Here is a 57,671-nt window from a genome sequence, read left to right as displayed (position 1 = left end):
CCACGAAGCCGGCAGGCGCCTGATCCCCACGCTCAGCTGGCCGCACCTGATCGCGCTGGGCATCGGCGCCATCGTCGGTACCGGCATCTATACGCTGATCGGCGTGGGTGCCAACCTGGCCGGCCCGGCCGTGCTGATCTCCTTCGCCATCGCCGGTGCGGTCTGCGCCTGTGCGGCGCTGTCCTACGCCGAGCTGTCGACGATGATGCCGGCCGCCGGCAGTGCCTACACCTACAGCTACAGCGCGCTGGGCGAGGTGTTTGCCTGGGTGGTGGGCTGGAGCCTGATCCTGGAGTACTCGCTGGTGGTGAGTACGGTGGCGGTGGGCTGGTCCGGCTACTTCGTCGGCTTCCTCGAATGGGTCCATACCCAGTTCGGCTGGAACGTGCACCTGCCGGCCTGGCTGGCGGCCGGCCCGCATGTGGAAGGCGGCATGATCAATCTGCCGGCGATCATCATCACCTGGCTGGTGGCCGGCATGCTGATGGCCGGCACCAAGGAGAGCGCGACGCTCAACGCCATCCTGGTGGTGTTCAAGCTGATCGCGCTGGCCATCTTCGTGGCCGTGGCCCTGCCTGCGTTCGACAGCGCCAACCTGCAGCCGTTCATGCCCTACGGTTTCGCCAAGTCGATGGGCCCTGATGGCGTCGAGCACGGCGTGATGGCGGCAGCGGCCATCATCTTCTTCGCCTTCTACGGCTTCGATGCGATCTCCACCGCCGCCGAGGAAACCAAGAACCCGGGCCGCGACCTGTCGATCGGCATCATCGGTTCGATGATCGGCTGCACCATCGTCTACGTGCTGGTGGCGCTGGCCGCCGTGGGTGCGATGAGCTACGCGGTGTTCGGCCACAGCGCCGAGCCGCTGGCCCTGATCATGCGCCAGCTGGGCCATCCGACCGCGGCGATGGTGATCGGCGTGATCGCGATCATCGCCCTGCCGACCGTGCTGTTGGCCTTCCTGTACGGCCAGAGCCGCATCTTCTTCGTGATGAGCCGCGATGGCCTGCTGCCGCGTCGCCTGTCCAAGGTGAATGCACGTACCGGCACGCCGGTGGCGACCACGCTGTTCACTGCGGTGGTGGTGTCGGCGCTGGCCGGTGTCGCCCGCCTGGACGAGATCGCCGCACTGGCCAACGCCGGTACCCTGGCCGCGTTCACTGCGGTAGGCATCTGCCTGGTGGTGCTGCGCCTGCGCGAGCCCAACCGCGAACGCACGTTCCGTACGCCGCTGGCCTTCGTGGTCGGCCCGCTGGCCGCGCTGGGCTGCATCTACCTGTTCATCAGCCTGCCGCATACCACCCAGCTGTACTTCCTGCTGTGGAACGTGGCCGGCCTGGTGCTGTACTTCCTGTACAGCCGTCGCCACGCGCTGATCGCGAAATAAGGGCGCCGCCGGGCATGGCCCGGCGCCCCTCTGTAGAGTCGAGCACCGCTCGACTCTACGGAGCAGCGGCGTACTCCTGCGCCTGGCGCATCACCCGCAGCAGGTTGCCGCCCCAGATGCCGGCAATCTGCTTCTCGGTATAGCCCTTGCGCAGCAGCCACGCGGTGATCTTCGGCAGCTGGCTGACATCGGGCAGGTCACTCAGGCCGCCGCCGCCATCCCAGTCCAGGCCAATGCCCACGTGCTCGGGGCCGACCACCTTGAGGATGTGCTCGAAGTGGGCGAAGAAATCGTCCAGGCTGGCATGGCGCACTGGATGCTCGTGGTCCAGCGCCTGCTCGGCCTTCAGCAGGGCAACGCCCTGTTCGATGCCCATGCCTTCCCAGCCACCCAGCTGTTTGCTCAGCGCTTCCTCGGCCTGCTTGCGCTCGGGCGTCTTTGCGGTGTCGATCAGGTAACCGCCATAGGCATTCACCTGGATCACGCCGCCGGCCTTGGCCAGCTTGCGCAGGCGCGCGTCGTCGAGATTGCGCGGGTGGTCGTAGACCGCCTTGGCCGAGCTGTGCGACAGCACGAACGGTACCGGCATCATTGCCAGCAGATCGTCGAACACCGCATCCGATGCATGTGACTGGTCGATTACGATGCCCAGCTTCACCGCCTGCCGCACCAGCTCCTTGCCGGCCGGGCTCAGGCCTTTCCATTCCGCGCCCTTGGGATCGGTGGCCGAATCGGCGAACTCGTTGTTGGCGAAGTGCACGGTACTGAGCAGGCGCAGGCCGGCGCGGTGATAGAACGAGAGCAGGCTAGGGTCTTCCACCAGCGGGCTGGCGTTTTCCATGCTGATGTAGACCACGCGCTTGCCGGCAGCCTTGATCCGCGCCGCGTCATCGGCGGTCAATGCCAGCGCGAAACGCTCGGGATTGGCGGCCAGCATTTCGCGGATCTCCAGCAGCCGCTGCAGGCCGTGGTCACGCTCGGCCAGATGGGCGGCGGCGGTGCGGTCGCCCTGGTCGGTGTAGATCGCCCAGAAACCGCCGTCCAGCGCGCCTTCGACCATGCGCGGGTAGTCCACCTGCGAGAGCGCGTTGCGGTCGTGGCGCTGCTCGATGTCGAAGCCGCTGCGGCCGAAATTGGCCGGCGTATCCAGATGGCTGTCGAGGGTGACCAGGCGCTGCTGCAGGGCCTTGGCGCGGGCCAGTTCCTGTGCGCTGAACTCGATGGCATGAGCCGACAGCGGCGCGCACAGCGCCAGGGCAAGCACGACGGACAGGTGGCGCAACGATGGCATGGGCTCTCACCGGCAATGGGAAGAGCCCGACCATAGCGCTGCGGCCACGCATTGGGTAGCGCCGGGCCACGCCCGGCGGATCTTGAGGCTGTCAGGCAGATCAGCCGAGCATGGGCTCGGCTCTACAGCGTCCCGCGGTCAATCCACCACGCGGCAGAACACAGCCTTCAGGTAGCGCGATTCCTGCACGTGGGCCATGAACGGATGGTCCGGACCCGCACCAGCGACCTTCAGGATCTGGATCGTGCGGCCGGAGAAGTACGCCGCGCGGCGCAGCATGTCGAGGAACTGATCCTCGGCCACCAGGCCGGTGCACGAGAAGGTGGCGAACAGACCGCCCGGCTTGACCACGCCCAGCGCCAGCTTGTTCATGTCCAGGTACTTCTTCAGCGCGGTGATGACCTGGTCGCGGTCGCGGGTCATCTTCGCCGGGTCCAGGATCACCACGTCGTACTGCTCACCGCGGTTGGCGGCGTCGCGCAGCCACGGGAAGATGTCGGACTGGACGAACTTCGGGCGCACGTTGTTCAGGCGCGAATTGCCCTTGGCGATCTGGATCACATCCTCGTCGATGTCGATGCCGATCACTTCCGAAGCACCACGCGCCGCCGCGTACACGGCAAAACCGCCGGTGTTGCAGCACAGGTCGAGTACGCTCTTACCTTCCACCTGCTGGCTCAGCCATTCGCGGTTCTCGCGCTGGTCGGCAAAGAAACCGGTCTTGTGCGCACCGGCCGGGTCGGCGCGGAACTTGATGCCGTACTCGGTGATCACCGACGCTTCGGTGGTGGTGTTGCCGTGGAAGTCGAAACTTTCCTGCTTCTGCACGTGCTCGTCGGCGAAGCTGTGGAAGCGACAGCCCGGGAACTGCTCGCGCAGGGCGTCGTAGATCCACTCGCGATGGCGGAACATGCCGGCGGCGAAGAACTCGACCACCACCAGATCACCGTAGCGGTCGACCACCAGGCCGGACAGGCCGTCGCCTTCGCTGTGCACCACGCGCCAGGCATCGGAGACCGCATCGAGCTTGAGCACCTCACGGCGCAGCGACACCGCCTGGGCGATCTTGCGCGAGAACCAGCCGGCATCCACCGGCACGTTCTGATCGGTTTCGAGGATGCGCACGGCGATGCGCGAGTGCCCGTTGTAGAACCCGCGGCCAATGAACTCACCATCGATGCCGACGACGTCGACGATGGAACCGGGCTTGGGCCGGACGGTCGGCTTCTCGACCAGTTTCTGGAAGATCCACGGGTGGCTGGAACGCCACGCATTCTTGAGGCGGACAATCGGAAGGGGGGTATTCATCCACCTATTGTAAACCGGGCGCCGGGGTCGGATTCCCGCAGCGGCTCTGACCCGGGCCGGCATCCCAACAAAGGTGGGCATCTACCAGAGCGGGGGCGCGGAGCCCGCTTGGGGATCCGACCCCAGTGCAGGGGCATTTGACGGCGGCCCGGCCAGGCCGCAGAATCGGCGTCAGAAGGGGAGTAGCTCCCAGACGTTGTCGCCGTCATTTCGAGCCCGCAGGCTCCGGTGCAACGGCAGTTCCAGCCGACTGGGACTGCGAGCGAGACCTTCGCCGTACTGGCGAAGCTCTGTCCCTGGATCCCCCTCCCGATCCTCCGTTGCAGATCCTCGCCGTCCGGCCTGGCATTCATCTTTCCAACGGACATTCCCAATGCAGACGATCGGTAACGTGTGGTTGTGGGGCGGCTTCGCAGCGGTGGTGGTCATCGCCCTGCTGGTCGACCTCGTGTTGATGCGCCATGGTGGACCGCACAAGGTCACCTTCAAGGAGGCCCTGTGGTGGTCCATCGGCTGGGTCGCGCTGGCCCTGCTGTTCAATGCGGGCCTCTGGTACTACCTGAATGAGACTGCCGGCCAGGTGGTGGCCAACAAGGTCGGCCTCGAGTTCCTGACCGGCTACCTGGTCGAAAAGGCGCTGGCGGTCGACAACATCTTTGTCTTCCTGATGATCATGAGCTACTTCGCGGTGCCGGAGGAACAGCGCCAGAAGGTGCTGATCATCGGCATCCTGGGTGCGATCGTGCTACGTACGATCATGATCTTCGCCGGCAGCGTGCTGATCAGCCAGTTCCATTGGCTGCTCTACGTGTTCGGTGCCTTCCTGCTGTTCACCGGCTGGAAGATGTGGTTCGCCGCCGGCCAGGAGCCGGACCTGGAGACCAACCCGGCCCTGCGCTGGATGCGCAAGCACCTGCGCCTGCTGCCGGACTACGCGGGCAACGCGCTGAGCGTGAAGCGCGATGGCGTGCGCTGGTTCACCCCGCTGTTCGCGGTGCTGATCCTGATCGCAGTCACCGACGTGATCTTCGCGGTGGACAGCATCCCGGCGATCTTCGCGATCACCACCGACCCGTTCATCGTGCTCACCTCCAACGTGTTCGCGGTGCTGGGCCTGCGTGCGATGTTCTTCCTGCTGGCCGGCATGGCCGACCGCTTCCACCTGCTGCCGTATGGCCTGGCACTGGTGCTGGGCTTCATCGGCATCAAGATGATGATCATCGACCTGTTCAAGATCCCGACCCCGGTGTCGCTGGGCGTGGTGGCGGTGATCATCGCCGCCACCGTGGTGCTGAGCCTGAAGTACCCGCCGAAGGAAGGCGAAGGCCAGGCCTGAGCCCGACCCGCTGGATGGCGCGGCCGGTGGGATTGTCCCGCCGGCCGTTTCCACTCTCCCGCCGCGGTGGCCTTGGTTTCGCGCCAACCACCGCCATTGCTGAGGTATGAACAACAACGCGCCCCTGCCCGCTGGCGACGTGCCGGCCCCCCGCAATGACCGCTCGCGCATCCTGCGGGCGTTCAATGCCAGCCTGGCCGCCGTGCTGGTGCTGGTGGCCGTGTTCGCGCTGCAGGGCACGTTCGACTGGCGACCGTGGGCGGTCGCGCCGCTGGAAGCCAAGGGCCTGCTTGGCCTGATCGGCGGCCCGATGCTGCATGCCTCGGTCGAGCACATCGTCGCCAACAGCATTGCGATCCTGATCCTCGGCACGCTGGCCGGCAGCGTCTACCCGAAAGCCACCGTTCGCGCGCTGCCCCTGCTGTGGCTGGGCTCGGGCATCGGCGCGTGGATGCTTGGCAATCCGGGCAGCGTGCACCTGGGCGCCAGTGGCGTGACCCATGGCCTGATGTTCCTGCTGGCCAGCCTGGGCCTGCTGCGCCGCGATCGCGCGGCGATTGCCACCGGCCTGATCGGCATGCTGTTCTACGGCGGCATGCTGATGACCATCCTGCCGCACGCCGACGGCGTGTCCTGGCAGTCGCACATGGGCGGCGCCTTCGCCGGCATCATCGCCGCGCTGCTGTTCCGCAATGCCGACCCGCTGCCGCCGCGCCCGCGCTACAGCTGGGAGGACGAGGAAGAAGACATCGAACCGCTGCCCGACGACGAGCTGGAGCCGCCGTCACCGCAGCGCGTGCCGGTGCTGTGGCAGCCGCGCGAAGGCCAGGACTACGTGGTGATCCCGTTCCGCCGGCCGGACGAACCGCGCGGTTGAAGCGAGGAGCCGCCGGGCATGGCCCGGCGCTACCGTGTGGACGCCCTGGGTAGCGCCGGGCCATGCCCGGCGGCCAGGGGTCGATCAGTTCCCCGCCGCGCCCATGCCATCCACCGCCTGCCGGCCCAGCGCCGGATCATCGGTGAAGAACGCATCGATGCCGGTCGCCAGATAGGCGTGCATCTCGGCAATCGAACCTTCGGGATTGCGCGCGGTGTCGGCGCCCTTGCGCAGGTTGCTGGCCTGGAAGTGGTTCTCCGGACGGAAGGTGTACGGAATCACCATCAGCCCCACTGCATGTGCGTCCTGTACCAGCGTGGTCGGCGTGCCCAGTGCGCCCTTGTCATCCAGCGGAATGATCGAGCGCAGCTCCGGGCCGATGCTGTCGGCGTAGCTGGCGATATCCTTCAATCCGGCCGGCGTCATCATCTGCGCGTAGGTCAGCGTGCCACCGGCCTTGGCGATGTCGGCCGGCTGGGTGTCGCCCTTCCACAGCAGCTGCAGCAGGCGGATGTTGCTGCCACGCGGGATCTTGCCGCGCAGGTAACGCAGGTTGGCGGTCTCGAACGACTGGATGGTGACCGGGCCGACGTTGGTATAGGCGTTGCCGCGCAGCGCGGCCAGCAGCTTGTCTTCCATCGGCAGGCCGATCGACTGGAAGTAGGTCGGGTGCTTGATCTCCGGCACCAGGCCGATGCCGCGGTTGGCGCGGCCGGCCTGCTGGACCAAGAAGGCCAGGATCTCGTCCAAGCTGGCGATGCGGAACTGGCCGTCGTAGGCCGTGCTGCGCAGCTCCGGGAGGCGCTCGCGCGCGTACAGGGTCTTCAGCTCGGCCAGGGTGAAGTCTTCGGTGAACCAGCCGTCGACCTTCTGCCCGTCGATGACCTTGCTGGTGCGGCGGCTGGCGAACTCCGGATGCGAGGCGACGTCGGTGGTGCCACCGATCTCGTTCTCGTGGCGGGCCACCATCACCCCGTCCTTGGTCATCACCAGGTCCGGTTCGATGTAGTCGGCGCCATCGGCGATCGCCTGGGCGTAGGCCGCCAGGGTGTGCTCCGGCAACAGCGCGCTTGCGCCGCGATGGCCGTAGACCGACACCTTGTGCGCGGCCGGGGTGGAGGATTCAGCACTCATGGCCACCGATGGTGCCACGGCCAGCGACAACAGCAACGCACAACCCCACGACTTCACTGCGACTTCCCCAAGCGGTATGTGATGGGCGTCAGTATGCGGCGGCAATGTGACAGGTGGGGGACCTGGGATCGGATCCCCGCAGGGGCTCCGACCTGAGCGCTCCCCCCATTCTTCAAACAATTCTGATTGAAGCGCTGCACGGCCCGCGACTAGCCTCGGATGACCAACAGCGAAGTTGTCAGGGGCAGATCATGAAACAACCGATGTACATGCCGATTCTCAAATGGCGACAGGGAGAGTACCTCGCGGTGGGTCGTACCAGCGAAGGAGTCAAGGATGGGATCTATCCCCTGTTCGAGATCCCGATCGAGCAGTGGGACTTCGAGAACGATGCACCGGCCAAGTCACTCGATGACCACCTGAAGAACGTAGGCAGGCGCCTGAGCAGTAACTGGAAGGCGCGGCGCTGCCTGTTCGATTCGCCCTATCTTGCCGGTGACGACACCATGGCGGACGGCCAGCACCATCTGGAGCGGATTTTCGACCTCACTCGCACCGCAGGATGCCAGGCCATTCCCGTGACCGGCATTGACCGGCATGTCGACTACCAGCAGGCGGCGGCACGCATTGTCGCCCGCGATGATCGTGGCTGCGGATTACGGCTGGTGCCGGATGATCTTGAAGGAGGGCGCCTGGCCCGGATCTCAGGGTTGCTGAAACTGTTGGGCGTGGTATCAGGTCAGGTGGACCTGATCCTCGACAGCTCGACCGATGTCGCCGACTCGCCCACGCTGCAGGCATCGACCTGGCAGGCATGGATTGCGGCCGTTCCGGATCTGGCCGACTGGAGATCGATCACCCTCGTGGGGGGTAGTTTCCCTGCCAGCCTGAGCCCTTCTTCAAGCTATCGCCCACATGGCGATGTGAACCGCCGGGAATGGCGCGCGTACACGCGGCTAGCCCGCATGCACTCTGAACGAATGCCGTGGTTTGGTGACTATGGCTGCGCTTCTCCACAGACGGAATTGATGGATCCTCGCCTGTTCGACCCCAACGCCAAGATCAAGTACACGATCGATGATCAGTGGCGGATCGTTGTAGGTACCCAGATCAAGCGCAACGGCCGCGACCAGTACCGTGATCTGTGCCGGCACCTGGTCTCCGATCTGCCGGTGGTCTTCATGGGGCGCGGCTACAGCTGGGGCGATGCGTACATCGAAGACTGCGCAAACAGTGTCACCAGTACCGGGGGAAGCTCGACCTGGCCAACGGTGGCGACCAACCACCATATGACTAAGGTTGTTCGCGACCTCGCCAGTCTGACCGGCGCTTCAACTGTTCCCTGACCAGCGCACGGATTTCCGCAAGACTGTAGAGCTCCGACAGACGTTCACATAGCGCTGCGCGGTTGCCGCGCAGCGCTGATTTTTCAGGCGTCCGCCTGCCGATCAGAGCAGAAATTTCATCGCGCCAGAGCAGTGCTGCGACGGCCGTCGCGCTCACTGATGGATTGAGTTTTGCAGGCCGCACTAGTTCCAGCCTCACTGCGTTGCGCGCTCCACGTGATGCCAGCCTGACCCCCCACCAAGCAGGCAACGTATCCAGGGCATGGTCCAAATGGCGCTTGCCCACCACGATCGTCGCCTTGTCGAGGACATCGGAGTAGAACTGCTGCTGCAATGGAAGTCTCCGCAGGGTGTCGACATCACTCTTGATCTCGTAGCCGTGCAGATGGCCATTGATGACACAGACATCGACCCGGCAGGCGCCGCGCGCAAGCCCCATTTCCTCCACCACAAGCGTGTTCGGATTTGCGACATGCTCAGCAATGACCTTGCCCAGCAGAGCTGATCGCACGTCACTGTCGGTTATCGGGTTCATGGCGGGAATGATATCAAGGAGGTGTCGCGCACAGGATTGAAACCCCCAGCCGTCAGTCATGAGTAAGCGAGGCGGTCAGAGCCCCTTCGGGAATCTGACCTCGGCCCTACTTCCCGATGCAAAAACTGGAGAAGATCCTTCCAAGCAGGTCATCGGCACTCATCTGCCCGGTGATCTCGCCCAGCGCGTCATGCGCCAGCCGTAGTTCCTCAGCAGCCAGTTCCAGGTGCTCATGCGCCAGCTCGCCATCGGCGCGCTGCGCGTGTTCCTGCGCACGCTCGATTGCATCCACATGCCGCGTGCGCGCCGAGAACTCGCCATCCACCTGCTCCCCTGCCCCGGCCGAAGCGATCAAACGCAGGCGCGCGTGCAGATCCTCCAGGCCGGCACCGGTCGCAGCGGAGACGAACACGCGGTCCGGGTCGTCCAGCATCGGCAGCGCATCCAGCAGGTCCGACTTGTTGTGGATGTAGACCTTGTGTGGCACCGCTGCCACGGCCTCGCCCAGCGCCGCTTCACCCGCCGCCGGATCGCGCGCGTCCAAGACGATCAGGGCCAGGTCGGTTCGCGCGATCTCCACATGGGCGCGGCGCATGCCTTCGCGTTCGATGGCGTCGCCGCCATCGCGCAGGCCAGCGGTATCGACCAGGGTCAGTTCCAGCCCGTCCAGACGGATGGTCTCGCGAAGCGTGTCGCGGGTGGTGCCGGCGATGTCGGTGACGATGGCGCGTTCACTGCCGGCCAGCGCATTGAGCAATGAGCTCTTTCCGGCATTGGGCGGACCGATCAGCACCGCGTGCAGGCCATCGCGCAGGCGGCGACCGCGTTCGGCATCGCGGCGCAGCAGGGCCAGGTCGCTGCGCGCCTGTTCCAGGCCACGCCGCACCTGCGCGCCACCGAGGGTATCCAGCGGTTCGTCGGCGAAGTCGATGGCCGCTTCCACATGGATGCGCAGCAACACCAGCTGTTCGACCACGGCGTCGATGCGGCGCGAGAACACGCCGTCCAGCGAGCGACGTGCCGCGCGCGCCGCGCGGTTGTCGCCGGCCGCGATCAGGTCGGCGATGGCTTCGGCCTGGGCCAGGTCGAGCTTGCCGTTGAGGAACGCGCGTTCGCTGAACTCGCCCGGCCGCGCCTGGCGCGCACCGAGCGCGATGCAGCGCGCGACCAGTTGCTGCAGCAGGACCGGACTGCCGTGGCCCTGCAGTTCCACCACCTCTTCGCCGGTGAAGCTGTTCGGTGCCGGGAACCACAGCACGATGCCGTCGTCGATGACCTCGCCATCGGCGTCGCGCAGGCGTGCGTAGTGCGCATGGCGCGGGCGCAGTGCAGGCGCACCCAACGCGTTGGCGATGGCCGCTGCGCGCGGACCGGACAGGCGCAGCAGGCCGACACCGCCCGCGCCGGGGGCACTGGCGATGGCCACGATGGTATCGGCGCGGATTGCATCATTCATGGCTCAGAGTTTCTCCAGCTGCGCCCGTGCCTGCGCGGCACCACTGCCCTGCGGCTGCAGCGCCAGGTAGGTGGTGTAGGCCTGCTTCGCCTTCGCCTTGTCGCCTGCGTTGAAGTAGGCATCGCCCAGGTTGAGATAGGCCACCGCACGCGAGGGGTCGATCTTCAGGGTGTTCTCCAGCCAGCGCGCCGCTTCGGCATAGCGCTGCTGGCGGTAGTAGACGAAGCCGAGGTTGTTGGCGGCCTGGGCGAAGTCCGGACGCAGCTTCAGTGCCTCGGTGAACTGGGCTACCGCTTCGTCGTACTGCTTCTCGCGGTACAGCTGCAGGCCGCGGTCATTGGCCTGCTGCGCGCGCTGGCGGTCGGAGGCCGGGCCGGCGGTGGGCACCACCAGCTTGGCCTTGCCGCCCTGCAGGTCGGCCACCGTCACCGGCGCCTGGCTGCCCTTGGCTTCGCTGGCGGCTTCAACCTTGTTGTTCAGTGCGATTGCATCGGCGGTCAGCTGGCGCGTATCGGCGTTGAGGAATTCCTGGCTGTCGGGCACCTGGAACACGAACTCGCCGCCCTGCGAACCCGGCAGGCTGCCGAAGGCCGGGGTCTGGTGCGAAACGGCTGAGACGGCCGGCGCCACGTAGGCGGCCAGTTCGGTACCGGTGATCAGGCCATCGCCGTTGAGATCGCCCTTGCCAGCCAGCGCCTGCAGCAGCACCCAGGTGAACACCGAGTGGCCGTTCGGGCCGGCATCGGCCACCTGCTGGTCGGCGCCGCCGGCGGTCAGCATCTGCCGTGCGCTGCGACGTGCGTTCTCGCGCAGGAACGACGACGAAGAAGGGCCACCACGGGTCAGGCCCAGGCCGCTGTAGCAGGCATCCATCACGAACATCACGTGCTTGGCCTGCATGCTCTCGGCAATGTTCTGGATGTCGGTCATTGCGATGGCGTCGGTGGCGAACTCCTTCGGGTCCGAATCCACCGGAATGATGTAGCCCAGGTCACGCCCGGAGGCGAGTTGGCGGGTGGCGCCGTGGCCGGCAAAGAACACGAACACGCGGTCGTTCTTTCCGGTGCGGTCATCGGCCAGGCGGTCGTGGAAGGCGGCCAGGATGTTGTTGCGCGTGGCCTGCTCGTTCTTCAGCACGATCACCTGCGAAGACGGGAAGCCGAACTGCCCGGTCAGGGCATCGGCCACCGCCTGCGCATCGTGGCTGGCGTATTCCAGCTTTGGCCACTTGGCGTAGTTGTCGATGCCGACCACGATCGCCCACGACTTCTCGTAGCCGGTGGTGACGGTGGCGGCGCTGGTGTCACCCTTGCGCGCGCGGGCGACGGTGAAGTCGCGTCCATTCCACCCGGCGAACTGGTAGCCATCAGCGATCAGCCGGTCGAGGATCTGCGGCAATGCCTTCACCGCACGGTCGTGGATGTCATGGAACAGGATGATGCCGCGCTGTTCCTTGTTCACCTGGTCGAGCACGCGCTGCACGATCGATTCCGGCACCGGGTCGGCCCAGTCCATCGAATCGATGTTCCACATGATCGACTTCAACCCGACTTCGTTGAGCAGCTGCAGGCCTTCGGCATTACGCGCGCCATAGGGGAAGCGGAACAGCGGCGCGCGCTTGCTGTCGACATCCTTCAGCAGCGTGTCGGTGTCCAGCACCTGCTGGCGCAGCGCATCGCCGGTGGTACGCGACAGCTGCGCATGGGTCAGGCTGTGGTTGCCGACGGCGTAGCCCTCTTCCATCAGGTTGCGGCTGATCTTCGCCATCGGCCCGAGGCTGACCTTGCCGTCGGTCTCGACCTTGCCGAGGTTGCGGCCGACCTCGAAGAACACGGCCGGTACGTCGTAGCGCTTGAGGATGGCCACCACTTCATCGGTATAGGCCTTGTGCGGGCCATCGTCGAAGGTCAGCACCACCGTCTTCGGCGGCAGGTCGCGGCCGAAGATCTCGCGGTCGCTGTCCTTCATCGACATCGGGTACGGCTCGATCACGCCGTAGTCGCGCAGGATCGCTTCGCGGCTGTAGTGCTTGTGCAGGTGCGCGATGTAGTCGTCCCACTTCTCGCGCTTCAGTTCGATGGCACGGGTGCGCTCGAAGCGGCTGAAGATGCGGGTCAGTTCCTGGTTGTAGTTGCGCTCGATCTCGTCCAGCGCCTCCAGGTCTTCGCCGATGCGCTGGTGCAGCTTCACTGCCGGCAGCGACGAATCGGCGCCGACGCGCTCATGCAGATCGCGCAGCACTTCTCGGAAGGCCAAGCGGTCGGCGTCGAACAGCTCCGGCGCCGACTCGATGTAGTCCAGCACGGTGCCGAGGGTGGCGAAGCGCTGCGGGCTGCTACCACGCAGCAGCGTGTCGAACTGCGCGGCAATGGCGCTGCGCTGTTCCAGGCCGTCGTGGAACAGCTGCTGGCCGATGCGGGTGGAGGTGCTGCGATCGGCCGCGGACTGCTGTTCCTCATCGGCCAGCAGCACGACGATCCGGCGATAGCCATCGAGCTGCTTCTGCAGCGCGGCCAGCAACGGCGCCGCGGCCGGATCGGCGGCGGCCGCGGCCTGCGCGCTGGGCTGGGTGACGGTGGTCGCCGGTGCCTTCGCATCCTTGTCGCCACAACCGGCAACGACCAGGGTCAACAACAGCGAGGGCAGGAACAGGCGGAACGACGACGCACGCAGCATGGCGGACTCGATGGATGCAGGATCGGTGTGCCGGCGATTCTAACGCCGGATGCGAAAAGCCCGCCTTGCGGCGGGCTTCTGCTGGGGTCAGCCGGCCAGCGGCCGGCTCTACCGATTACTTCTTTTTGACCGGGGCCGGCGCGGTGATGGCCGGGACCGGCTCGCCGCCATGGCGCTTGGTCATCCACCACTGCTGCAGCAGGCCCAGGCCGCCGTTGACCACCCAGTACAGGACCAGGCCGGACGGCATGAAGGCCATCATGACGCCGAACACCAGCGGCATGAACTGCATCATCTTCTGCTGCATCGGGTCCATGCCCGGTGCCGGGGTCAGCTTCTGGGTGAACCACATCACCGCCACGTTGATCACAGGCAGGATGAAGTACGGGTCGCGTGCGGTCAGGTCCTGGATCCAGCCGAACCAGGGCGCCTGGCGCAGTTCGACCGATTCCACCAGCACCCAGTACAGGGCGAAGAAGATCGGCATCTGGATGAGGATCGGCAGGCAGCCGCCCATCGGATTGATCTTTTCCTTCTTGTACAGCTCCATCATCGCGGTCTGGAACTTCTGGCGGTCGTCGCCATAGCGTTCCTTCAGCTGCGCGATGCGCGGCTGGAAGCGACGCATCTTCGCACCGCTCTTGTACTGGGTCGCCGACAGCGGGTACAGCACCAGCTTCAGCAGCACCACCAGGCCGACGATCGCCCAGCCCCAGTTGCCCACCAGCTTGTGCACCTGGTTCAACACCCAGAACAGGCCCTGGCCGATCACCGCCATCATCGAGAAGCGGCTGTAGTCGACCACGCGGTCCAGGCCCGGCACATCTTCCTTGGCGATCAGGTTGACCAGCTTCGGGCCGACCCACAGGCGGGCTTCGGTGCTGGTGGACTGGCCCGGCGCCACGGTGAAGGCCGGGCCACGCGCTTCGATCAGGTCACGACCGGCCACCTGCGACAGCACGTAGTGTGCGGTCTGGTCCTTCTGCGGGATCCAGGCAGTGAAGAAGTGGTGCTGCAGCATCGCCAGCCAGCCGCCGGTGATGTTCTGGTTCAGCGTGCCGTCTTCCAGGTAGTCCTTGAACGCACGACGCTGGTACTTCTTGTCGTTGTCGTACCAGGTGGCACCGTTGAAGCTGAAGGAATCCGGGTTGGTCATGCTCCGCGACAGGATGGTCGGGGTGCGGTCCAGGGTGCGGTAGACGTAGCCGTTCCAGGGAGCGGCACCAGTGTTGCTGACTTCGTCCTTGAAGCGCACGGCGTACTCGTTGCGCGAGACGGTCAGGGTGCGCTTGATGGTCACGCCGTTGTCGGCGGTCCACACAAACGGGATCTGCAGCTCGTTCTGGCCCTTGGCCAGCACGAAGTCCTTGGTGTCACCCACCAGCTTGAAGCCGTCAGCGCCGGGGACCGGGGTGTTCTTGTCTTCGCTGGCCCAGCCACTGATCGCGCTGTACGGATGCGCGGGGTCTTCGGTCAGCAGGCGGACCGGCGGGCTGCCTTCGTCCTTGGTCTGCGGGAACTGCAGCAGCTCGGCGTCGAGCACGCGGCCGCCATCGAGCACCAGGCGCAGGACGTCGGTGGTGACGGTCACGCGCTGGCTGGCCGGGGTGGCGCTGGCCTGCGCCTGCACGGCGGCCTGGCCGGGCGCGCCCGGAACCTGGGCGCTGGGGATGGCGCCCGGGGTTGCGCCCGGAACGCTCTGTGCAGCGGCCGGGGCCGACGTGGTCGTCGGTGCCGGGGTCGGAGCAGCCTTTTCACGGCTCCACTCCATCCACAGCAGCACGGCCACCATCAGCCAGGCAAAAATGAGGAATACGCGGGTCTGGTTCATCAGCGGACAGGCTCGGCGGGGCCGGGACGCGATGCCGGCTCGGTCAAAGAAGGAGTTGCGATGCCATCAGGCGGCGGCATTGTGCCGTCCACGCCCGGCGTGGGCAATGCACGCAGGCGACGCAGCAGGCGCAGGAAGGCCTGGCGGATCTCGTCGTTGCTGGCGGAACGCGCAGCACTACGAGCCACGACGACAAAGTCGCCTGGCTGGATGTCGGTACGTGTCTGACGCAGGATGTCGCGCAGGACGCGCTTGATCCGGTTACGCCCGACGGCGTTCGGATCAACCTTGCGGGAAACCGCCAGACCCAGCCTGGCCGGCCGGTCAGCCGGCAGCCAGTGCAGGGTCATCAGCGGATCGGACACACGGCGGGCGCCGTTGAAGACCGTTGAGTATTCGGCACGCGTGCGAACCCGCGCAGAGCGAGGGAATCGCTTGCGCGGGTCTGCAGTATTCACTGTCGAAGGGATTGCGTCTGCCGCGATGTGCGGCATGGCAATCAGGCGCTCAGGACTTTGCGGCCCTTGGCGCGGCGACGCGACAGGATCTTGCGGCCGTCAGCGGTCTTCATACGGGCACGGAAGCCGTGGTCGCGCTTACGCTTGAGGTTGCTGGGCTGGTAGGTGCGCTTCGTGGCCATTGGGGGCCTCTCGTATGAATGGGACGGAAAGAACCGGAAATTCTAGAGAGGTACCCCTCCCCAAGTCAACCCCTGGCAGCTACGCGAATTCACTGGGCTGTGCAATAGCTGTGGATGTTTTTGTGAATAAGTAGGGGACAAGCATTCCGAAGGCGGGCGCTCGGTGGTAGTCTGAGCCATCCATTTCCCCCCTTTCCGGCCTGTGTTTGGGCGCCTTGTCGCGTCCATGCCCCGGCCACCGGACGATTATTGCTGATGGATGCTTGGTCCCGTAGTCTCGAGCGCCTCGAAGCGGAGTTCCCGCCGGAAGACGTTCATACCTGGTTGAAGCCGCTGCAGGCCGATCTGCGCGTGGACAGCCTGGTGCTGTATGCACCGAATGCCTTCATCGTCGACCAGGTCCGCGAGCTGTATCTGGCCCGGATCCGCGAACTGCTGGCGCATTTCGCCGGCTTCAGCGACGTTTTTCTTGAAATCGGCTCGCGCCCGCGCCCTGTGGAGGCGCAGAACGCGCCGGTTTCCGCGTCATCGGCGCATGTGTCCAGCGAACCGCAGGTGCCCTTCGCCGGCAACCTGGACAATCACTACACGTTCGCCAACTTCGTGGAAGGCCGCAGCAACCAGCTGGGCCTGGCCGCCGCCTTCCAGGCAGCGCAGAAGCCGGGCGACCGCGCGCACAATCCGCTGCTGCTGTACGGAGGCACCGGCCTGGGCAAGACCCACCTGATGTTCGCTGCCGGCAACGCCATGCGCCAGGCCAATCCGGGCGCGAAGGTGCTGTACCTGCGTTCTGAACAGTTCTTCAGCGCGATGATCCGGGCCCTGCAGGAAAAGACCATGGATCAGTTCAAGCGCCAGTTCCAGCAGGTCGACGCGCTGCTGATCGATGACATCCAGTTCTTCGCCGGCAAGGACCGCACCCAGGAAGAGTTCTTCCACACCTTCAACGCGTTGTTCGATGGCAAGCAGCAGATCATCCTGACCTGTGACCGCTATCCGCGCGAAGTCGAGGGCCTGGAAGCGCGCCTGAAGTCGCGGCTTGCCTGGGGCCTGTCGGTCGCGATCGAACCGCCGGACTTCGAGACCCGCGCCGCGATCGTGCTGGCCAAGGCACGCGAACGCGGTGCCGAGATTCCCGATGATGTTGCGTTCCTGATCGCCAAGAAGATGCGCTCCAACGTGCGCGACCTCGAGGGTGCGCTGAATACCCTGACCGCCCGCGCCAATTTCACCGGCCGCGCGATCACCACCGAATTCGCCCAGGAAACCCTGCGCGACCTGCTGCGCGCCCAGCAGCAGGCGATCAGCATTCCCAACATCCAGAAAACCGTGGCCGACTACTACGGGCTGCAGATCAAGGATCTGCTGTCCAAGCGTCGGACCCGCTCGCTGGCCCGGCCCCGCCAGGTCGCCATGGCCCTGACCAAGGAACTGACCGAGCACAGCCTGCCCGAGATCGGCGATGCCTTTGCCGGTCGCGATCACACCACGGTGCTGCATGCCTGCCGCCAGATCCGGACCCTGATGGAGACCGACGGCAAGCTCCGCGAGGACTGGGACAAGCTGATCCGGAAGCTGAGCGAATGATGCACGGATGCCGATGAGGCGTCATCGCACAAAACGGTGCAGAATCCGGTAGCAAGCGCGGGACACGTTGTGGATAAAAATGGCGTTTGAAATCGCTCCGAATTTATCCACAGCTTTCCCCACCCCCTGGGGGTCGGTAATACAGAGGGTTTCGAGGTCTGAAATTCTTTTATTTACAAAGACTTAGCGTTGTTTTCCAGCGATTCTGTCTCTACCAGCACCACCAAGCTTTTGATTTATTCCACATTTTTTAAAGCATAGGGGCACGGAACCACATGCGTTTCACACTGCAGCGCGAAGCCTTTCTCAAGCCGTTGGCACAGGTCGTCAACGTGGTCGAACGCCGCCAGACCCTTCCGGTTCTGGCCAATTTCCTGGTCCAGGTGCAGAACGGCCAGCTGTCGCTGACCGGTACCGACCTGGAAGTGGAGATGGTGTCGCGGATCGCGGTTGAAGACGCCCAGGACGGCGAAACCACCATTCCCGCCCGCAAGCTGTTCGAGATCATCCGCGCCCTGCCCGACGGCAGCCGGATTACCGTCTCGCAGACCGGTGACAAGATCACTGTGCAGGCCGGTCGCAGCCGCTTCACCCTGGCTACCCTGCCGTCCAATGACTTCCCGTCGGTGGACGAAGTGGAAGCCACCGAGCGCGTGGCCATCGGCGAAGCGACCCTGAAGGAGCTGATCGAGCGCACCGCGTTCGCGATGGCCCAGCAGGACGTGCGCTACTACCTCAACGGTCTGCTGTTCGACCTGCGTGGCGATGCACTGCGCACCGTTGCCACCGACGGCCACCGTCTGGCCCTTTGCGAAACCGACCTGGCCAAGCCCAGCGGTTCGAAGCGCCAGATCATCGTGCCGCGCAAGGGCGTGACAGAGCTGCAGCGCCTGCTGGAAAGCGGCGATCGCGAGATCGAGCTGGAAGTCGGCCGCAGCCACGTCCGCGTCAAGCGCGACGATGTCACCTTCACTTCGAAGCTGATCGATGGCCGTTTCCCGGACTACGAAGCGGTGATCCCGATCGGTGCCGACCGCGAAGTGAAGGTGGATCGTGAAGCACTGCGTGCCTCGCTGCAGCGCGCCGCGATCCTGTCCAACGAGAAGTACCGCGGCATTCGCGTGGAAGTCTCGCCGGGCAACCTGAAGATCAGCGCGCACAACCCGGAACAGGAAGAAGCCCAGGAAGAGATCGAGGCCGACACCACGGTCAGCGATCTGGCCATCGGCTTCAACGTGAACTACCTGTTGGATGCCCTCTCCGCCCTGCGCGACGAGGAAGTGATCATCCAGCTGCGCGACTCCAACTCCTCGGCGCTGGTGCGTGAATCCAGCAGCGAGAAGTCGCGCCACGTGGTGATGCCGCTGCGTCTCTGACGGAAACGCCGTTTCACGTGGAACCCAGAAGCGCCCGGGACCTCCCGGGCGTTTTTTTATGTTCCACGTGGAGCATTGTCGAAACGGATCGTAGAAATCCTGGACGTGCCCTGCTCGGCCCCACACCAACTCGATCTCGCTTGCTCGAAGCAACTCGGAATCCAGGACGTTGGGAATTCGTCTTGCAGTGCTCGTCGGGCTCCAAGCGATCTGGGTTCTGGCAGCGAGCGCTTCGCATGTCCCACTTCGTTGTTCTGATCTTCAATGGTGGAAGCAGCAGATCATCTTCCCCGGGAGGAAGTCCCTCGCTTCTGCAAACGGCACTGTCCACTGGCCGGCTCGGGGGCACACTTGGGCAATCCTAGCTTCTAAATCTGGGTATAAATCTAAAGCATGGTGGTGATGGTAGAGCCAGATTTCGTGGAGAAATGTATTATCGGTTTGTTTTTAAAGGGATTTATGAGCCTGAAACCCCCTGTATAGAGGGCCCTCGGGCTGGGGGGGAACCTGTGGATAGTTTTCAGCGCTGAGCAAAAGGACTTTTTTATCCACAGATTGCCCATACCTTGTGTATAAGTCATACATGCCTCCTGTGGACAGTGTGGAACTAGCGTCCTGGAATTCTTGAAATCTGTGGAACACTCCAAGGCATCGGATCGCAGATTTGAAGGAATCGGCGGCGTCATCCGTCGGAACCACCCGCGAGGTGTCCCGCGATGGCCCTGCAGTGCTCATGAAATCGGCGAAATCTGAGGGCCTGGACTCTGGAACCCCGCGCAGATTTGAAGAAATTTCGGGCCGTTCCTGCCCGGAACGAACGGGCGCGTCACCCGCATTCCACGTGGAACGCGTCCATCGATGGGTGCGGAAGCTGCACCTTCGGCTCGACCGGCCTGCCAGCGCGCCCGGCTTGACCGATGCAGTAAGCTGATGGATTCCCTGCCCCTCTACCGCCTCGTGCGGATGGTCTTTCGCGCCCCATGCAGATCCGCCGCCTCGCCTTGCATCAACTGCGTCGCTTCAGTGCGGTGGACCTGTCGCCCCAGCCAGGATTGAACCTGCTGACCGGCGACAACGGTGCCGGCAAGACCAGCGTGCTCGAAGCCCTGCACCTGATGGCCTATGGGCGCAGCTTCCGTGGTCGGGTGCGCGACGGTCTGGTGCGTCAGGGCCAGGAAGCGCTGGAAATCTTCGTGGAATGGGACGAACAGCGTGCCAATCACCCGCCGCACCGCCGAAAAGCCGGGCTGCGCCACAGTGGCCAGGACTGGAAGGGGCGATTGGACGGCGAAGATGTCGCGCAGCTGGGTAATCTCTGCGCAGCACTGGCCGTGGTGACGTTCGAGCCCGGGAGCCATGCACTGGTCAGTGGTGGTGGCGAACCCCGCCGCCGCTTCCTCGATTGGGGCTTGTTCCACGTGGAACCGGGTTTTCTGTCCTTGTGGCGCCGCTACTCCCGGGCGCTGAAGCAGCGCAACGCCCTGCTCAAGCAGGGCGGGCCGTCGCGGATGCTCGATACCTGGGATCACGAGCTGGCCGAGGCCGGAGAACCGCTGACCAGCCGCCGCCAGCACTACCTGGAGCGTCTGCAGCAGCGCACTGTGGCTTTGGCCGCCAGCCTGGCGCCGCAACTGGGCATCCACGGACTGGACCTGAGTCCTGGATGGCGGCGGCATGAGCTTCCCTTGGCCGATGCCTTGCTTCTGGCCCGGGAACGTGACCGGCAGGCCGGGTATACCTCGGTCGGCCCGCACCGGGCGGACTGGAGTGTGGATTTCCACAGCATTCCGGGGCGTGATGCACTGTCCCGCGGCCAGGCCAAGCTGACGGCATTGGCGTGCCTGCTGGCACAGGCCGAGGACTATGCGGAACAGCGCGGCGAATGGCCGGTGATCGCGCTGGATGATCTGGCTTCGGAACTGGATCGCACCCACCAGGCGCGGGTATTGGAGCGCCTGCTCAATGGCCCGGCACAGATCTTCATCACCGCCACCGAAACCCCGGCGGCGCTGCAGGAACTGACCCACATCGCCCGGTTCCACGTGGAACATGCACAGATCGTGGCTGTGCCATAGTGGGCACACCAGGGCCGCTCGACCCCGGCTGGTATAATTCGGGTTGGAATCCTTTCATTCTCGGCGCATCGCCCCAAGCGGTGGCCGACCTGCGGAGCCTACGGCAAGCGCAATGAGCGACGAACAGAACACCCCGGCAAACAACGGCAATTACGACGCCAACAGCATTACCGCCCTGGAAGGCCTGGAGGCTGTCCGCAAGCGTCCAGGCATGTACATCGGCGACGTGCATGACGGTACCGGTCTGCACCACATGGTGTTCGAGGTCGTCGACAACTCGATCGACGAAGCGCTGGCCGGCCACGCCGACCATGTTGCAGTGACGATCCACGCCGACGGCTCGGTCTCGGTGTCCGACAACGGCCGCGGCATTCCGACCGGCAAGCACGAGCAGATGAGCGCCAAGCTCGGCCGCGAAGTGTCTGCGGCCGAAGTGGTCATGACCGTCCTGCACGCGGGCGGCAAGTTCGACGACAACAGCTACAAGGTTTCGGGCGGCCTGCACGGCGTCGGCGTCAGCGTGGTCAACGCGCTGTCGCAGAAGCTGCTGGTGGACGTGTTCCAGAACGGCTCCCATTACCAGCAGGAATTCAGCAACGGCGCAGCCGTGACCGCGCTGGCCAAGCTGGAAGCCACCACCAAGCGTGGCACCACCGTGCGTTTCTGGCCGTCCACCGTCGCCTTCCACGACAACGTGGAGTTCCACTACGACATCCTGGCCCGCCGCCTGCGCGAGCTGTCGTTCCTGAACTCCGGCGTCAAGATCGTCCTTGCCGACGAGCGTGGTGATGGCCGTCGCGATGATTTCCACTACGAGGGCGGCATCCGCAGCTTCGTGGAGCATCTGGCCCAGCTGAAGACTCCGCTGCACCCGAACGTCATCTCGGTCACCGGCGAGCACAATGGCATCGTGGTGGACGTGGCGCTGCAGTGGACCGACTCCTATCAGGAGACGATGTACTGCTTCACCAACAACATTCCGCAGAAGGACGGCGGTACCCACCTGGCCGGTTTCCGCGGTGCGTTGACCCGGGTGCTCAACAACTACATCGAGCAGAACGGCATCGCCAAGCAGGCCAAGATCAACCTGACCGGCGACGACATGCGCGAAGGCATGATCGCGGTGCTGTCGGTGAAGGTGCCGGACCCGAGCTTCTCCAGCCAGACCAAGGAAAAGCTGGTCAGCTCCGACGTGCGTCCGGCGGTGGAAAATGCCTTCGGTGCGCGCCTGGAAGAGTTCCTGCAGGAAAACCCGAACGAAGCCAAGGCGATCGCCGGCAAGATCGTCGATGCCGCCCGTGCACGTGAAGCTGCGCGCAAGGCCCGCGACCTGACCCGCCGCAAGGGTGCGCTGGATATCGCTGGCCTGCCGGGCAAGCTGGCCGACTGCCAGGAAAAGGATCCGGCACTGTCCGAACTGTTCATCGTCGAGGGTGACTCGGCAGGTGGCTCGGCCAAGCAGGGCCGCAACCGCAAGAACCAGGCGGTGCTGCCGCTGCGCGGCAAGATCCTCAACGTGGAACGCGCGCGCTTCGACCGCATGCTGTCCTCCGACCAGGTCGGTACGCTGATCACCGCGCTGGGCACCGGCATCGGCCGTGACGAGTACAACCCGGACAAGCTGCGGTACCACAAGATCATCATCATGACCGACGCCGACGTCGACGGCGCCCACATCCGCACCCTGCTGCTGACGTTCTTCTACCGTCAGATGCCGGAGCTGATCGAGCGCGGTTACGTCTACATCGGCCTGCCGCCGCTGTACAAGATCAAGCAGGGCAAGCAGGAGCTGTACCTGAAGGACGACCCGGCGCTGGACAGCTACCTGGCCAGCAGCGCAGTGGAAAACGCTGCACTGGTGCCGGCCACCGGCGAGCCCGGCATCGAAGGCCTTGCGCTGGAGAAGCTGCTGCTGGCCTACGCGGCCGCGCTGGATTCGATCGAGCGCAACGCACACCGCTACGACCGCAACCTGCTTGAAGCGCTGGTCGATTTCGTACCGATGGACCTGGAAAGCCTGCGCGCTGCCGGCGAAGGCGAGGGCCTGGATGCACTGGCCAAGCGCCTCAACCAGGGCAGCCTGGGCAGCCCGCGTTTCACGCTGGAACTGCAGGAAGCCAACGACGAGCGCCCGGCCGCTGTGCTGGTGACCCGTCGCCACATGGGCGAACAGCACATCCAGGTGCTGCCGATGTCGGCCTTCGAAAGCGGCGAACTGCGCGCAATCCACCAGGCATCGAAGCTGCTGCACGGTCTGGTCCGCGAAGGCGCGACCATTTCCCGCGGTGCCAAGTCGATCGAAGTCGACAGCTTTGCCAAGGCACAGAACTGGCTGCTCGAGGAGGCCAAGCGCGGCCGCCAGATCCAGCGATTCAAGGGCCTGGGTGAAATGAATCCGGAGCAGCTGTGGGACACCACGGTGAATCCGGAAACCCGTCGACTGCTGCAGGTGCGCATCGAAGACGCTGTCGCTGCTGACCAGATCTTCAGCACGCTGATGGGCGATGTCGTCGAACCGCGTCGCGACTTCATCGAAGACAACGCGCTGAAGGTCGCAAACCTGGATATCTGACACAATCGGGACACGGCCGGTGCGCGGGGAGGCGCGCCGGCCTTCGACTCTTGAACACAGGTACCTGATGTCCGCATCCGCCCCGGTTTCCGCTCCGCCCCCGGTTCCGCCGGCTTCTGCCGCGCCGCGTGCCGTTTCGCCGTTGGCGGGGTTCTTCATCGACCTGGGCATCGCCGCCGTCACCCTGTTCGGCCTGAGCCTGATCAGCGGCCTGCTGTGGGGCCTGTACCGTGGCGTGGTGGTCGGTTACGCGAACGCACAGGCCGGCGCTGGCGCACCCGAGGCCAGTTCGGTAGCGGCGTCACTGGGCCAGCCCGGCGCGCTTGCGCAGATTCTCATGGCGCTGTTTGCCACCGGCGGCGCCGCGCTGCTGCTGTACTTCTGGCGACGTCCGGCCAACACGGCCGAGCGCCACGCGTCGCGCCAGGCGCTGCGCCGTCCCTCCACCTGGGGCTGGACCCTGCTGGTGGCGACCCTGATCGTGCTCGGCAGCAATGGCATCGCCTTCCTGGCCAAGCAGTTCGGTATCGAGCCGGTTCCCACCAACCTGGCGCTGATGCAGAGCGCGATCGCGCGCTTCCCCTTGTTCCTGGTGCTGTTCGCGGTGGTACTGGCACCGGCCTACGAGGAGCTGCTGTTCCGCCGCGTGCTGTTTGGCCGCCTGTGGAAGGCCGGGCGTCCGTGGCTGGGCGTGGTACTGAGCAGCCTTGCTTTTGCCCTCATCCATGAAATCCCTGGCACCAGCGCCAACGGCCCGGCCGAGATCGCGCAGCTGTGGCTGGTCTATGGCGGCATGGGTGCTGCGTTCTGCTGGTTGTACCAGCGCACCGGTACGCTCTGGGCCGCGATCGCCGCGCACGCGCTGAACAACGGTGTGGCGCTTGCCGCACTTGTGTTCTTCGGGGCAACGTAACGCCGTGTCCGCTTGACGAAAGATTAAGCCGCTAGGCTACACACTGCGCATATGAACACGGGGGTGGATCCATGAAACAACTGCTGCTGGCCCTTGTCATCACCACCCTGGTCAGCGCCTGCGCGACCACGACCTCCCCTACCGGCCGCCGGCAGATGGTGGGCGGGGTGTCGCAGGCGCAGCTGGATCAGCTCGGCGCTCAGGCGTTCGCCGAAACCAAGCAGAAGGAAAAGATCAGCACCGACGGCCGCCAGAACGGTTACGTGCAGTGCGTGGTCAATGCCCTGGTCGCGCAGCTGCCGCCTCAATACCGTGGCGTACGGTGGGAGACGGCGGTGTTCGTCGACAAGGAGCCCAACGCCTTCGCCCTGCCCGGCGGCAAGGTCGGCGTGAACACTGGCATCTTCACCGTCGCCAAGAACCAGGATCAGCTGGCTGCCGTAATCGGCCATGAAATCGGCCACGTCATCGCCCGCCACCACGAGGAGCGCATCACCCGGCAGATGGGCGCGCAGACCGGGCTGGCCGTGCTCGGTGCGCTGGCCGGCGCGGCCTACGGCGAAGGCGCTGCCAGCACCGTCAACCAGCTTGGTGGCATGGGCGCGCAGACCGCCTTCCTGCTGCCCGGTTCACGCACCCAGGAAAGCGAGGCCGACGTGATCGGCCAGCGACTGATGGCCCAGGCCGGCTTCAACCCGGCGCAGGCGGTCGACCTGTGGCAGAACATGATGGCTGCCAGTGGCGGTCGCAGCCCACAATGGCTGTCCACCCACCCCGACCCAGCCAACCGGATCCAGGAACTGCGACGCGATGCACCGGCTCTGACGCCGGTCTATCAGCAGGCGCAGGCGGCCGGGCTGCGGCCAAAGTGCGGATGAGTGCGCATTTCTATGCTGTATTGCAGCACATAAAACGATTTCTCACGCCATCTGTTTCTGATACGTTTGGCGGCTCAGATTTTTCTGACAGTCCGACTTTGCCGCTAACCGGCGGTTCGATCGAGGTGAACGATGATTTTCCGTAACCACAAAGCTGTGCTTTCCGTCCTCGTCGCGACCGCCCTGACCGGCGCCGTGGTCACCGATGCCTTCGCGCAGTCCTCGCGTTCCTCCGAGCGTGGCAACCGCGGCGGCAAGCAGGCCAAGGCCGAAGCGCTGTACCCGAACGCGACCCGCGAGGAGCCGACCGTCAAGGCATCGGCCAAGCTGGGCAGCAAGCTGCAGAAGATGATCGACAGCTACAACAAGGAAAAGTTCCCGGAGACGCGCACGCAGGCCGACGCGATCCTCGCTGACAGCGCCGCGAACGAGTACGACAAGTCGCTGGCCGCGCAGCTGGCCTCGCAGGCCGCCTACCAGACCGACGACACGCCGGCTGCCGTTGCCTACCTGAAGCAGGTCCTGCAGTTCAACGGCCTGGACAACAACGGCCACTTCCAGTCGATGCTGATGCTGGGCCAGCTGCAGCTGCAGGAAGACCAGACCGCCGAAGGCCTGGCGACCCTGGACAAGTACTTCGCCGAGAGCAAGTCGACCAAGCCGGAAGAACTGATCGCCAAGGGCCAGGCGCTGTACCAGCTGGAGCGCTACCAGGAAGCGATCCCGGTGCTCAAGCAGGCCATCGCCGGTGCCACCGAACCGAAGGACAACTGGAACCAGCTGCTGATGGCGGCCCTCGCCGAAGCCGGCCAGTCCGGCGAAGCGGTGAAGGAAGCCGAGGCGCTGGCCGCCAAGAACCCGAACGACAAGAAGGCCCAGCTGAACCTGGCCAGCATGTACATGCAGGCCGACCAGATGGAAAAGGCTGCCGCGGTGATGGACAAGCTGCGCAGCAGCGGCCAGCTCACCGAAGAGCGCGAGTACAAGCAGCTGTACTCGATCTATGCCAACACCGAACACAAGGAAAAGGACGTCATCGCGGTCATCAACGAAGGGTTGCAGAAGGGCATCCTGAAGCCGGATTACCAGGTCTACCTGGCGCTGGCCCAGTCCTACTACTACTCCGACCAGGTGCCGCAGGCGATCGATGCGTGGCAGAAGGCTGCCCCGCTGTCCAAGGACGGTGAGACCTACCTGAACCTGGCACGCGTCCTGCATGCCGAAGGTCGCATCCCGGAGGCCAAGCAGGCCGCCCAGCAGGCGCTGGCGAAGGGTGTGAAGAACCAGGCTGATGCCAAAAAAATCATCAACCTGAAGTAAGTAGGAATAACGCCTGAATGCCTGCACAGTTGATGCGCAGGCGCTCAGGATTGGTATAAGCTTGGAGGTTCCTGCGGTGTCATGCACCGCTGATCAGGGATTCCGCCCCCGGCATCCCGGCCCCACTATTGAGCTCTTGGCGCATGACGGAACAACTAGTCGTTCACCGGTACGAACAACCCGATGACAAGGGGCTGAGCTGGCCTCGCATCGTCGGCATCGCGTTTGTAATTGCCCTGCATCTGGCCGCGTTCATGATGCTCCTGATCCCCGCCGTGGCTCCCAAGGCCGTGGCTGAGAAGGAGCGCAACGTCATGGTGACGATCGTCGACGCCCCGCCGCCGCCGCCCCCGCCGCCGCCGCCGCCGCCGCCGACCGATACTCCGCCGCCGCCGGTGAAGAATCTGTCGCCGCCGAAGCCGTCGCCGGTCCCGCCGCCGCCGCAGGCGCCGGTCGTGGACGTGCCGGAACCGCGCCCGAACGACATCGTCACCCCGCCGTCGCCTCCGGCGCCGCCGGCACCGCCGACCTCGATCGAGGCCAGCGTGGACATCTCGTCGAAGGCCATGAATCCGCCGCGCTACCCGCCGGCAGCCTTCCGCGCGGGTATCCAGGGCGAAGTGATCCTGATCATTGATGTCGATGCCAGCGGCAACGTCACCAATGTCACGGTGGAAAAGTCCAGCCGTAACCGCGACCTGGACCGTGCTGCGATGGAAGCGGCTCGCAAGTGGCGCTTCAACGCCGCTGAAGCAGGCGGTAAGAAGACGGCAGGTCGCGTTCGCGTTCCGGTCAACTTTGCGCTGAACTGATGCGCCAGGGTGGCCGCCGGCCACCCCCGCTCCCGGTTCGATTGTTTAGCTTAGCTACACCCTTTATCACCACACACAACAAAGGTAAGCGTCATGCTGCAGGAAATTTTCATCGCCGCTGCTGCCGGGGGCAATCCGTCCAACGCCCTGTCGCAGATGGGCTTCGAGCACCTGATCCACGAAATGACCACCAAGCCGGGTGATTTCGCGGTTTCCTGGGTCGTGCTGCTGACCCTGGTCGTCATGTCGGCCATGTCCTGGTACTGGACCGTCATCAACATCTTCCGTGCTACCCGCCTGAAGAGCGCCGCCGATCGCGTCGTCAGCCTGTTCTGGGACACCCCGAACGCGCAGGACGCCATCCGTGCGATGGAAGAACAGCCGGCTTCCGAGCCGTTCTCGAAGATCGCCCTGGACGCTGCCCAGGCGGCTGCCCACCACCAGCGCGCTGAAGGCGGCGCCACCGGCGGCGTGGGTGAGAACCTGAGCCGTTCGGAGTTCGTCGACCGCGCCCTGCGTCAGGCCGTGACCCGCGAAAGCAACAAGCTGCAGTCGGGCATGACCCTGCTGGCCACCGTCGGTGCAACCGCTCCGTTCGTCGGTCTGCTGGGTACCGTGTGGGGCATCTACGGCGCGCTGATCAAGATCGGTGCCACCGGCTCCGCTTCGATCGACGCCGTTGCCGGCCCGGTGGGTGAAGCGCTGATCATGACCGCGATCGGTCTGTTCGTCGCGATCCCGGCCGTGTTCGCCTTCAACTTCTTCAGCAAGATCAACAGCGCGACCATCAGCAAGTTCGATACCTTCGCGCACGACCTGCACGACTTCTTCGCCACCGGCTCGCGCGTCCGCTAATTGCGGCGCGCGTCACCCAGCGACGAACGTAAGTAGTCACCAAGATCTAGACGGAGCCCGTTATGGCTTTCAGTAGTGGTAACAGCGGCGGCCCCATGGCCGACATCAACGTTACGCCCCTCGTGGACGTGATGCTGGTGCTGCTGATCATCTTCATCATCACGGCGCCCCTGATGTCCCACAAGGTCAAGGTGGATCTGCCGGAAGCCAACCTGATCCAGAAGCCGGAAGATGCTGAAAAGCGTTCCGGACCGATCACCCTGGCAGTCAAGGAAGACGGCTCGATCTACTGGAACGACGAAGAAATCAACAAGCAGACTCTCGAGTCGCGCTTGGCGACCGCCGCCCAGCAGACCCCGCAGCCGCCGCTGAACCTGCGTGGTGACCGCACCACCAAGATGCGTGTCATCAACGACCTGACCAAGGTCGCGCAGGAGCAGGGCATGCTTGACGTCGGCTTCGTCGCGACCAAAGAAAAGGGGCAATAAGCCATGGCATTCAGTAGTGGTGGTGGCAAGGGCCCCATGGCAGACATCAACGTCACGCCCCTCGTGGACGTGATGCTGGTTCTGCTGATCATCTTCATCGTGACCGCGCCGATCATGACGTATCCGATCGCCGTGGACCTGCCGCAGCGCGTGCTCAACCCACCGCCGCAGCTGGTCGAACCGCCGCCGCCGATCGAACTGAAGATCGACGCCAGCAACCAGGTCTCGTGGAACAACAGCCCGATCAATACCAGCGAGCTGCAGCAGCGGATGGAGCAGGAGGTCCAGCGTGACCCGACCAACCAGCCGGAACTGCGCATCGACGCCAGCCCGGATTCCGAGTACGACGTGATGGCCAAGGTTCTGGCCGCTGCGAAGAACGCTCAGATGAAGAAGATCGGTTTTGTGCAGCAGTAATCGCTACACCGCAACACAACAGTCATGACGCGACTGCAGACGCCCCTGGAAACAGGGGCGTCTTTTTTGTTCTCATCCTGGCACACGGGTCGAGGTTGGATCCCATCGGGTGGCATGCGCCGCTATGATCGGCGGATGCTCGCCCTCTTCGACTCCCTGCGCCACTGGCTCGACGGCATCGCCCACCTCGGCACGATCCTGGCGGTAGCCTACCTGCTGTACCTGTTCGCGCTGGCGGGCTGGATCATGCTGCAGAAGCGCGAGCCGGTGGCGACGCTGAGCTGGATCCTGTCGCTGGCGCTGCTGCCGTACCTGGGCCTCTTCATCTACTACCTGCTGGGCCCACAGAAGGTGAAGCGGCAGCGTTTGCGCCGTGGCCGCGCGCGGTCGGGCATGGAGCACTACAGCGACGTCTGCCCACCCGACGCCGACTGCACCGAGCTGGCCAAGATCGCCCAGGCCACGACCGGGCTTGCGCCGAGCAGCGCCACCGAAGTGACCTGGCTGGTGGACGGCGCGGCGACCTACGCGGCGCTGCTTGAGGCCGTCGCACAGGCACGCGACCACGTGCATCTGGAGTACTACATCTTCAACCCGGACCATGCCGGAACCGCCCTGCGTGACGCGCTGGTGGAACGTGCACAGGCCGGCGTGCAGGTGCGCCTGCTGCTCGATGCCGTAGGCTCTTCCGCCCTGCCCCGCCGCTTCCTGCAGCCGCTGCTCGACGCCGGTGGCGAAGCGATCTGGTTCCACCCACGGCAGCTGCTGAAGCCGTTCAAGCGCCCGTGGTTGAACCTGCGTACCCACCGCAAGCTGGTGATCGTCGATGGGCGCCTCGCCTTCACCGGTGGCATCAACATCACCGACGACGAGGATGAAAGCCGCAGGGCGGATGCCTACCGCGACCTGCACATGCGCATCCGCGGCCACGTGGTGCGCAGCCTGCAGCTGGTGTTTGCCGAGGACTGGCTCTACGCAAGTGGGCAGGATCCCTCGCGCATGGACATCGCCCGTCTGTGGCCGGCCGACATGCCGCTGCGCGGCGATGGTGCGATCAACGCCCAGGTGCTGGTCTCCGGTCCGGACTCGGGCTGGGAAACGATCCATCGCCTGCACGTGGCGGCGATCCAGGAAGCGCATGAGCGTGTCTGGCTGGTCACGCCCTACTTCGTGCCGGGCGAAGCGGCGCGGATGGCGTTGACCTCGGCCGCGCTGGGCGGCCTGGACGTGCGCCTGCTGGTGCCGAAGATGAGCGATTCCTGGTTCGTCACCCAGGCCGCCCGCTCCTACTTCGACGAGCTGCTGCATGCCGGGGTGAAGATCTACGAGTACGGCCCGCGCATGCTGCATACCAAGGCCTTCATCGCCGATGACGACGTCTGCATCGTTGGCAGTGCCAACTTCGATCACCGCAGCTTCCGGCTGAACTTCGAGCTGTCGATGATGATCAGCGACCGTGACCGGGTGGCTGTCCTGGCCGAACTGCTGCAGGGCGAATTCGACCGTTCCACGCGGGTGCACGACCAGGCCGGCCGTTCGCTGTGGCTGCACCGCCTGCCCGAGGCCTTCGCCCGGCTGGCCTCGCCGCTGCTCTGACGCAGCGCTACACTGCGGCGATCATCCGGGGAGCCCGACTATGTACTGGTTGTACCTGCTGCTGGCGCTGGGCTGTTTCGCCTTCGCGCTGAAGACCCCCAGCGCCGGGCTGATGACTCTGTGCCTGCTGGCCGCCCTCGCCTTCCTGCTAGCCTGGGTGCGAGGCCGCTACGTGGCCCGCTTCGGCGATCTGCAGCGCGACCCTGCCACCCTGGTCGATGCCGAGGAACTGCGCCGCCTGCGCGAGCGGGCCCAGGCCCGCCCTGGTGACGACCACAACGACCACGATCCGTCCCCTCTTTCCAAGTAGTTCCGTTCCATGACCCAGCTCAGCGTCAACGTCAACAAGATCGCCGTCCTGCGCAATTCGCGCGGCGGTGCCGAACCGGACGTGGTGCGTGCCGCCCAGGCCTGCCTGGATGCCGGCGCGCATGGCATCACCGTGCATCCGCGACCGGACCGCCGCCATATCACCGCCGAGGACGTGCTTGCGCTGTCCACACTGACCCGCGCGCGCGGTGTCGAGTTCAACATCGAAGGCAACCCGTTCGCGCCGCCGCGCGAGGGTTACCCCGGCCTGCTGCCGCTGTGCGCGCAGACCCGCCCGGCGCAGGCCACCCTGGTGCCTGACGGGGACGGCCAGATCACCTCCGATCATGGTTTCGACTTCGAGCGGGATGCCGAGCGGCTGCGCCCGCTGATTGCCGAACTGAAAGCGATGGGTTGCCGCGTCAGCCTGTTTGTCGACGCGGGCAACCCGCTGCTGGAGCAGGCGGCCGAAGTCGGGGCCGATCGCATCGAGCTCTATACCGGCCCGTACGCCGAAGCCCACGCGGCCGGCGATGCTGACGCGATGCTGGTGCTGTTCGCCACTGCTGCACGCCGTGCGCAGGCCGTCGGCCTGGGCGTGAACGCCGGCCACGATCTGTCGCAGGACAACCTTCGCGATTTCCTGGCCCACGTGCCGGACGTGCTGGAGGTGTCGATCGGCCACGCGCTGATCGGCGAGGCGCTGTATGACGGGCTGGATGCTACGGTGCGCGGCTACCTGGCGCTGCTGTGACCGATGGGTGCAGCCGAGCATGGGCTCGGCTCTACAAGGTACCCGTATCCACTGTAGAGCCGAGCCCACGCTCGGCTCAGACTTGCCCTGAACCCTTCAGGCGGCCGTCGCAGCCATTGAGACGGCCACGACGTACGCTGCCGCAATGGGTATTGCGATCAAGGGCCGAGGTTCCACGTCCCACCTTGCCGGGCGCTTTGAAAGCACCGTCAGCGAGGCGGTGGACGACGGCTGGGCGGTGGACGAGAGCGTGGAGTTCCTTGCCCCGCGCCTCCGCACCGAGGTGCGTGCCGACACCGCGCGTAGCATCATCACCCGCAACACCTCGCCGGACGTGGGCTTCAGCCAGTCGGTAAACCCCTACCGCGGCTGCGAGCATGGATGTTCCTACTGCTTCGCGCGCCCCTCGCACGCCTATCTGAACCTGTCGCCGGGCCTGGACTTCGAGACCAAGCTGTTCGCCAAGACCAATGCGCCGCAACTGCTGCGCAAGGAGCTGTCGAAGCCGGGTTACGTGCCGCAGCCGATCGCGCTGGGCATCAACACCGATGCGTACCAGCCGATCGAGCGCAAGTTCAAGCTGACCCGCCAGCTGATCGAAGTGATGCTGGAAACCAAGCATCCTTTTTCGCTGATCACCAAGAACGCACTGGTCGAGCGCGATATCGATCTGCTTGCACCGCTGGCGGCGGAGAACCTGGTCAGCGTGCACTTCTCGGTGACCTCGCTGGACCCGCATCTTTCCGCAAAGCTGGAACCGCGCGCATCGGCGCCGCATGCACGGCTGCGCGCGATGAAGCGTCTGCATGAAGCGGGCATTCCGGTCGGTGTGATGGTGGCGCCGGTGATCCCATGGATCAACGACAGCGAGCTGGAGGCCGTGCTGGAGGCTGCGCACGACGCTGGCGCCAGTACCGCTGGTTACGTGCTGCTGCGCTTGCCGCTTGAAGTGGCGCCGTTGTTCCGCGACTGGCTGGACACCCATCATCCCGATCGTGCCGCGCATGTGATGAGCACCATCCAGCAGCTGCGTGGCGGCAAGGACTACGACAGCCAGTTCGGTACGCGCATGCGCGGCCAGGGTGTGTATGCGGATCTGTTGAACAACCGCTTCAAGCTGGCGCGCAAGCGCCTCGGCTTCAACGCGCAGAACAGTCATTGGCCGAAGCTGGATTGCAGCCGGTTCCTGAAGCCGTTGCCGCCGAAGAAGGATTCGCCGCAGGGGTCGTTGTTCTGAGTCCATCCGTCGAGCATGGCTCGACTCTACATCCGAGGCCGACGAGCCGCTCGGCGTCACCCTCCGAACAACTTCTGCGCACTCTGGAACAGGATCCAGCTGGTCGCGATGAACTTGTCCCCACCCTGCGGGCGATTGCCACGATGGGTATGAGTGAACGCAGTCGGCGCAATCAGCAGGCTGCCGGTACGAGGTGCGATCTTCCGCCCCTGGAACAGGAACTCGGTCTCGCCTTCGTCAAAGTCGTCGTTGAGGTACAGCGTCCACAGCACGTGCCGGTGCAGAGTCTCGGCCTGCGCATCCTTCGGGTACAGCTCGCAGTGCCAGTACGGGTAGCCACCCTCGCCTGCCGCATACCACTGCAGGTTGATCGCACCCGGGCGCAGGCAGGTGCGGGCCAGATCGGCCAGCTGCTGCGGCGGCATGTCGGGGAAGTCCTCGGCAGACAGGCGTCGCGGTTGGCCGTTGCTGTCCTGGATCTGCAACATCAGCGGGGCGATCAATGCCTGTGGATAACGGCGTAGATAAGTCAGCAGGCCATTGAACACCGCGATCTGCAGCTGCTGGTCGACATCCTGCCAGCCGTCCAGGCCACTGATACGCAGATCCTTGCTGTGCTTGAGTTCCGGGAACACGCCACTGCCCACGGCACCGGGCTGCAGGCCACGCGTGGCGCGCAGGCGTTCAACGATGGCCGCGCAGACCTCGCTGGGGACGGCGTTGTGGATGACTTCGATGAAATCGACCGGGCCCTGCTCGTGCATGCGTGCATTCCTTAGGCGGCAACGGCTTGATGGTGCCGTTTGCCGCCCTTGGTGTCACCCCACGGTCATGTCATCGATCTGCCATGACCGCTGTCAGGCGGCAGGCCGTCAGCCCTGTGCGTCGTCGTGCGCGTGGTGGTAGCGCACGGCTTCGGCCACTTCCTCGCGCGAACCGAGGAACACCGGCACGCGCTGGTGCAGCTGGTCGGGCTGGATGTCGAGGATGCGCTCGCGGCCGGTCCAGGCAGCACCGCCGGCCTGTTCGACCAGCAGGCCCATCGGGTTGGCTTCGTACATCAGGCGCAGCTTGCCGGCCTTGGACGGGTCCTTCTTGTCCCACGGATAGATGAAGATGCCGCCGCGGGTCAGGATGCGATGCACGTCGGCCACCATGCTGGCGATCCAGCGCATGTTGAAGTTCTTGCCGCGCGCGCCTTCCTTGCCCGCCAGCAGGTCGCCCACGTAGGCCTGCATCGGCGCTTCCCAGTGACGCTGGTTGGACATGTTGATGGCGAATTCCTGGGTGGCCGCCGGGATCTGCATGTTCTCGGTGGTCAGCACGAACTCGCCCTTCTCGCGGTCCAGGGTGAAGGCGTGGGTACCGTGGCCGACGGTCAGCACCAGCTGGGTGCTGGGCCCGTAGATGCAGTAGCCGGCGGCGATCTGCTTGCTGCCCGGCTGCAGGAACGCGTCATCGCCCGGAAGTTCGACATTGGTCGGGCAGCGCAGTACCGAGAAGATGGTGCCGACGGAGACGTTGACGTCGATGTTGGAGCTGCCGTCGAGGGGATCGAACAGCAGCAGGAAATCACCACGCGGGTAGATGTCCGGCACCGGCTGGCTGTGGTCCATTTCTTCGGAGGCGCAGGCGGCGAGGTGGCCACCCCAGGCGTTGGCTTCGAGCAGGATCTCGTTGCTGATCACATCCAGCTTCTTCTGCGCTTCGCCCTGCACGTTGCCGGTACCGGCGTCGCCGAGCACGCCACCGAGGGCGCCCTTGCTGACGGCGATGGAGATGCTGGTGCAGGCGCGGGCGACCACGGCGATCAGCTGGCGCAGGTCGGCATTGATGCGGCCGGCGTGCTGTTCCTGGATCAGGAAGCGGGTCAACGAAGTACGGGACATGGTCGGGCAGGTCTCGGCAGCGGGAAAACGCCTATTGTCGCCCGTATGGCGGGGCCGTGCGTGAGCGCGGGAAGGCGTAATCGTTTCCAGATGCGTTGCGCTCGTGGCGCCTTCCTTCATGGAGGCGCAGGGCGAGGCACACCGTGGCCAGGACACGCCGTAAACCCATCCATGGGGGCTCGATCGGCGCATCCATGCGCCTCACGGTCCTGGCCACGGTGTGCCTCGCCCTGCGCTTCAGGGTTCGCCGCGAGCGCGGAGAGTGTGGCAAAGGCAAAGCAGGAGCAAAAACAAAGGCGCCTTTCGGCGCCTTTGTCTTCAAGCCACTGGAGCGTTGCTTCAGCCCTTGGCGACGGTGGCCACGGCCTTGGCGACGTACTCCAGGTTGTTCTGGTTCAGCGCGGCCACGCAGATGCGGCCGGTGCCGACGGCGTAGATGCCGAACTCGTCGCGCAGGCGTTCGACCTGCTCGCGGCTCAGGCCGGAGTAGGAGAACATGCCGGCCTGTTCGTTGATGAAACCGAACTGCGGTGCGCCAGCGGCAGCCAGCTTCTCGACCAGGCCCTGGCGCAGGGCGTGGATGCGCTCGCGCATCTCGGTCAGCTCCTGCTCCCACATCGCGCGCAGTTCCGGGTTGGTCAGCACGCCGGCCACCAGCGCAGCACCGTGGGTGGACGGACTGGAGTAGATGGTGCGGATCACGCGCTTGACCTGCGACTGCACGGCCTTGGCGTCAGCGGCGGTCGGCGCCACCATCGACAGCGCACCCACGCGCTCGCCATACAGCGAGAACGACTTGGAATACGAGTTGGCGACGATGAAGCTGTCGATGCCGGCTTCGGCGATGATGCGCACCGCGGCGCCGTCCTGTTCGATGCCCTTGTCGAAGCCCTGGTAGGCCATGTCGATGAAGGGGAACAGCTGGCGGTCCTTCAGCAGCTGCGCGACCTGCTTCCACTGGCTGACCGTAAGGTCGGCACCGGTGGGGTTGTGGCAGCAGGCATGCAGCAGCACCACGGTGCCGGCTTCCAGCTTGCCCAGGTCGGCCAGCATGCCGTCGAAATCAACCCCATGGGTGGTCGGGTCGAAGTAGGTGTAGTCCAGCACCTCGAAACCGGCCGCGCTGAACACGGCGCGGTGGTTTTCCCAGCTCGGGTTGCTCAGCGCAACGGTGGCGTGCGGCAGCAGCTTCTTCAGCACGTCGGCGCCGACGCGCAGCGCACCGCTGCCACCAACGGTCTGTGCGGTGGTGACGCGGCCGGCGGCCAGCAGCGGCGAGTCCTTGCCGAACACCAGCTCACGCGTGGCCTGCGTGTACGCCGGCAGGCCATCGATCGGCAGATAGCCGCGCGGTTTGGCTTCAGCGGCGAGCTGCTGCTCGATCTGCTTGACGGCGCGCAGCAGCGGAATGCGGCCGCTCTCGTCGTAGTAGATGCCCACACCCAGGTTGACCTTGGTCGGGCGGCTGTCGGCGTTGTACGCCTCGGTCAGGCCCAGGATCGGGTCGCCTGGGACCAGTTCCACGTTTGCAAAGAAGGACACGGCGGTACTCGTTCGGTAGACGGAAAGGGGGAGGAATTGCGCCACGCGGTTCGCGGCTTTTCGGCCGGAAACAGCCCATCGTAACAAAGCCTGCCGGGGCTGGCCGCCGCCATCGTCATCCGCGGCCCCGTACCATGGCGTGCGTTGCCGCCCGATCCATCAACCTGAATCATGAATCCCGCCGCACGACGCTGTTGCCTGCCGCTGTCTGCCCTGCTGCTGTCGCCCTGGACAGCGGTGGCCGAGCCTGCGCCCACCGCCCTGCCTGCGGTGCAGGTACAGGCCGCACGGGTGCCGGGCATCGACCCGTTCGCGCTGCCGGCCAGCCAGGACACGGTCTGGATCGATGCCAGCCGCGCTGGCACCGGCGCGCAGCTGTCCGAGGCGCTGGCCGGGGTACCGGGGCTGCTGGCGCGCGACCGGCAGAACTTCGCGCAGGACACGCAGCTGTCGATCCGTGGCTTCGGCGCGCGCTCGACCTTCGGGGTGCGCGGGGTGCGGGTGTTGATCGACGGCGTGCCGGCCACCATGCCCGATGGCCAGGGCCAGCTGTCACACGCCAGCCTGCTGGGCGCCGAGCGCATCGACGTGCTGCGCGGGCCGTTCTCGGCGCTGTACGGCAACTCCTCCGGTGGCGTGCTGCAGGTCTGGAGCGCGCAGGGCCAGGCCGGCGACCCGTGGCGGTTGCGGCTCAACGCTGGCGCCGACAACACGCTCAGTGTCGGCGCGCAGCTGAAGGGTGCCGGCCAACTGCTGGACTACAACATCGCCGCCAATCACCTCCGCACCGATGGCTGGCGGGACCACAGCCGTGCGCGCCGTGAATCGCTCAACGCACGCATCGGTGGTGCGCTGGGCGGTGGGCGGCTGGAGCTGTTGCTCAATGCGCTCGATGCCCCCGATGCACAGGATCCGCTGGGCCTGACCCGTGCCCAGGTGGCGGCTGATCCGCGCCAGGCCACGGCGGTGGCGCACCCGTACAACACCCGCAAATCGGTGCGCCAGCAGCAGGCCGGCCTGCGCTGGACCCGTGAAACGGGAGCGCAGCGCTGGCAGTTGATGGGCTATGCCGGGCAGCGCGCGGTGACCCAGTTCCTGCCCATTCCGCCCACGGCGCAGGCCAATCCGCTGCATGCCGGCGGCGTGATCGATCTGGACGCCGGCTACGGCGGGCTGGACGCGCGCTGGGGCTGGCACGGCGATCTGGCCGGGCGGCCGCTGGACCTGGTGGCCGGGCTCAGCGCCGACCGCCAGCGCCAGCATCGGACCGGCTACGAGAACTTCATCGGCAGCACGCTGGGCGTACGTGGGCGCCTGCGCAGAGACCAGATCGACACCGTGCATAACGTCGATCAGTTCGCGCAGGCGTGGTGGCAGTGGAGTCCACGCTGGTCATTGCTGGCTGGCCTGCGCCACAGCACCGTGCGCTTCGAATCCGACGACCGCTACATCATCGGCCGCAACCCGGATGACAGTGGCCGCCGGCGCTACCAGGCCACCACGCCGGTGGCCGGGATCAGCTTTGAGGCCAGCCCGCAGTGGCGGCTGCATGCTGCGGTCGGCCGCGGTTTCGAAACCCCCACCTTCAACGAACTGGGCTATCGCGCCGACGGGCAGGCGGGATTGGCACTGGACCTGGCGGCCGCCCGCAGCCGCAATCTGGAGATTGGCAGCAAGTGGCACGCGCAGAGCGGAATCCAGCTCGATATCAGCCTGTTCCGTGCAGATACAGACGATGAGCTGGCCGTTGCCAGCAACACCGGAGGGCGCAGCACCTATCGCAACATTGGCCGCACCCGCCGCCAGGGCGCGGAACTGCAGTACCGACAGCCGCTGGCCGAGCAATTGGAACTGCAGTTGGCCTGGACCTGGCTGCAGGCGCAGGTGCGCTCGCCTTACCTGACCTCGAACAACGTGGTCGCGGCGGGCAGTCGCTTGCCGGGTGTGCCGCGCCAGCAGGCGTTCGCCCGCCTGCAGTGGAGCCCCGCCGACTGGCAATGGGCACTGGAGGCCACGGCCAGCAGCGATACCGTGGTCAACGACGTCGCCACCGAACGGGCGCCGGGCTTTGCCCTGTTGCACGTGGAGGGCGGACGCCGCTGGACCCTGCCCGGCGGTGAACTGCGTGCTTTCGCGCGGCTGGAGAACGTGCTGGACCAGGCCTACATCGGCTCGGTGATCGTCAACGATGGCAATGGCCGCTACTACGAGCCCGGGCCGGGACGGCGGGCCAGCGTGGGTGTGCAGTGGTCGTGGCGCTAGCGCGGGACCGCTGCGCGCGTCGGGCAGGGCCCGGCGCTACCGTCAATCGGGGGCCTTGGCCGGTACGAACGGCGAGGTCGGGTCGCTGGCGGGGAAGGTTTCTTCCAGCGCCTCGTCCTGGTTGTCGCTGGCGCGCTGCTTGCGCTCGCGGCGCTTGAGCGGGCTCTCCTGGCCACCGCGATGGCGGTCACCGCCATCCTTGCGGTCCTGGGCCGCCTGTTCAGCCACATGTCTCACCGGCAGATGGTCGTCACCGTGCTCGGCATCGAAGAACGGCGCACCGGTGCCGCGGTAGTCGGCGTTGTCGGCATCGCGCTTGCCGCGCTGTTCACCGGGAAGGGGCGGGTGGTTTTCCCGCATCGGGTCTCGTGAGGTCTCTCGGCTCATGGTCTGGTACCTGCACTCGGGGCTCCCACTACACCGCCCTGCAGGTAAAGCCACTGCGAACCTGGCGTCATGAACATCTCGCTCACCCCCCGGTAACGGCACCGCGCGTATTCCTGCCCACCCGCCCCCGCTGCAGGAGCCGGCCATGCCCCGTCTTGAACGACCCGCACCGTCCGTGTTCAACGCCCTGCTCGATCCGCTTGGCCAGCGCACCGCGCAGCGCCGCACGCGCCGCCAGGAAGATCCGCAGGCGGTGGCACAGGATTACCTGCAGTACATGCTCAGCGACTACGAGGAGAGGCGTGGCCAGAGCCACCGCAACTGGCGTGATCTGTGCCCGGTGTATGCCTTCGCGCTGACCACCCATGCCGCGGATTGGCCACGTGGTGATGCCGCCGATACCTGCGAGGAACTGGCCGAGCACTGGGAGCAGATGCGCGGGCAGTCGCGGTTGAGCTGGTCGCAGGCACGGCCGGTGGTGGAGGACGCCTGGCGCGCACTGGACCATATTCCGGCGGCGGCGGTGAGGCCGTTGCTGCAGTAGTGGCGGGCACTTGAAGCAGCCGAGCGCGGGCTCGGCTCTACAGCCAAGTGGTCGCGCCACCTGACGTGCACGGCACGGACACGGTTGGTTTACGCCCTCCGGCCCACGCTGGGCACCCTGCCCCGCCAAAGGTACGCCCATGGCCCGCCCGATCTGGACCGGCACGCTGTCGTTTGGCCTGCTCAACGTGCCCGTGTCGCTGATGTCCGGCGAACGCAAGGTCGATCTGCAGTTCCGCATGCTCGACTCCCGCGATCGCAAGCCGATCCGTTTCGAACGGGTCAACGCCGACACCGGCGAGGAAGTGCCCTGGAAGGACATCGTCAAAGCCTACGAGTACGACAAGGGCAGCTATGTCGTGCTGGAGGAAGGCGACATCCGCTCGGCCGCGCCGGAAAGCCACGAAGCGGTGGAGGTGGAATCGTTCGTGGATGCGGCGCAGATCGACCCGCGCTACTACGAGAAACCCTATCTGCTGGTACCCGGCAAGAAGGCCGAAAAGGGCTACGTGCTGCTGCGCGAGACATTGCGCAGTACCGGCAAGGTGGGCATCGCACGGGTGGTGGTGCGCACACGGGAATACCTGTGTGCGGTGATGCCGCATGAGGACGCGCTGGTGCTGATGATCCTGCGCTATCCGCAGGAACTGGTGGATCCCGAGGACTACAAGCTGCCCACCGGGAAGCTCGCCGACTACCGCATCACCAGCAAGGAAACGGCGATGGCCGAGCAGTTGATCGAGTCGATGTCCGGTGATTGGGACCCGTCGCAGTACCACGATGAGTTCCGCGAGCGCCTCCAGCAGGTGCTGAACAAGCGCATCAAGTCCAAGGGCGGCACCACGCGGGTGGACGATGAGCCGGCACCGCGCGAGGACGCCAGTACCAACGTGGTCGATTTCATGGCGCTGCTGCAGAAGAGCCTGGATGCGAACACGCGCACGCCGGCGAAGAAGACGGCGACGCGCAAGGCACCGGCGAAGAAGGCTGCGAAGAAGACCGCCAAAAAGGCCGTGAAGAAAACCACCCGGCGCAAGGCAGGTTGAACCATGTCGCTGCACCAGTACCGGCGCAAACGCCGACTTGGCGGTGGCGCCGGGCAGACACCGGAGCCTGACGACACGCGCGTCCGCGGTGATCCGAGGCGGCGGCCGACCTTCGTCATCCAGCTGCACCATGCCAGCTCGCGCCACTACGACTTCCGCCTTGAGATGGACGGCGTGCTGAAGAGCTGGGCGGTGCCGAAAGGTCCTTCGCTTCGCGTCGGTGAGAAGCGGTTGGCCGTGGAAGTGGAAGATCACCCGCTGTCCTACGCCACCTTCGAGGGAGACATTCCCGAAGGCCACTACGGCGCGGGCCACGTTGAGGTGTTTGATCAGGGTACCTGGGCCTGCGAAGGTGATCCTCTGCAGGCACTGGCGGCAGGAAAGATCGACTTCGTGCTGCATGGGCAACGCCTGGCCGGTGGCTGGAAGCTGGTGCGCACCGCAATGAAAGGACGCCAGGTGCAATGGCTGCTGATCAAGCGCGACGATGGTGAAGCGCGCGACGCCGAGGCGGATGACCTGCTGACGGCACCGATGCCGAAACGAGCACCTGCGGCGAAGAAGCGTTCCGCAGGGAAGGCGGTGCGCTCGGTCCCCGCCGCACGGACGACCACACGCAAGGCCGATGCGCGCTGGCATGCATGCGCACTGCAGCTGCACGGCGCACGTGATACGCCCTATCCCCGCGGGTTCAAACCGCAGTTGACCGATCATCGCGACAGTGCCCCGGACGGCGAGCGCTGGCTGCATGAGATCAAGTGGGATGGCTATCGGCTGCTGGCCGACCTGCACGATGGCGAGGTAAAACTCCGCTCGCGCAACGGCCTGGACTGGACGGCCGATTTTCCCGAGGTCGTGCAGGCCGTGCGGGCGCTGCCGGTGCGTGATGCGCGACTGGACGGTGAGCTGGTGGTGCTGGACAAGGAAGGACGCAGTGACTTCGCAGCGTTGCAGCGCGTGATCGACGGCAGTTCGAAACAACCACTGCGCTACATCGTGTTCGATCTTCCGGGTGTGGCCGGCGTGGACATCAGTCGTGCACCGCTGGTGGAGCGCAAGGCGCTGCTGAAGGACCTCATCGGGCCAGCGCCCGGCACCCTGGCCTTCAGCGAACACGTGATCGACCATGGGCCGCAGGTATTCGATGCCAGCGGCGAGGCCGGCTTTGAAGGCATCGTCAGCAAGCAGGTGGATGCGCCGTACGTGAATACCCGCGCGCGCAGCTGGGTGAAGGTGAAGCACGAAGACACCGACGAGTTCGTGATTGTCGGCCATACGGCACCCAAGGGTTCCCGGGTGGGATTTGGTTCGCTGCTGCTTGCGACGCCGGACAAGGACGGATTGCGCTATGTGGGACGCGTTGGCACCGGCTTCGATGACGAGAGTCTGCGCGCGCTGCTCAAGGCACTGCGGCCGTTGGCAGTGAAGACGCCCGTGCTGCAGCTGCCGGCGCATGTGCCGTTCCGCGCTGCCAGCGTACGCTGGGTGACACCAGTGGCGGTGGCGGAGGTGGCGTTCCGTGGCTGGGGCAAGGAAGGCCTGCTGCGCCAGGCCAGTTTCAAGCGGCTGCGCAGCGACAAGCAGAAGGAGGACCTGGGAATGAGCACCGCAGATGCCGAAGCCGGAGGTGAGGTCCAGATCACTCATCCGGAGCGGGTGGTGTTTCCAAAGCAGAAACTGCGCAAGGGCGACGTGGCCGACTACTATCAGCGCATGGCGCGCTGGATCCTGCCCGAAATCGCCGGACGTCCACTGTCACTGCTGCGCTGCCCGGACGGCGTAGGCAAGGCTTGTTTCTTCCAGAAGCACCATGGTCCCGGCCTGGGCGATGCGGTACATGCGGTGCCCCTGCAGCAGAAAAGCGGCCGCGAGGATTACGTCTACATCGACGACACGCGCGGCCTGCTGCAGCTGGTGCAGATGAACACCCTGGAGCTGCATCCCTGGGGCGCGACCGTGGCCGATCCCGAACATCCGGATCGTCTGGTGTTCGATCTCGACCCCGGCGAAGGCGTCAGCTGGGCACAGGTGAAAGCCGGTGCACGCGATGTGCGCGACCGCCTGCAGCAGGTGGGCCTGAAGAGCTTCGTACGCCTGTCCGGTGGCAAGGGCGTGCACGTGGTGGTGCCGCTGCAGCCCAAGGCAGGCTGGGACGAGGCGAAGGCGTTCTGCGAGGCGTTCGCGCAGGCAATGGCGCTGGAGCAGCCCGATCGCTACGTGGCGACGATGAGCAAGGCCAAGCGCGGCGGGGTGATCTTCATCGACTGGCTGCGCAACACACGGGGTGCTACCAGCGTGTGCTCGTGGTCGCTGCGCGCACGCGACAGCGCCGGCGTGGCGGTGCCGCTGCGCTGGGAAGAGCTTGCACGCGTCAGTGCGGCCGACGCGTTTCCGATGGCCAAGGCACTGGCGCGGGCGAAGCGGCTGAAGGGTGACCCATGGCAGGGCATCGCGCGCTTGAAGCAGACGCTGCCGCGTATGGACCTGTAGAGCCGAGCCCATGCTCGGCTGCCTGTGTCTATGTGCATGAAAGCCGAGCATGGGCTTGTATGTTCCTCCCGGCTCCTACGAGGTATGTAGGAGCTAGGGTGGAGGGACCGTCAACATGATATCTGCGGGTACCAGCCGACAGACGAGCCGAGCGATCCCCATCCCGCACCTTAACGTCGATAAGGGATCTAGCGGCCTTTGAGGACCGCCGATGTAGGCAAGCCAACGTGGTGCGGTACCACCCCAGCCCCTCAACAATAGCTGGGAGTTGCGCAGATGTCAGATCGTTTGGCCTTCGGCATCGATGCCGATTCAAAGACCCTTGTGGTGGCCCATCACGGCACCAAGGGCAGCGCCCGCATCACCAATTCAGCGTCGGCCATCACTAAGTGGGTGTCCGCCCTGCCGGCCAGATCTCGCATTGGAGTGGAGGCAACCAATCGCTACCACGAGCTTGTGGTTCAGGCTGCCCAGAAGGCCGGTCACGCCGTCTTTGTGCTCAATCCGCGCGACATCAAACATTACGCCAAGGGCGTGGCCTGCCGCGGCAAAACCGACTCAGGTGACGCGCAGGTTATCGCGCGTTACATCGCTAAGGAGGCCGACAATCTGCATGAGCATGTCGCCCGTTCACCTGCGCAGGAGCAGCTGCATGTGCTACTCCAGCAACGCGACAGCCTGGTCCGGAGCAAGGCGAAGTTGAATCTCTCGCTAGGCGCGGGAGCGTCGGAGTCGGCCATCTTTGGGCGCATCTTCGGTGGTCTGAAAGAGGCCATTGCCATGCTCGACCAACAGATTCAGCAACTGTGCCGCAGCGGCGAACAGCGCGACCTGTATCGGCGGATCATGACCATCCCGGGGATCGGACCGACGGTTGCGGCCTTTATCACCCATCACATCACGCGCTGGCCCTTGACCAGCTCAGACGCTTGGATTGCCTGCAGCGGTCTGGATCCGCGACCCAACGAATCCGGTGCGCGGATCGGCAGACGGCGCCTGTCCAAGCGTGGCAACGCCAGCCTGCGCCAGATCCTCTACATGGCGGCCATGGGCCTGACCCGATCCAAAGGCGGTAAAGCCCTTTATACGGCCATCCGCGAACGTGGTCACAGCAGTACCGCCAGCTTTAACATCCTGGCCAGAAAGCTGGCCAGGATCGCCTGGGGGGTCTTTAAAAGCGGTCGGGACTTTGACCCCGCCATGCTGAAAGTGGGTCAAGCCTGCTTCCAGCAGGCTTGACCGCGAACATAGGATCTCGGCTCTACAGGGGCGGCGTTACCTTGCGTCGCGCGACGCGCGGCGGCCGAACCACCAGCCGGCCAGCAGCTGCAACGGCAGCGATGCCAGCAGCGAAATGACGAACCAGAGCGGAAAATCAGCGCCTGCGGCCCACACCGCGTAGCCGCAGCCCAGCGCGATCAGTGACCAGATGGAAAAACCATGCGAACGCGGCCAGCAGGGCGCGTAGTAGGTGGCGAAGGAAATGCCGGCGATGCCACCGAGCACGCTGAAGGCCAGATCCCACCCCAGCTGCACGCTGTTGTTGTCCGGCGACATGCCCACCAGCGGGGGCAGCCAGCTGGCGACGCTGCTGACCAGCGCAAGCGACAGCACGCCGCCGATCAGGGCGACGAAGGACAGGAACAGGGTCTTGAGCAGTGCGGGCATGCGCGCATTGTAAGGCTGCGCGAAGTGCCTGGGGTTGCTGGCCTGCGGCCGGTACTACCGATGGATCGGCATGGCCGCCGCGTCCGTGGGAGAGGGGGACGGAGCTACGGCGGCCATGCACAGGCGGTCAGGCGGCGAAGTCGAGCACCACGCGGCCTTCGATGGTGCCCGCGTGCATGCGCGCGAACACGTCGTTGATGTTTTCCAGGCGGTCGGTGCTGACTGTGGCGGCGACCTTGCCCTCGGCGGCGAACTGCAACGACTCCTGCAGGTCCAGCCGGGTACCGACGATCGAGCCCCGCACGGTGATGCCGTTGAGCACCATGCCGAAGATGTCCAGCGGGAAGTTGCCCGGCGGGAGACCGTTGAGCGAAACGGTACCGCCACGGCGGACCATGCCCAGCGCCTGCTCGAACGCCTTCGGCGACACCGCCGTGACCAGGGCGCCGTGCGCGCCGCCGATTTCCTTCTTCAGGAAGGCAGCGGGGTCGGTGGTGCGCGCGTTGACGGTGATCTGCGCGCCGAGCTGCCGGGCCAACGCCAGCTTGTTGTCGTCCACGTCCACCGCCGCCACGTTCAGGCCCATTGCGCGGGCGTACTGCACGGCCATGTGGCCCAGGCCGCCGATGCCGGAAATCACCACCCAGTCCCCTGGCTTGGTGTCGGTCACCTTCAGGCCCTTGTAGACGGTCACGCCGGCGCACAGCACCGGCGCGATCTCGACAAAGCCCACGTCCTTCGGAAGCAGGCCGACATAGTTGGCATCGGCCAGTGCGTACTCGGCGAAGCCGCCGTTGACCGAGTAGCCGGTGTTGCGCTGCGTCTCGCACAGCGTTTCCCAGCCGCCCAGGCAGTGTTCGCAATGGCCACACGCCGAGTACAACCAGGGGATGCCGACCCTGTCGCCTTCCTTGACGTGCCCTACCCCGCCTCCCACGGCCACGATGTGCCCCACGCCCTCGTGACCGGGGATGAATGGCGGGTTCGGTTTCACCGGCCAGTCGCCCTCGGCGGCGTGCAGGTCGGTGTGGCAGACGCCACAGGCCTCGATCTTGACCAGTACTTCGCCCGCCCCCGGGCGTGGTACCGAGACTTCCTCGATCACCAGTGGCTTGCCGAACTCACGCACGACAGCGGCCTTCATGGTCGAATTCATGTTCGGATCTCCGTAGTGCGCTTGCCCACAGAATGACGCCGGCTCGAGGCCGGCACTTTGATCACGATCAAACCTTTGACGATTCGTGCAGCAGGTTCAGCTGGCCAGCACCGACGCCTCGCGGGCGAGGCGCTCGATGGCGTCCCAGTCACGGGTCTGCAGCAGTGCCGGTGTGGTCAGCCACGAGCCGCCCACGCACAGCACGTTGGGCAGGTGCAGGAACTGCGGCGCGGTCTGCGCGCTGATGCCACCGGTCGGGCAGAAGCGTACATCGGCGAACGGGCCGTGCCAGGCCGCCAGCAGTGCGGCGCCACCGGCCTGCACCGCCGGGAAGAACTTGAAGGTGTCGTGGCCGTGCTCCAGGCCCAGGATGAGGTCCGAGGCGGTGGCGGCACCGGGCAGGTACGGCAGGCCGGCATCGCGCGCGGCCGCATACAGCGCCGGCGTGGCACCCGGGGAAACGGCAAAGCGCGCACCGGCCTGCTTTGCCGCCTGCATCTGTGCGGCGTTGAGCACGGTGCCGGCGCCGATCACCGCATCGGGCACGGCCTCGACCATGGCCTTGATCGCATCCAGTGCCTGCGGCGTGCGCAGCGTCACTTCGATCACCGGCAGGCCGCCGCGGAACAGCGCCTGGGCCACTTCGACCGCTTCATTTACATCTTCGGGGGTGTACACCGGGATCACCGGTGCCAGCTTCAACAGCGCGCGCAGGCGCGGATCAGCGCTGGACATGGTTTTGCTCCTTGCCCGACGGGGCATCGCGGATCGCCGCCGGGTCCGGCAGCGCAGCGGCGCATGATGCCACGTGGCTCACGAAGGTGCTGGCGGCGCACCGCCCTGCCCCCCCGGTTCAGGCCGGGTCGGCCTGCAATGTCTGGATGCGGCGCTGGTACCAGTCACCACCAAGCGGATCGAACACCGCCGAGCGCTCCATCTGCGCCTCGTACACGTGTACCGAGATCGCCAGCGCTTCGTCGCTGGCGTTGCGCAGGGTGTGTACTCGTGCGGCGGAATCAGGCTGCCGGCACTGCCGCAGCCCCCGCGCAGCACGGCATGGCGGCGGAAGCGCCAGCGCTCGCCGGCACACTCCAGCAGTTCATACCGGGTGATCTCCAGCTCGCCTGACCACACTCCCTCCACACACCACATGGCATCGTGGTCGTGCAGCGGCGTGCCCTGCCCTGGGCCCCAGCTCATGGCAATCACGCTGTAGCCGTGTTCGCGGCTGTGATACAGCGGGCGTCGCGCGTAATGATCACTGACCGGACGGTGTACGCACTCGGGCAACTCGATGCGGCTGTCCGCGATGGCGTCCTGCAGCGCCAGCTGCAGGTCGGCGGTGATGCGCTCGGGGTCACCGGAGGTCATCGCTGCGTCGACCGCGGCGATCAACCGGTCGCGGCCACGGAACACCGGAAACGGAGAAGTCTGCAGGTCCATGCCCCGACTGTAGCGGAGCCTGGTTAAGGGAATGTTGGCGTTCGCGCGCGTCGCGCCCGCATTCAAGGTGAACACGCGCGGAAGAACGGTTCAGATGCACATCAAGTAGAGCAATCACAATGGAACCTCGCGCAGCAGAAGTGGTCGAACACGACGCGATCCCTCTTCGCTGCGACATTCCGCAACTTCGCGCCCCACGGGCGCAAGGCTAGAATTCTCCGACTTACCTGGTTCTATACATGTCAGTGCGAATTATTAGCGATGCCGCGTTGCCGGCATCGAAGGGCAAGGCTGCCACGATCAACGACATCGCACGACTGTCGGGAGTTTCCAAGAAAACGGTTTCAAGAATCATCAACAACTCGCCGCTGGTGCGCAAAGACACCCGCGACAAGGTCGAGGCGTTGATGCGCGAGGTCGGTTACGTGCCCGACCCCTTGGCGCGCGGTCTCGCGTTCCGCCGCTCCTTCCTGATCGGCCTGGTGTATGACGACCCGGGCGCCCAATGCATTGTCGACCTGCAGCACGGCGCGCTGGAAGCGCTACGCGGAACCGGCTATGAGCTGGTCGTGCATCCGTGCGACAGCCAGTCTCCGGACTGCGCGCACGGCGTGCGCTGCTTCGTGCAGCAGCAGAAGCTGCACGGCGTGATCCTGGGCCCGCGTGCCTCCGAGTCGACAGCGTTGACGGAGATGCTCGACGGCATCGAATGCCGCTACGTCCGCATCAACGCGCATGTGTCCGATGACGAGGCACAGGCGGTGGTCACCCACGATCGCGACGGTGCCGCCGCCGCTGCGGGCTACCTGCTCTCGCTCGGCCACCGCGACATCGCGGTGATTGCCGGTCCGGGCGATCGCCGTACCGCACGCGAGCGCACCCATGGCTTCCTCGACCGGTTGGCCCAGGTGGGCCTGACCCTGCCGGGTGAGCGGGTGCTGGAAGCGGGCGATACCTTCGAGTCCGGCGTGCATGCCGCAGAGCGGCTGCTGATGGGCGGACAACGCCCCAGTGCGATCTTTGCCGGGAACGATGAAATGGCTGCTGGCGTGTACCAGGTGGCATTGCGTGCGGGCATCGCGGTGCCGCAGCAGTTGTCGATCGTCAGCTACGACGACAGCCCGCTGGCGTCGCGGCTGTGGCCGCCGCTAACCTCGGTGCGTCGCCATGTGTCCGATATCGGCCGCGTGGCTGCGGCGATGCTGGTGCAGGCCGACGTGCCGGATGCGCCGACTGCAACCAGCGTGCATCCGCAACTGATGGTGCGCGGTTCCTGCCGGGCCGTGGACGCCTGACTGCCCTGCCCTCGCCTGCGCCGCTGCAATGGCGCAGGCAGGCAACAACGAAAACGGCGCACCGAGGTGCGCCGTTTCAGTGCAACGCCGTGCGCGTTGTGTGCTTACACGTCGCCGCCGTCGGCCCAGCCTTCGCCGGTGCCCTTCTGGAACACGCGGTCGTCGCCCTGCACTTCACCGGCCGGCAGATGCGCCTGGTTGGCCAGTGCCGCGTAGATCGGGGTGAAGTCCGGCGACGTCGCCTGCATGAGCTGCTCGAAGCTGTCGATGACGAAGTAGGTCTTCTGGAAGGTGTCGATGCGGTACTTCGTGCGCATGATCCGCTGCAGGTCGAAACCGATGCGGTTCGGCGCGCCCGATTCCAGCGAGTACAGCGACTCGCCTTTCGACGACACGATGCCGGCGCCGTAGATGCGCAGGCCTTCGGGCGTATCGATCAGACCGAACTCCACCGTGTACCAGTACAGGCGGGTCAGGTTCTGCAGCGCGTCCGGGCCGATCGCGTGGGCTTTGACGCCGCCACGGCCGTACGCCTCCATGTAATCGGCGAACACCGGGTTCATCAGCAGCGGCACGTGGCCGAACAGATCGTGGAACAGGTCCGGTTCGGCGATGTAGTCGATCTGGTCGGGGCGACGGATCCACCAGGTCACCGGAAAACGGCGGTTGGCCAGGTGGTCGAAGAAATCCAGTTCCGGCAGCAGGCCTTCGACGCCGACCAGGGTCCAGCCGGTGGCCGCGCCCAACACTTCGTTGAGCTGGTCGAAGCGCGGAATCATGTGCGCGTTCATGCCCATCTCGTCCTGTGCATCCAGGAATTCCTGGCAGGCGCGGCCGACCAGCAGTTCGCGCTGGCGCTGGTACAGCGTGCTCCAGGTGGCGTGGTCGTCGGCGCTGTAGGTGTCCCACGGCTGCTCGACGAGCGCGGTGGTATACACCGGCACGTAGCCCTTGTCGGTCTGCTGGTGTTCGACGCGGCGGGGCTGGGCGAGGTCCATGGGGCACTCCTGGATGGGATACCCACGATGCTAGGGCAGGGTGCGCGCAACAGGGTTGCAAAAGTTGCGCCGATTGGCCTTGTTGGCGCAATATCCTTGCGTACTCACCATGTTGCGGGGCAACAATGGCCGGAGAAGTCCAGTTCGATCGCACGGATATACGCCTGCTGGCTGAAATCCAGCGGGATGGGCGCGCCACCAACGCCGAGCTGGCGACGCGGGTGAACCTCTCACCCTCGGCCTGCCTGCGCCGCCTGCAGCGGCTGGAAAGCGAGGGTGTGATCGTCGGCTATGGCGCGCGGCTGGAGCCACGGCAGCTGCGGCTGGGCCTGCAGGCCTTCGTGCGCGTGCAGCTGGAAAAGCACGACCAGGCCGCGATCGGCCACTTCGTGGACAGCGTGCAGGGCTGGGATGAAGTGGTGGCCTGCCATGCACTGACCGGCGACATGGACTATCTGCTGCACGTCTACGTGCGCGACCTGGAGCACTTCTCGCACTTCCTGCTGGACCGGCTGCTCAACGCCGGTGGCGTGGCCGATGCCAATTCCAGCTTCGTGCTGCGCACGGTCAAGGGATTCCAGGCATTGCCGCTTTCACAGCTGGAATAAGCGCCGCCGCGATTTGACGCAGCCGGGCGGGTAGCTGAGCATCACCGCCCTGCGCCCGCCGCAGCGTACCTTTCCGGTTCCACGCATGTCCGAACTCCAGCACCCGGTGCTTACCACCACCTTCCTGCCGCTGCAGCGCAAGTCGCTGGCGCGCTTCATCGCCCATGGCACGCCGCCGCAGACCGCGCTGGAACAGGCCGGGTTGATGGCTGCGCAGCTGTGCCGCGCGCGCCTGCACACACCAGCGGAAATCGAGCGCCTGCTGCACGAAGCCTGCGCGCTGTTCGCCAGCCATGACGGCGTGGCCGCGCAGCTTGCAGGCGCCGGCGGCGGTGGCCAGCCGGAACTCGATGCCTGGCTGGCCGCGCTGGCCGCCCATGGCGTGCTGCTGGCACCGGCGGAGATCCTGCAGGACTTCATCGTGCAGTCGCCCAGCGAGTACCCCGGCCTGGCCCTGCAGCAGGCCTGTCAGGAAACCCTGGCCGAACACGAGATCCGCTTCCCGCCCGCCTTCGCCAGCGACGATGAGGACGACGACCAGGACGAGGCCGTTGCCAGCGACGCGCGTGCGGTCGAACACCATGGCCTGTACACCTCCGAGCAGGCCCGCGTGCTGCGCGCCATCGCCGCCAACCCCGATGAGCTGATCGACCTCGATGGCTATGCCGGCACCGGCAAGGGCCACCTGGTGCTGGCGCTGATGGAGGCGCGACCCGGCCGCTACACCTACGTGGCGCCCTCGCGTGGGCAGGTGGAAGCCTTCCGCAGCCGCGTGCCGGCCAGCACCGCGGTGCGCCTGCTGACCCAGATCGAGTTCGCCAACCGCGTGGCGCAGCATGCCGCGCGCAGCGGCCACACCGGGGGCTTCGTTGCCAGCTACCGGCGCAGCACCCGCACGCCGCGCGAGATTGCCGGCCGCATCGGCCTGCAGGGCATCGGTGGGTGCAGCCCGGAGCAGGTGCTGCTGACTGCGTTCGAGGCCATCAACCGTTGGTGCGCGTCGTCGGCACCGGGCTTGGCGTTCCAGCATTTCGACCGTTCGGTGCCCGCCGCGATGCTCGACGTGTCGCCGTACATGGCGGCCGCCGAGCACGTCTGGCGCTGCATGTTCGACGCCGACCTGCAGCGGGGCACGCTGCTGAGCCTCAGCCCGGCGCACATCGGCAAGTGGCTGGCACTGCGCGGCGTTACCCCGCCGCTGGACATGGGCATGCTGCTGGTGGACGAGGCGCATGACCTGAGCCCGTCGTGGAAGCAGTTGCTGGCCGGCCATGCGCCTGGCGTGGTCAGCCTGGGTGATCCGCACCAGTGCCTGACCGGTACGGTGCCGCGCTGGGCCGCGTCGAAGGTGCTGGAAATGCACCAGTCGGTGCGCCAGGGCAACCAGGTCGAGGGCCTGGTCAACCAGACCCTGGCACTGGATGGACTGGGGCAGGACAGTGGGCCGTTCGTCGGTGCCGCCGACCGCGCCACCGGTGTGCTGCATTACCGCCACTGGGCGCAGGTGCCGAGCGAGGGCCTGCGCATCCATGGCAGCGTCGCCGATCTGGCCCTGGATGCGGCGCAGCTGCACGCGCTCGGGCTGCGGCCCAATCTGCATCCGGCATCGCTGCGCGCGCTGCGCAGCGTGCTGCAGCGGCCGCTGGATGCGTGGCGCCGGCGCCGCGACAGCGCCTCGGACCCGGCACAGGAGCGCTTCCTGGCCACGCAGGCCGACGAAGGGCAGGGCGCGCTGGTCGAACTGTTTGCGTCTGCCGAGCGGGTGCAGTCGCTGCTGCAGGCGCTCGACGACCAGGACACGCCTGCTGAAGGGCGGGTGGCGCTGTGCCTGGCCGAACACGCGAAGAACCTGCAGTTCGACGTGGTCTCACTGTCACCCGGTTGCTTCAGTGCGGGGCAGGGCGGGCGCATCTGGCACAACCCGGTGCGCGCGGTCTATCTGGCACTCACCCGTGCGCGACGCCAGCTGCATGTGCCGGCCGATGGCATGGAACAGCTGCAGCACACGGCGACACTGCAGGAGCAGGCCCGTCAGGCGCGCAGGCGCGAGCGGCAGCAGGCCAGTGGTTACCGGCCTGCGCGCTAGAACGCGCGCGTCGCTGTCTGGCAGCGACACGCTGGCTCAGGTCAGCATTTGTCCTTGCGGCCCATCAGCTTGCCCAGGCGAGAGGCTTCCTCGCACTTCGGCGCGGCCACGGGTGCCGGTGCGGCGGCCGCGGCGCGTGCACGCTGCAGCTGCTGGATCTTCGCGCGGATCTGCGGCATCGCCGCCATCGCGGCCTTTTCGCCTTCCAGGATCGCGGTGCCACGCTGGCTGAAATCGGCGGCGCCGATGTCCAGCACCTTCGGGCGGATGACGATGTCGGCGCGTGCCAGTTCCTGCTCGCCCAGGCGCTGGCCCATGATCGAGATGGACTGGTTGACGATGCCCAGCATGTCGGTCGGCGCCTTGCCGCTGGCCTTGCTGGAGATGTCCACGGCGATCACGAAGTCGGCGCCGAGCTGGCGCGCGGCATCGACCGGCACCGGGCTGACCACGCCGCCATCGATGTAGTTGCGGCCACCGATCTTCACCGGTTCGAACACGCCGGGAATGCTGCTGGAGGCGCGCACGGCCTGGCCGACGTTGCCGCGCACGAAGATCGCGCGCTCGCCTGTTTCCAGCTGGGTCGCGACGGCGGCGAACGGCTTCTTCAGGCGCTCGGCGGGGCGGTTGGCGACCTGCTCGTTGACGTAGTCCTGCAGCTTCTGGCCCTGCACCAGGCCACCGGAGAACAGGCGCACGTCGCGGATGCTGGCTTCATCCAGCGCCACTGCCTTGCTCTGCATCTGGAACGCATCCATGCCGCTGGCATACAGCGCGCCGACCACGCTGCCGGCACTGGTGCCGGACACCACGGCCGGTTCGAAGCCATTGGCCTCCAGCATCTTGATCACGCCGATGTGGGCGAAGCCCTTGGCTGCACCACCACCGAGGGCGATACCGATCTTCACTGGCTTGGCCTGCGGCACCACGGTCGGTGCCGGCGGCGGCGTGGGGCGGACCGGGTCGCCACCGCAGCCGGCCAGCAGGCCGATCAGGGCGACGGACAGCAGCATGCGGGGGCGGAACAGGCTCATCGGCAGTGCGCTCGCGGCGCCGGATTCGGGAAAGGGCGCCAGCATACCGAAGCGGTGGCGGGGCGGGCAGGGTGGGGGAGCGGCCTATTCAGGAAAAGGAGCGCGGGCGGTGCCGACCTTGGTCGGCACCGCCCGGGCGAGGGGCTCAGAACCGGTTGTCGCCGTCCAGCATCCGGCCCAGGCCGCCCAGCACCGAGCCTTCGCCGCGGCTCTGGCCGCCGCCCTGCGGCGCCGCCATCCACATGCGCCCGGCCAGGCGCGAGAACGGCAGCGACTGCAGCCAGACCTTGCCCGGGCCGGTCAGCGCGGCCAGGAACACGCCCTCGCCTCCGAACAGCATGCTCTTGATGCCGGTGACCCGGCGTACGTCCATGTCCACGGTCGGGTGGTAGGCCACCACGCAGCCGGTATCCACGTCCAGTCGCTCACCTGCGGCCAGCTCGCGCTCGACCACGCAGCCACCGGCGTGGATGAACACCCAGCCGTCCCCCTCCAGCTTCTGCATGATGAAGCCTTCGCCCCCGAACAGGCCGGTCATGATCTTGCGCTGGAACTGCACGCCGATCTGCACGCCGCGCGCGCCGGCCAGGAAGCTGTCCTTCTGGCAGATCAGGCGGCCGCCATGCTGGTCCAGCTTCATTGCCAGTACGGTTCCGGGGTAGGGGGCGGCGAAGGCGACCTTGCCCTTGCCGTGGCCGCTCTGGGTGTAGACGGTGGCAAACAGGCTCTCGCCGGTCAGCACGCGCTTGCCGGCGGCCATCACCTTGCCCATGAAGCCGCCGCCCTGGTCGCCGTTGGCGGCGCCGAACACCGTATCCATCTGCACGGTGGCGTCCTTGAACATCAATGCGCCGGCCTCGGCAATGGCGCTCTCACCGGGGTCGAGCTCGATTTCCACGAACTGCATTTCATGGCCGACGATGCGGAACTCGATGTCGTCGGCGCGGCTGCTGGCAGCGGCGGGGACCGGCGGCGGGGTGTTCGGCATGCCCGGGGTCGCGGACTGCAGTTCGGGCACCTCGGCGATCGAGGTCCACCCGCTCATGCCCTGGCACCAGGCCAGGGAGCGCGGGTTGGCCTGGGCGTAGCGGCGCGCGGCCTCGTCATCAAGCGGGCCGATACGCTCGGCCTGGGCGGAGGCGTGGAAGTACCACTGGGTCATGGCGGCGGGTCCGTCGCGGTGGAAACCCCGAGTCTAGCGAGCGCCCGGGGGCGTCGGCGACGGGGCCATGAACGGCGGGCGTTTGCGGCGCAGGTGCTGTATTGCAACAATTATCTGGTAGCGCCGTTTTACCACCCCTCCAAACACAGCCTACCGCCATGTCCCCGACCCGTACTTCCCGTGGCCGCCTTCCGGTCGCGCGCCCCCTCGTTGCCGCTCTTTCCGCCCTGCTGCCGCTGGTAGCAGCCGCCCAGGAAACCCCCGCTGCCAAGGATCCGGTTGCCCTCGATGCCCTGCAGGTGACCGCGCAGCGCCGCGTCGAGAACGCTAAGGACGTACCGGTCGCACTGAGCGCGATCCAGGGCGAGAAGCTGGATGTGCTCGGTTCGGCCGGCGATGACATCCGCTTCCTGGCCGCGCGCGTGCCCAGCCTCAACATCGAGTCGTCCTACGGCCGTGCCTTCCCGCGCTTCTACATCCGCGGCCTGGGCAACACCGATTTCGACCTCAATGCGTCGCAGCCGGTGTCGCTGGTGTACGACGACGTGGTGCAGGAAAGCCCGCTGCTGAAGGGCTTCCCGCTGTTCGACCTGGCCAACGTGGAAGTGCTGCGTGGCCCGCAGGGCACCCTGTTCGGCCGCAACACCCCGGCCGGCGTGGTCAAGTTCGATTCGGCGCGCCCGTCGCAGGATGCCGACGGCTACGTGCGCGTGGGCTACGGCAGCTACAACAGCTGGAACGTGCAGGGTGCCTACGGCGGCCCGCTGACCGATCGCTGGTCGGCACGCGTCTCGGCCATCTACCAGCGCCGCGATGACTGGGTCGACAACACCCGCGCCGGTGCGCCGAACAGCGGTTTCGAAGGCTATGACGAAGCCGCCGGCCGCGTGCAGTTCCTGTACGAAGGCGATGACTTCGAAGCGCTGTTCAACCTGCACAAGCGCAAGCTCAACGGTACCGCCCGCCTGTTCCGCGCCAACATCATCCAGAAGGGTGGCAACGGCCTGGTCGAGAACTTCGACCGCGACAAGGTGGCCAACGACGGCGTCAACTTCTCCGATCTGGAAACCTGGGGCGGCAGCGCGCGCCTGCAGTGGAACCTCGGCTCGGTGACCCTGCACTCGATCACCGGTTATGAAACCGCTGAATCGCTCAACCGCGGCGACATCGACGGTGGCTACGGCGAGGCATCGCTGGGTGCCGGCAACTACGGCCCGGGCCTGATCCCGTTCGCGTCCGAGTCGGCCGACGGCCTGCCGCATCACCGCCAGTGGACGCAGGAGTTCCGCGTCGAATCCAACGAATGGGGCCGCTTCGACTGGCAGGCCGGCGTCTTCTATTTCGATGAAGACGTAACCATTGACAGCTTCAACTATGACTCGCTGAAGCCCGGCAACCCGCAGACCGGACATGCCGTGCAGAGCCAGCGCAACAAGGCGTGGGCGGTGTTCGCCTCGGGCGATTTCGACGTCACCGACCGCTTCAAGCTGCGCGGTGGCGTGCGCTATACCCAGGACAAGAAGGACTTCACCGCCCGGGTGCTGCAGGCCGTGCCGTTCGGCACCCCGGTCAGCGGCCCGTATCTGGCCAACACCGACGTCAATGACGTCAGCTGGGATGTCAGCGGTGTGTACAAGCTGACTGACGACATCAACGCCTACGCCCGCGTCGCCAAGGGCTTTCGTGCGCCGTCGATCCAGGGCCGCTTGGCGTTCGGCGGCGTTTCGCAGGCCGATTCGGAGAAGGTCATCTCGTATGAAGCCGGCATCAAGGCCGACCTGTTCGAGCGCCGCGCGCGCCTGGGCCTGAGCGTGTTCCGCTACAACGTTGACGGCCAGCAGCTGATCGCCGTGGGCGGCACCAACAACACCGCCACCCTGCTCAACGCCGACAAGACCATCGGCCAGGGCGTGGAACTGGACCTGGAAGCCTACCTGGCCGACAACGTCCTGCTGACCTTCGGCAGCAGCTACAACGACACCGAGATCAAGGACAAGGATCTGGCGGTGGCGGTCTGTGGTGGTGGCTGCACTGTTACCGACCCGATCACTATGATCGGCGGCAAGCCCTATGCGCTGGTCAACGGCAACCCGCTGCCGCAGGCGCCGAAGTGGATCCACAACGCCACCCTGCGCGTGGGCTTCCCGCTCAGCGACGGCAGCGAGCTGTACGCCTACACCGACTGGGCCTACCGCAGCGCGGTGAACTTCTTCATCTACGAGTCGCCGGAATTCCGCGGCCGTAGTTCGCTGGAAGGTGGCCTGCGCCTGGGCTACAACTGGGACTACGGCCAGTACGACGTGGCGGTGTTCGGTCGCAACCTGACCAACCAGACCCGCGTGGTCGGTGCAATCGACTTCAACAACCTGACCGGCTTCCTCAACGAGCCGCGGACCTGGGGCGTGGAGTTCACCGCGAAGTTCTGATGCGGTGACTGCGGTAATGCAATGAAGAAGGGCCGGCGCAATGCCGGCCCTTCTGTTTCCTGCTTCATGTAGAGCCGAGCCTGCGCTCGGCTGCTCTGAGCCGAGCATGGCTCGGCTCTACAATGGCTTACAGCGCGCTCTGCGGGCGCACCTTCAGCACCGCATTCTCGGTGGCGCAGTCGCGGCTGGAGTGCCGACCAGCCTTGCGCGCCGCTTCGATCTCCTTGCGTGCGGCCATCAGGTCCTTGTTGAACGCAGCGTTGTCGTGCAGGCGGGCCACGGCGGCGGCGCCCATGAAGCGGCCTTCGAGGATGTCGCTCTGCCAGTGCACGTTGCACACCAGGCGGCTCTCGCCGTAGTTGCGGCCGCGGGCCTGGATGGCATCGGCGTGGTCCGGTGCGATCTCCGACAGGATCAGTGCCCAGGCCCAGCCGATCGAAGTATGGCCGGACGGGTAGGAGCCGTTCTTGCGCAGGCCGTCCTCGTCCTTCGGCGAGCAGGTCGGTTCACCGTTGACCATGAACGGACGCGGGCGCTGGTAGTGGTTCTTGGCCGCCTTGGTCGCCGCGCTGGCGTCGATCCGGCTGCGCTCCAGCAGTCGGTACAGCGCCGGAGTCTTCACCGCATCGA

48 protein-coding genes and 1 pseudogene (2 of these 49 running past the window's edge) are annotated in these 57,671 nt (G+C 65.9%); 28 read left to right on the top strand and 21 right to left on the bottom strand.

Features of this window, described 5'->3' with window-relative positions; genetic code table 11:
• Positions 1-1,387, top strand: partial view of an amino acid permease gene (locus RI032_RS08905; protein ID WP_010487453.1) — the 3' portion only. Its footprint begins 41 nt before the window's first position; 1,387 of the gene's 1,428 nt are visible here — the last part of the coding sequence; the start codon falls outside the window, past its left edge; it ends in the stop codon at positions 1,385-1,387.
• A gap of 55 nt (positions 1,388-1,442) precedes the next feature.
• Here RI032_RS08905 and RI032_RS08900 read toward each other — a convergent pair whose 3' ends face one another.
• Entirely contained in the window at positions 1,443-2,678 is a 1,236-nt protein-coding gene (locus RI032_RS08900) for a dipeptidase (protein WP_322548155.1), read from the bottom strand.
• Between the two features lie 138 nt (positions 2,679-2,816).
• Positions 2,817-3,986, bottom strand: coding sequence for a class I SAM-dependent rRNA methyltransferase (locus RI032_RS08895; RefSeq protein ID WP_057503113.1), 1,170 nt, complete (start codon positions 3,984-3,986; stop codon positions 2,817-2,819).
• 373 nt (positions 3,987-4,359) lie between these two features.
• Between RI032_RS08895 and RI032_RS08890 the strand changes: the two genes are divergently transcribed.
• Both RI032_RS08890 and RI032_RS08885 read left to right on the top strand, forming a co-directional pair.
• Complete coding sequence (locus RI032_RS08890; protein WP_010487446.1) at positions 4,360-5,322, top strand: TerC family protein; 963 nt, start codon at positions 4,360-4,362, stop codon at positions 5,320-5,322.
• Between the two features lie 106 nt (positions 5,323-5,428).
• Entirely contained in the window at positions 5,429-6,199 is a 771-nt protein-coding gene (locus RI032_RS08885; protein ID WP_322548154.1) for a rhomboid family intramembrane serine protease, read from the top strand.
• Between the two features lie 84 nt (positions 6,200-6,283).
• On the opposite strand, the gene RI032_RS08880 is transcribed toward RI032_RS08885, so the two are convergent.
• Positions 6,284-7,390: a glycerophosphodiester phosphodiesterase gene (locus RI032_RS08880; RefSeq protein ID WP_322548153.1), complete on the bottom strand. Its 1,107-nt coding sequence runs from the start codon at positions 7,388-7,390 to the stop codon at positions 6,284-6,286.
• Positions 7,391-7,584: 194 nt separating this feature from the next.
• Here RI032_RS08880 and RI032_RS08875 point away from each other — a divergent pair, with 194 nt between their 5' ends.
• Positions 7,585-8,679 (top strand): beta family protein, encoded by a 1,095-nt coding sequence (locus tag RI032_RS08875; RefSeq protein WP_322548152.1) that lies wholly within the window; start codon positions 7,585-7,587, stop codon positions 8,677-8,679.
• On the opposite strand, the gene RI032_RS08870 is transcribed toward RI032_RS08875, so the two are convergent.
• From RI032_RS08870 to rpmH, 6 genes are all read right to left on the bottom strand, one after another.
• Positions 8,627-9,274, bottom strand: coding sequence for a sce7726 family protein (locus RI032_RS08870; RefSeq protein WP_224328813.1), 648 nt, complete (start codon positions 9,272-9,274; stop codon positions 8,627-8,629). The two genes, RI032_RS08875 and RI032_RS08870, sit on opposite strands and share 53 nt — an antisense overlap.
• A gap of 46 nt (positions 9,275-9,320) precedes the next feature.
• Positions 9,321-10,670 (bottom strand): tRNA uridine-5-carboxymethylaminomethyl(34) synthesis GTPase MnmE, encoded by a 1,350-nt coding sequence (gene mnmE, locus RI032_RS08865; protein ID WP_322548151.1) that lies wholly within the window; start codon positions 10,668-10,670, stop codon positions 9,321-9,323.
• A gap of 3 nt (positions 10,671-10,673) precedes the next feature.
• Positions 10,674-13,346 (bottom strand): polysaccharide deacetylase family protein, encoded by a 2,673-nt coding sequence (locus RI032_RS08860; protein ID WP_322548150.1) that lies wholly within the window; start codon positions 13,344-13,346, stop codon positions 10,674-10,676.
• Positions 13,347-13,461: 115 nt separating this feature from the next.
• Complete coding sequence (yidC, locus tag RI032_RS08855; protein ID WP_322548149.1) at positions 13,462-15,177, bottom strand: membrane protein insertase YidC; 1,716 nt, start codon at positions 15,175-15,177, stop codon at positions 13,462-13,464.
• Complete coding sequence (rnpA, locus tag RI032_RS08850; protein WP_021203275.1) at positions 15,177-15,671, bottom strand: ribonuclease P protein component; 495 nt, start codon at positions 15,669-15,671, stop codon at positions 15,177-15,179. The genes yidC and rnpA overlap by 1 nt, the downstream gene beginning before the upstream one ends.
• A gap of 5 nt (positions 15,672-15,676) precedes the next feature.
• Positions 15,677-15,817 (bottom strand): 50S ribosomal protein L34, encoded by a 141-nt coding sequence (gene rpmH, locus RI032_RS08845; RefSeq protein ID WP_005411729.1) that lies wholly within the window; start codon positions 15,815-15,817, stop codon positions 15,677-15,679.
• 255 nt (positions 15,818-16,072) lie between these two features.
• Here rpmH and dnaA point away from each other — a divergent pair, with 255 nt between their 5' ends.
• From dnaA to RI032_RS08770, 15 genes are all read left to right on the top strand, one after another.
• Positions 16,073-17,404: a chromosomal replication initiator protein DnaA gene (dnaA, locus tag RI032_RS08840; protein ID WP_049453872.1), complete on the top strand. Its 1,332-nt coding sequence runs from the start codon at positions 16,073-16,075 to the stop codon at positions 17,402-17,404.
• 275 nt (positions 17,405-17,679) lie between these two features.
• A complete protein-coding gene (gene dnaN / locus RI032_RS08835; protein WP_005411731.1) occupies positions 17,680-18,780 on the top strand; it encodes a DNA polymerase III subunit beta in 1,101 nt (366 codons plus the stop codon).
• A gap of 980 nt (positions 18,781-19,760) precedes the next feature.
• Positions 19,761-20,855 (top strand): DNA replication/repair protein RecF, encoded by a 1,095-nt coding sequence (gene recF, locus RI032_RS08830; protein ID WP_322548148.1) that lies wholly within the window; start codon positions 19,761-19,763, stop codon positions 20,853-20,855.
• Positions 20,856-20,967: 112 nt separating this feature from the next.
• Complete coding sequence (gyrB, locus tag RI032_RS08825) at positions 20,968-23,427, top strand: DNA topoisomerase (ATP-hydrolyzing) subunit B (RefSeq protein WP_010487426.1); 2,460 nt, start codon at positions 20,968-20,970, stop codon at positions 23,425-23,427.
• A gap of 67 nt (positions 23,428-23,494) precedes the next feature.
• Positions 23,495-24,340 (top strand): CPBP family intramembrane glutamic endopeptidase, encoded by an 846-nt coding sequence (locus RI032_RS08820; protein WP_010487423.1) that lies wholly within the window; start codon positions 23,495-23,497, stop codon positions 24,338-24,340.
• 71 nt (positions 24,341-24,411) lie between these two features.
• Positions 24,412-25,218, top strand: a complete 807-nt coding sequence (locus RI032_RS08815) for a M48 family metallopeptidase (RefSeq protein ID WP_010487422.1) — start codon at positions 24,412-24,414, stop codon at positions 25,216-25,218.
• A gap of 132 nt (positions 25,219-25,350) precedes the next feature.
• Complete coding sequence (locus RI032_RS08810; RefSeq protein ID WP_010487420.1) at positions 25,351-26,538, top strand: tetratricopeptide repeat protein; 1,188 nt, start codon at positions 25,351-25,353, stop codon at positions 26,536-26,538.
• 143 nt (positions 26,539-26,681) lie between these two features.
• On the top strand, positions 26,682-27,350 hold the full coding sequence (locus RI032_RS08805; RefSeq protein ID WP_010487418.1) for an energy transducer TonB: 669 nt from the start codon (positions 26,682-26,684) through the stop codon (positions 27,348-27,350).
• Between the two features lie 93 nt (positions 27,351-27,443).
• Entirely contained in the window at positions 27,444-28,205 is a 762-nt protein-coding gene (gene exbB / locus RI032_RS08800) for a TonB-system energizer ExbB (RefSeq protein ID WP_004132614.1), read from the top strand.
• Positions 28,206-28,267: 62 nt separating this feature from the next.
• The gene (locus RI032_RS08795; protein ID WP_005411739.1) at positions 28,268-28,693 is read left to right on the top strand and encodes an ExbD/TolR family protein; all 426 of its coding nucleotides are present in this window, start codon (positions 28,268-28,270) and stop codon (positions 28,691-28,693) included.
• A gap of 3 nt (positions 28,694-28,696) precedes the next feature.
• Positions 28,697-29,110, top strand: coding sequence for an ExbD/TolR family protein (locus RI032_RS08790; RefSeq protein ID WP_005411740.1), 414 nt, complete (start codon positions 28,697-28,699; stop codon positions 29,108-29,110).
• A 135-nt stretch (positions 29,111-29,245) separates the two neighbouring features.
• Entirely contained in the window at positions 29,246-30,706 is a 1,461-nt protein-coding gene (cls, locus tag RI032_RS08785) for a cardiolipin synthase (protein WP_322548147.1), read from the top strand.
• A 40-nt stretch (positions 30,707-30,746) separates the two neighbouring features.
• Positions 30,747-31,016, top strand: coding sequence for a hypothetical protein (locus RI032_RS08780; RefSeq protein ID WP_010487410.1), 270 nt, complete (start codon positions 30,747-30,749; stop codon positions 31,014-31,016).
• A gap of 9 nt (positions 31,017-31,025) precedes the next feature.
• Positions 31,026-31,769, top strand: coding sequence for a pyridoxine 5'-phosphate synthase (locus RI032_RS08775; RefSeq protein ID WP_111104094.1), 744 nt, complete (start codon positions 31,026-31,028; stop codon positions 31,767-31,769).
• Between the two features lie 145 nt (positions 31,770-31,914).
• Complete coding sequence (locus RI032_RS08770) at positions 31,915-33,006, top strand: PA0069 family radical SAM protein (RefSeq protein ID WP_322548146.1); 1,092 nt, start codon at positions 31,915-31,917, stop codon at positions 33,004-33,006.
• Positions 33,007-33,062: 56 nt separating this feature from the next.
• Here RI032_RS08770 and RI032_RS08765 read toward each other — a convergent pair whose 3' ends face one another.
• From RI032_RS08765 to RI032_RS08755, 3 genes are all read right to left on the bottom strand, one after another.
• A complete protein-coding gene (locus tag RI032_RS08765) occupies positions 33,063-33,770 on the bottom strand; it encodes a 2OG-Fe(II) oxygenase (RefSeq protein ID WP_019337497.1) in 708 nt (235 codons plus the stop codon).
• Positions 33,771-33,878: 108 nt separating this feature from the next.
• Positions 33,879-34,895: a class 1 fructose-bisphosphatase gene (locus RI032_RS08760; protein WP_014035428.1), complete on the bottom strand. Its 1,017-nt coding sequence runs from the start codon at positions 34,893-34,895 to the stop codon at positions 33,879-33,881.
• 339 nt (positions 34,896-35,234) lie between these two features.
• A complete protein-coding gene (locus tag RI032_RS08755; protein ID WP_005411793.1) occupies positions 35,235-36,437 on the bottom strand; it encodes an amino acid aminotransferase in 1,203 nt (400 codons plus the stop codon).
• Positions 36,438-36,608: 171 nt separating this feature from the next.
• Here RI032_RS08755 and RI032_RS08750 point away from each other — a divergent pair, with 171 nt between their 5' ends.
• Complete coding sequence (locus tag RI032_RS08750; protein WP_228354968.1) at positions 36,609-38,699, top strand: TonB-dependent receptor family protein; 2,091 nt, start codon at positions 36,609-36,611, stop codon at positions 38,697-38,699.
• 42 nt (positions 38,700-38,741) lie between these two features.
• On the opposite strand, the gene RI032_RS08745 is transcribed toward RI032_RS08750, so the two are convergent.
• A complete protein-coding gene (locus tag RI032_RS08745; RefSeq protein WP_029380149.1) occupies positions 38,742-39,086 on the bottom strand; it encodes a hypothetical protein in 345 nt (114 codons plus the stop codon).
• A 145-nt stretch (positions 39,087-39,231) separates the two neighbouring features.
• Between RI032_RS08745 and RI032_RS08740 the strand changes: the two genes are divergently transcribed.
• The 4 genes from RI032_RS08740 to RI032_RS08725 all read left to right on the top strand — a co-directional run bounded on the left by RI032_RS08740 (position 39,232) and on the right by RI032_RS08725 (position 44,404).
• Complete coding sequence (locus tag RI032_RS08740) at positions 39,232-39,630, top strand: hypothetical protein (protein ID WP_010487387.1); 399 nt, start codon at positions 39,232-39,234, stop codon at positions 39,628-39,630.
• 139 nt (positions 39,631-39,769) lie between these two features.
• Positions 39,770-40,675 carry a non-homologous end joining protein Ku gene (gene ku, locus RI032_RS08735; protein WP_019338571.1) on the top strand — a complete coding sequence of 302 codons (906 nt, stop codon included), beginning with the start codon at positions 39,770-39,772 and terminating at the stop codon, positions 40,673-40,675.
• A gap of 3 nt (positions 40,676-40,678) precedes the next feature.
• The gene (gene ligD, locus RI032_RS08730) at positions 40,679-43,165 is read left to right on the top strand and encodes a DNA ligase D (RefSeq protein ID WP_322548145.1); all 2,487 of its coding nucleotides are present in this window, start codon (positions 40,679-40,681) and stop codon (positions 43,163-43,165) included.
• Between the two features lie 276 nt (positions 43,166-43,441).
• Positions 43,442-44,404, top strand: coding sequence for an IS110 family transposase (locus tag RI032_RS08725; RefSeq protein ID WP_019336818.1), 963 nt, complete (start codon positions 43,442-43,444; stop codon positions 44,402-44,404).
• 36 nt (positions 44,405-44,440) lie between these two features.
• Here RI032_RS08725 and RI032_RS08720 read toward each other — a convergent pair whose 3' ends face one another.
• The 4 genes and pseudogenes from RI032_RS08720 to RI032_RS08705 all read right to left on the bottom strand — a co-directional run bounded on the left by RI032_RS08720 (position 44,441) and on the right by RI032_RS08705 (position 47,432).
• Complete coding sequence (locus RI032_RS08720) at positions 44,441-44,833, bottom strand: hypothetical protein (protein WP_043397740.1); 393 nt, start codon at positions 44,831-44,833, stop codon at positions 44,441-44,443.
• A 127-nt stretch (positions 44,834-44,960) separates the two neighbouring features.
• Positions 44,961-45,989: an alcohol dehydrogenase AdhP gene (adhP, locus tag RI032_RS08715; protein WP_197576824.1), complete on the bottom strand. Its 1,029-nt coding sequence runs from the start codon at positions 45,987-45,989 to the stop codon at positions 44,961-44,963.
• A gap of 96 nt (positions 45,990-46,085) precedes the next feature.
• Positions 46,086-46,724, bottom strand: a complete 639-nt coding sequence (gene eda, locus RI032_RS08710) for a bifunctional 4-hydroxy-2-oxoglutarate aldolase/2-dehydro-3-deoxy-phosphogluconate aldolase (RefSeq protein ID WP_057502265.1) — start codon at positions 46,722-46,724, stop codon at positions 46,086-46,088.
• Between the two features lie 118 nt (positions 46,725-46,842).
• Positions 46,843-47,432, bottom strand: a pseudogene (locus RI032_RS08705) (cysteine dioxygenase family protein).
• A 239-nt stretch (positions 47,433-47,671) separates the two neighbouring features.
• Between RI032_RS08705 and RI032_RS08700 the strand changes: the two are divergent.
• Positions 47,672-48,727, top strand: coding sequence for a LacI family DNA-binding transcriptional regulator (locus tag RI032_RS08700; protein ID WP_057502267.1), 1,056 nt, complete (start codon positions 47,672-47,674; stop codon positions 48,725-48,727).
• 104 nt (positions 48,728-48,831) lie between these two features.
• On the opposite strand, the gene phhA is transcribed toward RI032_RS08700, so the two are convergent.
• On the bottom strand, positions 48,832-49,725 hold the full coding sequence (gene phhA / locus RI032_RS08695) for a phenylalanine 4-monooxygenase (RefSeq protein ID WP_322548144.1): 894 nt from the start codon (positions 49,723-49,725) through the stop codon (positions 48,832-48,834).
• 125 nt (positions 49,726-49,850) lie between these two features.
• Between phhA and RI032_RS08690 the strand changes: the two genes are divergently transcribed.
• Both RI032_RS08690 and RI032_RS08685 read left to right on the top strand, forming a co-directional pair.
• Positions 49,851-50,333 carry an Lrp/AsnC family transcriptional regulator gene (locus RI032_RS08690; protein ID WP_004153377.1) on the top strand — a complete coding sequence of 161 codons (483 nt, stop codon included), beginning with the start codon at positions 49,851-49,853 and terminating at the stop codon, positions 50,331-50,333.
• Positions 50,334-50,418: 85 nt separating this feature from the next.
• Positions 50,419-52,419, top strand: a complete 2,001-nt coding sequence (locus RI032_RS08685) for a hypothetical protein (protein ID WP_322548143.1) — start codon at positions 50,419-50,421, stop codon at positions 52,417-52,419.
• A gap of 41 nt (positions 52,420-52,460) precedes the next feature.
• Here RI032_RS08685 and RI032_RS08680 read toward each other — a convergent pair whose 3' ends face one another.
• Both RI032_RS08680 and RI032_RS08675 read right to left on the bottom strand, forming a co-directional pair.
• Complete coding sequence (locus RI032_RS08680) at positions 52,461-53,453, bottom strand: patatin-like phospholipase family protein (protein ID WP_019337382.1); 993 nt, start codon at positions 53,451-53,453, stop codon at positions 52,461-52,463.
• A gap of 145 nt (positions 53,454-53,598) precedes the next feature.
• Positions 53,599-54,615, bottom strand: coding sequence for a TIGR00266 family protein (locus RI032_RS08675; protein ID WP_322548142.1), 1,017 nt, complete (start codon positions 54,613-54,615; stop codon positions 53,599-53,601).
• A gap of 158 nt (positions 54,616-54,773) precedes the next feature.
• On the opposite strand from RI032_RS08675, the gene RI032_RS08670 reads away from it, so the two are divergent.
• Complete coding sequence (locus RI032_RS08670) at positions 54,774-57,041, top strand: TonB-dependent receptor (RefSeq protein WP_010487361.1); 2,268 nt, start codon at positions 54,774-54,776, stop codon at positions 57,039-57,041.
• Positions 57,042-57,168: 127 nt separating this feature from the next.
• Here RI032_RS08670 and RI032_RS08665 read toward each other — a convergent pair whose 3' ends face one another.
• Positions 57,169-57,671, bottom strand: the 3' portion of a protein-coding gene (locus RI032_RS08665) for an acid phosphatase (RefSeq protein ID WP_322548141.1). The gene runs 337 nt beyond the window's last position; the window shows 503 of its 840 coding nt (coding positions 338-840); the start codon falls outside the window, past its right edge; it ends in the stop codon at positions 57,169-57,171.

The organism is Stenotrophomonas geniculata (assembly GCF_034508895.1).
Lineage (GTDB): Bacteria > Pseudomonadota > Gammaproteobacteria > Xanthomonadales > Xanthomonadaceae > Stenotrophomonas > Stenotrophomonas geniculata.
The sequence above is the reverse complement of the archived record's forward strand: the minus strand, read 5'-3'. Positions and strand labels throughout refer to the sequence as shown.

Coding starts and splice junctions, on each gene's coding strand:
- RI032_RS08900 (WP_322548155.1), bottom strand. CDS start 2,678: ATGCCATCGTTGCGCCACCTGTCCGTCGTGCTTGCCCTGGCGCTGTGC.
- RI032_RS08895 (WP_057503113.1), bottom strand. CDS start 3,986: ATGAATACCCCCCTTCCGATTGTCCGCCTCAAGAATGCGTGGCGTTCC.
- RI032_RS08890 (WP_010487446.1), top strand. CDS start 4,360: ATGCAGACGATCGGTAACGTGTGGTTGTGGGGCGGCTTCGCAGCGGTG.
- RI032_RS08885 (WP_322548154.1), top strand. CDS start 5,429: ATGAACAACAACGCGCCCCTGCCCGCTGGCGACGTGCCGGCCCCCCGC.
- RI032_RS08875 (WP_322548152.1), top strand. CDS start 7,585: ATGAAACAACCGATGTACATGCCGATTCTCAAATGGCGACAGGGAGAG.
- RI032_RS08870 (WP_224328813.1), bottom strand. CDS start 9,274: ATGACTGACGGCTGGGGGTTTCAATCCTGTGCGCGACACCTCCTTGAT.
- mnmE (WP_322548151.1), bottom strand. CDS start 10,670: ATGAATGATGCAATCCGCGCCGATACCATCGTGGCCATCGCCAGTGCC.
- RI032_RS08860 (WP_322548150.1), bottom strand. CDS start 13,346: ATGCTGCGTGCGTCGTCGTTCCGCCTGTTCCTGCCCTCGCTGTTGTTG.
- yidC (WP_322548149.1), bottom strand. CDS start 15,177: ATGAACCAGACCCGCGTATTCCTCATTTTTGCCTGGCTGATGGTGGCC.
- rnpA (WP_021203275.1), bottom strand. CDS start 15,671: ATGCCGCACATCGCGGCAGACGCAATCCCTTCGACAGTGAATACTGCA.
- rpmH (WP_005411729.1), bottom strand. CDS start 15,817: ATGGCCACGAAGCGCACCTACCAGCCCAGCAACCTCAAGCGTAAGCGC.
- dnaA (WP_049453872.1), top strand. CDS start 16,073: ATGGATGCTTGGTCCCGTAGTCTCGAGCGCCTCGAAGCGGAGTTCCCG.
- dnaN (WP_005411731.1), top strand. CDS start 17,680: ATGCGTTTCACACTGCAGCGCGAAGCCTTTCTCAAGCCGTTGGCACAG.
- recF (WP_322548148.1), top strand. CDS start 19,761: ATGCAGATCCGCCGCCTCGCCTTGCATCAACTGCGTCGCTTCAGTGCG.
- gyrB (WP_010487426.1), top strand. CDS start 20,968: ATGAGCGACGAACAGAACACCCCGGCAAACAACGGCAATTACGACGCC.
- RI032_RS08820 (WP_010487423.1), top strand. CDS start 23,495: ATGTCCGCATCCGCCCCGGTTTCCGCTCCGCCCCCGGTTCCGCCGGCT.
- RI032_RS08815 (WP_010487422.1), top strand. CDS start 24,412: ATGAAACAACTGCTGCTGGCCCTTGTCATCACCACCCTGGTCAGCGCC.
- RI032_RS08810 (WP_010487420.1), top strand. CDS start 25,351: ATGATTTTCCGTAACCACAAAGCTGTGCTTTCCGTCCTCGTCGCGACC.
- RI032_RS08805 (WP_010487418.1), top strand. CDS start 26,682: ATGACGGAACAACTAGTCGTTCACCGGTACGAACAACCCGATGACAAG.
- exbB (WP_004132614.1), top strand. CDS start 27,444: ATGCTGCAGGAAATTTTCATCGCCGCTGCTGCCGGGGGCAATCCGTCC.
- RI032_RS08795 (WP_005411739.1), top strand. CDS start 28,268: ATGGCTTTCAGTAGTGGTAACAGCGGCGGCCCCATGGCCGACATCAAC.
- RI032_RS08790 (WP_005411740.1), top strand. CDS start 28,697: ATGGCATTCAGTAGTGGTGGTGGCAAGGGCCCCATGGCAGACATCAAC.
- cls (WP_322548147.1), top strand. CDS start 29,246: ATGCTCGCCCTCTTCGACTCCCTGCGCCACTGGCTCGACGGCATCGCC.
- RI032_RS08780 (WP_010487410.1), top strand. CDS start 30,747: ATGTACTGGTTGTACCTGCTGCTGGCGCTGGGCTGTTTCGCCTTCGCG.
- RI032_RS08775 (WP_111104094.1), top strand. CDS start 31,026: ATGACCCAGCTCAGCGTCAACGTCAACAAGATCGCCGTCCTGCGCAAT.
- RI032_RS08770 (WP_322548146.1), top strand. CDS start 31,915: ATGGGTATTGCGATCAAGGGCCGAGGTTCCACGTCCCACCTTGCCGGG.
- RI032_RS08765 (WP_019337497.1), bottom strand. CDS start 33,770: ATGCACGAGCAGGGCCCGGTCGATTTCATCGAAGTCATCCACAACGCC.
- RI032_RS08760 (WP_014035428.1), bottom strand. CDS start 34,895: ATGTCCCGTACTTCGTTGACCCGCTTCCTGATCCAGGAACAGCACGCC.
- RI032_RS08750 (WP_228354968.1), top strand. CDS start 36,609: ATGAATCCCGCCGCACGACGCTGTTGCCTGCCGCTGTCTGCCCTGCTG.
- RI032_RS08745 (WP_029380149.1), bottom strand. CDS start 39,086: ATGAGCCGAGAGACCTCACGAGACCCGATGCGGGAAAACCACCCGCCC.
- RI032_RS08740 (WP_010487387.1), top strand. CDS start 39,232: ATGCCCCGTCTTGAACGACCCGCACCGTCCGTGTTCAACGCCCTGCTC.
- ku (WP_019338571.1), top strand. CDS start 39,770: ATGGCCCGCCCGATCTGGACCGGCACGCTGTCGTTTGGCCTGCTCAAC.
- ligD (WP_322548145.1), top strand. CDS start 40,679: ATGTCGCTGCACCAGTACCGGCGCAAACGCCGACTTGGCGGTGGCGCC.
- RI032_RS08725 (WP_019336818.1), top strand. CDS start 43,442: ATGTCAGATCGTTTGGCCTTCGGCATCGATGCCGATTCAAAGACCCTT.
- RI032_RS08720 (WP_043397740.1), bottom strand. CDS start 44,833: ATGCCCGCACTGCTCAAGACCCTGTTCCTGTCCTTCGTCGCCCTGATC.
- adhP (WP_197576824.1), bottom strand. CDS start 45,989: ATGAATTCGACCATGAAGGCCGCTGTCGTGCGTGAGTTCGGCAAGCCA.
- eda (WP_057502265.1), bottom strand. CDS start 46,724: ATGTCCAGCGCTGATCCGCGCCTGCGCGCGCTGTTGAAGCTGGCACCG.
- RI032_RS08700 (WP_057502267.1), top strand. CDS start 47,672: ATGTCAGTGCGAATTATTAGCGATGCCGCGTTGCCGGCATCGAAGGGC.
- phhA (WP_322548144.1), bottom strand. CDS start 49,725: ATGGACCTCGCCCAGCCCCGCCGCGTCGAACACCAGCAGACCGACAAG.
- RI032_RS08690 (WP_004153377.1), top strand. CDS start 49,851: ATGGCCGGAGAAGTCCAGTTCGATCGCACGGATATACGCCTGCTGGCT.
- RI032_RS08685 (WP_322548143.1), top strand. CDS start 50,419: ATGTCCGAACTCCAGCACCCGGTGCTTACCACCACCTTCCTGCCGCTG.
- RI032_RS08680 (WP_019337382.1), bottom strand. CDS start 53,453: ATGAGCCTGTTCCGCCCCCGCATGCTGCTGTCCGTCGCCCTGATCGGC.
- RI032_RS08675 (WP_322548142.1), bottom strand. CDS start 54,615: ATGACCCAGTGGTACTTCCACGCCTCCGCCCAGGCCGAGCGTATCGGC.
- RI032_RS08670 (WP_010487361.1), top strand. CDS start 54,774: ATGTCCCCGACCCGTACTTCCCGTGGCCGCCTTCCGGTCGCGCGCCCC.